This window comes from Stenotrophomonas sp. 220_Sma, assembly GCF_056487375.1.
Window position 1 is genome coordinate 114,234 of the sequence record NZ_CM151348.1, and the last position, 55,182, is coordinate 169,415.

Here is a 55,182-nt window from a genome sequence, read left to right on the forward strand (position 1 = left end):
GCATGATGGGTTTCGTCGCCAAGCGCGAAATCGCCAGCTGGCCACTGGTCGGTTGGCTCGCTGCGCGCGGGCAGACCATCTTCCACCAGCGCGGCAATACCGAATCGCTGGGTGGCGTGATGCAGGTGATGGCCGATCGCCTGCGTGCCGGCAGAGCCGTCGGCGTGTTCCCCGAGGGCCGCACCCGCGGTGGCCACGAAGTGGGGCCGTTCCATGCCCGCATCTTCCAGGCCGCGGTCGAAACCGGTGTTCCGGTGCAGCCGGTGGCACTGGTGTATGGCGTGCATGGCAATGCGCAGACCATCGTCGCATTCGGTCCGGGCGAGAGTTTCTTCGCCAATTTCCTGCGCCTGCTCGGTGAGCCGGCGCGACGTGCGGAAGTGCACTTCCTGGCGCCGATCGGTGCCCAGGACCTGGAAGGCCGTCGGCGCATCGCGGAAACCTCGCGCGCGCGCATCGTGGCGGCCATGAGCACGCAGTGAGGGTGCGGTGGCCCTGATCCCGCCACCTCTCCTGGACGCCGGTACGCCGACGCTGCACGCGGCTGACTATCAGCCGCCGCGCTGGCTGCGCAATCCGCACCTGCAGTCGATGCTCAGTTCCAGCCGCATGCGCCTGCAGCGTGGCCTGCTGCTGCTGGCCGCCACGGGTGCGGTCAGCGAGGAGCTGATCCTCGATGGCGGCGACGGCGTGCGCCTGCAGGGCTGGCACAGCCATGTCGAAGGCCGCGAACCGAAAGGCATGGCCCTGCTGCTGCATGGCTGGGAAGGCAGTGCCGAATCCAGCTACATGCGCATGGCGGCCGCGCGCATGCTGGAACAGGGCTTCGACGTGGTGCGCCTGAACTTCCGCGACCACGGCAACACCCATCATCTCAACCCCGGCATCTTCCATTCCAACCTGATCGACGAAGTGGTGCATGCCGCCGGCGATATCGCCCAGCGCTGGCCGCAGCTGCCGCTGGTGGCCGCCGGTTATTCGCTGGGCGGCAACTTCGTGCTGCGGCTGGCCCTGCGCGCGCCGGCCGCTGGCGTACCGCTGCTGCGGGTGGCGTCCGTATGCCCAGTGCTGGACCCGGCGCTGACGATGGACAGCATCGAGAACGGCCCGGCGATGTATGACTGGTACTTCCGCCGCAAATGGGCCGGTTCGCTGCGCCGCAAGCGCGACCTGTTCCCCGAGCTGAGCGACTGCGACGACCGCGTGCTGAAGCTGGACATCCGCGCGCTGACGGCATGGCTGGTCGAGCGCCACACCAGCTTCGGCTCACTGCAGGCCTATTTCGATGGCTACTCGATTGCCGGCGACCGCCTGTCCACCCTGCAGGTGCCGGCCGACATCCTGATGGCGCAGGATGACCCGGTGATTCCGTACGCGACCTTCAGTGACTGGCAGCTGCCGCGCCAGGCGCGCCTGGAAACCGCGTGTTGGGGCGGCCACTGCGGATTCATCGAGAACTGGCGGGGCGACGGCTTCTCCGAGCGCTGGGTTGCGCAACGCCTGCAGCGTGTCCTGCAGGCCTGAACCGGCAGCGGCGCGCAGCCCGCTACAATGCGGGTTTGCACTTGAAGCGGACTGCCATGCAAGACCAGATCATCCAAGCGTTGCGCCAGAACCAGGCCGACCAGGCCGTGCAGCTGGCCCAGGCGTGGACCCGTGACGAACCCGGCCTGGCCGACGCCCACCGCTGGCTGGCGCTTGCGCTGCAGCAGCAGGGCAAGGCCGAGGACGCGATGGAGGCGCTGCAGCAAGCGTTGCAGCTGGCCCCCGATGATGCCCAGCTGCACCTGCAGCACGCTGGCCTGCTGCTCGCCCTGCGCCAGTACCAGGGCGCTGACGAAGCGCTGGCACGCACCACCGGGCTCGACCCGAACTCCTTCTCCGCCTACCTGATGCAGGCCCACCTGGCGATCGGCCGCAACGACTTCGATGAAGCCCAGCGCCTGTCCACGCTGGCCTCGCGCGTTGAGCCGGACCACCCGGAACTGCTGACCATCGACGGCATGATCGCGCTGCGCCGTGACGACCCGGACCGCGCGCTGACGCTGTTGTCGGCCGCCAACCAGGCGCAGCCGAATGACACCCGCGTGCTCTATGCACTGGGCTTCGCCTACCTGGGCAAGGACATGCTGGCGTTCGCCGAGCAGGCGTTCCGCCGCGTGCTGGAACTGAACCCGGCCATCAGCTCGCTGCATGGCCTCGTGGTGCAGCTGGCGCTGCGCCAGGGCAACGTGGAGGCGGCTGCCGAAGCGATGCAGATCGCTCTGCAGCAGGAAGGCATGGATACACCGTCGATGCGTCGCCTGGCCGGTGAACTGGCGCTGCGCGGCGGCCAGCCGCTGCAGGCGCTGGACCACCTGCTGCCGCTGCTGGAATCGATCCCCGATGACCGCCAGGTGCTGCAGCTGCTGCTGATGTCCTGGCAGCGCCTGGGCCGCGAAGACGAGGCCCGCGCGCGCCTGGACGCTGCCCTGGAACAGCATCCGCAGCTGCACGACCTGTGGCTGGCACGCCTGGCCGTGGAAGAAGTCGGCAGCCCGACCGCCGCGGCGACCGTGGAGCGCTGGATGGACGCGATGCCGGGTCATCTGCCGGCACTGGAAGCACGCCTGCGCCTGCATGACATGGTGGGCGAACACGAACAGGCCGAAGCCATCGCCGAACGTATCGTCAGCCTCGAACCGGGCCGTGTCAGTGGCGAAACACGCCTGGTCGAAGGCCTGCTGCAGCGTGATCCGGTTGCCGCGATCGCGCGCGTGCAGGCGCTGATCGACAGGGCGCCGGACGGCCATCGCGCCGACCTGCGTACCTGGCTGGGTGAAATCCAGGACCGCGCTGGCCAGCCGGAACAGGCGCTGCAGACGTGGATGGCGCTGCAGGCCGACCAGGCACCGCAGCGCCTGCCGCTTCCGCCACAGGCCAAGGCGCCGCCGAGCTGGCCGGAGAAGGGCGAGATCGACAGTGATGCCAGCTCCGCGCCGATCTTCCTGTGGGGTGCGCCGGGTTCGGGTGTGGAGCGGGTTGCGACCGGCCTGGCGGCCGCCAGCCCGGTGCTGCGCAGCGACCGCTACACCAGCAATCCGCCGGATGATGCATTCCAGAACTACCACACGCTGCAGGACCTCGCCTCCGGCGTGCTGACCCCGGAGCGGCTGGTGCAGCGCTGGCGCGAGCAGCTGCCGGCGCGTGGCCTGCAGGGCGATGCCGTCATCGACTGGCTGCTGTGGTGGGACAACGCCCTGCTGTGGGCGCTGCGCCCGCAGCTGCCGCAGGGACGACTGGTGCTCGTGCTGCGTGATCCGCGCGACATGCTGCTGGACTGGGTGGCCTACGGCGCTGCCGCTCCGCTGGCGATGACCTCGCTGGCTGAAGCCAGCGAATGGCTGGCGCGCGGGCTGGCGCAGGTTGCCACCCTGCATGAGGAAGAACTGTATCCGCACGTGCTGCTGCGCATCGACCAGATCGGCAATGATCCGCACGCGATGGCCGAGCTGCTGGGACGCCTGTTCGAGCGGCAGATGCCGCCGGCCGCACAGCTGGGCGCACCGCGCTTCCCGCCGGGCCACTGGCGCAACTACCGCGACGTGATGAGCGCCGCCTTTGCCAAGCTCACCCCGATTGCGGTGCGCCTGGGTTACCCGGAAGAGTAAGGAGAAGCCGATGCAACTGAGCAGCCACAGCCTGACCAACGGCGCGCCGATCGACCGCGAGTTCGCCGCCGGCGATGCCACCGGCTTCGCGCCGGACCGCAATCCGCACCTGGCCTGGAACGGCGCACCGGAAGGCACGCGTTCGTTCCTGCTGGTGTGCGTGGACCCGGATGTGCCGACCGTTGCGGAAACGGTCGGCCGCAGCGACATGACCGTGCCGCGCGACCAGCCGCGCTGCGACTTCGTGCACTGGGTGATGGCCGATATTCCGGCCTCGGTGCAGGAGATCGCCGCCGGCAGCTGCAGCGATGGCTTCGTGGTGAAGGGCAAGACCGCACCGGCTGGCCCGGCGGGCAGCCGCCAGGGCCTGAACGACTTCACCGGCTGGTTTGCGGGCAACCCGGACATGGCCGGCGATTACCTGGGCTATGACGGCCCGTATCCGCCGTTCAACGACGAACGCATGCACCGCTATTTCTTCCGCGTGTTCGCGCTGGATGTGGCCTCGCTGGCGCTTCCGGCGCGCTTCACCGCCGCCGACGCATATCGCGCCATGCACGGCCACGTGCTGGCCGAAGCCGCACTGCATGGCACCTACACGTTGAACCCGGCGCTGGGCTGAGCGGCACGATGGGGAGAGCCGGCCGCTGGCCGGCTTTGCTTCTGTAGTGTCGAGCCACCATGAAAAGGGGCAGCCGGCCAGCGGCCGGCTCTACCCACCACGAAGAAGGGCGGCCTTTCGGCCGCCCTTCTGTCGTCTTACTTCTTCTCGATGGCCGACTCGACCACCATGTCCAGCACGTACGCCTGCGACGGCGCATCGGCCGGCGGGTTCTTCACTTCGTAGCGCTTCACGCGCACCACGTTGCGCACGCCGTCCTCGTGGGTGTAACCCTCGATGTTGCCGTAGAAGTTCTCGAACTTGCCCGGCTCACCCTGCTTCAGGCCCTTGTCGTCGAACTTCACTTCACGCACCTGCAGGCACTGGTAGTCCGGGATCAGCGGGTGCGAGCACTTCTCGGTCTTGGCGGCCACTTCCAGGAACACGGTTTCGCCGGCGCCGCCGTAGCGGGTTTCAGCGGTCGGTTCCGGGTTGAACACCAGCACGTCGCCCTTCGCGTTGGTCAGGGTCAGCTTGCCATCGGCATCCTGCTCGGCCTTCAGCTCGCCCTGCAGGCGGCTCGACACGGCCTCGTCCAGCGCCATCAGCGCCTTGTCGGTGCAGGCCATCATGGTCGAGGCCATCGCACTGACCGTCAGCTTGCCGTCGGCCAGGGTGTAGCCGCCACCCATGTGGTTGCAGGCGTTGCTGACCGACAGGCGGCCATCAGCGAAGTCCAGGGTGACCGGCTTGTCTTCGCGGGCGAACAGCGCGTCGATGCGCTTGCCGTCGGCGGCGGTGGCCTGCTGCAGCAGCCAGTGCTGGCTCTGCAGGCGCTGCGCGTCCAGGTGCGCCAGCGTCTGCTGGTCTGCTGCCTTGGCCGCGGCCGGGGCCACGTCGTCGCCGCCGGTGCCGGCCGGGGCCGGGGTCTGGCTGCAGGCGGCCAGCAGGGCCAGCGGGAGGAGCAGGGTGAGCTTGCGGTTCATGGTGATTCTCCTTGGGGAACCGTGGGGGAAACGGGGTGGGGCCGGCAATGGGGTTACCGTGCCCCGGTGCTGTTCAGCTGCCGGACGGCAACCACAGCAGCAGCGCGGCGCCCAGCGCGATGCGGTAAAGCGCGAACGCGGTGAACCTGTGCGATTTGATGTAGCCCATCAGCCACTTCACTACGACGAAGCCGGTGACGGCCGCGGCAAGGAAGGCCACGCCCACCTCGGTCCAGTTCTCGCTGCCCAGCTGTCCGGCCTTGGCCATTTCCAGGAAGGTGTAGGCGCTGGCGGCGAACATGGTGGGAATGCCAACCAGGAACACGAATTCGGCGGCGGCCGCGCGGCGGCTCAGGCCCAGCAGCATGGCCAGGAAGATCGCCGAGGCCGAACGCGAGGTGCCGGGGAACACGCCGGCCACCACCTGCGCCAGGCCGACGCCGATCGCCACGGTCCAGGTCACCTGGTCGCGGTCGGGCAGGCGCGCGGTGTAGGCCTCCACCAGCAGCATCCAGATGCCACCGATGATCAGTGCCCAGGCCACCGGGCTGACCGTCTCGGGCAGCGACCAGCCGGCTTTGCGCACCACCAGGCCGACCACCGCGGTGACCAGGAAGGCCGCGCCCAGCTTGAAAACGTACTCGCGGTTCTCGCGCTGCCCGAAACCGGTGGCCAACTGCAGCAGGCGCTGGCGGAACACCAGTACCACCGCCACGATCGCGCCGGCCTGGATGACGATGTTGAAGAAGTCCGAACGGGCACCCAGCCAGTGCTGGGCGATGAGCAGGTGGCCGGTGCTGGAGATCGGCAGGAACTCGGTCAAGCCTTCGAGGATGCCCAGCAACAGGGCGGAGAGCAGGTCGGACATGGACGGTGCGGGCACGCGCGGCAGGAAGGAAGAAGGTCGAGAGGATAGACGATCACTGCCGCACCAAACGGGTGCGTCCGCTGTCGGCTGCACCCATTTGGTGCGCACGGTTCTGCACCGCTGCGGGGCGGCCTTTTTGAAATCAATGACTTGCAGCCTGCGAAAAGTTGGCACGGTCGTTGCTGTACCTCAGCAGGCATTCATCCCCATCCGAGGTCGTACCGATGTCCGTGGAAAACGTTGAGAAGCTGATCAAGGACAACCAGATCGAGTTCGTCGACCTGCGCTTTGTCGACATGCGTGGTGTCGAGCAGCACGTGACCTTCCCGGTCAGCATCGTCGAGCCGTCGCTGTTCGAAGAAGGCAAGATGTTCGATGGCAGCTCGATCGCCGGCTGGAAGGGCATCGCCGAATCGGACATGGTGCTGCTGCCGGATACCGCCAGCGCCTACGTCGACCCGTTCTACGCCGATCCGACCATCGTGATCAGCTGCGACATCCTCGACCCGGCCACCATGCAGCCGTATGGCCGTTGCCCGCGCGGCATCGCCAAGCGCGCCGAGGCCTACCTGAAGTCCTCCGGCATCGCCGAAACCGCGTTCTTCGGCCCGGAGCCGGAATTCTTCATCTTCGATTCGGTCCGCTTCGCCAATGAAATGGGCCACACCTTCTTCCAGGTCGACTCGGAAGAAGCGGCGTGGAACAGCGGCGCCAAGTACGACGGCGCCAACAGCGGCTACCGTCCGGGCGTGAAGGGCGGTTACTTCCCGGTGCCGCCGACCGACACCCTGCACGACCTGCGCGCCGAGATGTGCAAGACCCTGGAACAGGTCGGCATCGAAGTGGAAGTGCAGCACCACGAAGTGGCCACCGCCGGCCAGTGCGAGATCGGCACCAAGTTCAGCACCCTGGTGCAGAAGGCCGACGAACTGCTGCGCATGAAGTACGTGATCAAGAACGTCGCGCACCGCAACGGCAAGACCGTCACCTTCATGCCCAAGCCGATCGTCGGCGACAACGGCAGCGGCATGCACGTGCACCAGTCGCTGTCCAAGGGCGGCACCAACCTGTTCTCCGGTGACGGCTACGGCGGCCTGAGCCAGCTGGCGCTGTGGTACATCGGCGGCATCTTCAAGCACGCCAAGGCCATCAACGCCTTCGCCAACTCGGGCACCAACAGCTACAAGCGCCTGGTGCCGGGCTACGAAGCACCGGTGATGCTGGCCTACTCGGCCCGCAACCGTTCGGCTTCGTGCCGCATTCCGTGGGTGTCCAACCCGAAGGCACGCCGCATCGAAATGCGCTTCCCGGATCCGATCCAGTCCGGCTACCTCACCTTCACCGCGCTGATGATGGCCGGCCTGGACGGCATCAAGAACCAGATCGACCCGGGCGCACCGAGCGACAAGGACCTGTACGACCTGCCGCCGGAAGAAGAGAAGCTGATCCCGCAGGTCTGCTCCTCGCTGGACCAGGCGCTGGAAGCGCTGGACAAGGACCGCGAGTTCCTGAAGGCCGGCGGCGTGATGAGCGATGACTTCATCGACGGCTACATCGCGCTGAAGATGCAGGAAGTGACCAAGTTCCGCGCGGCCACCCACCCGCTGGAATACCAGCTGTACTACGCCAGCTGACCGGTGGCGATGGCGGTGGGCTTCCCCCTCCCACCCGCCGCCATCGCTTCCGTCTTCGCGGCTGGGGAGCCGCAGGGCGGGCCCCGGTCCGCCGTGGTAGAGCGGACCCCGACCCGCCGTGGCAGAGCGGGCCGCTGGCCCGCCGTGGTAGAGCGGGCCGCTGGCCCGCTGCAGTAGAGCGGACTGTTAGTCCGCTGAAACAGGGGCAAGAGAGACCGGATACGCGACCAGGGCCGCCCTCCCTCCCGCGTCGGTCGTGCAAGGAGAGAGGCACGGCCGTCCCGGCCCTGTACGTGTCCGGTGCAACAGCCACGGCCATCATCCTGATGGCCGCTGGTTGCCTGATGCCAACGCGCGCTGGCGCGCTGGCCCCATCCACCCTCGGGACATGCGCATGAAACTGATCTCCGCCATCATCCGGCCGTTCAAGCTCGACGAGGTCCGCGAGGCCCTCTCCGACGCAGGCGTGTCGGGCATCACCGTGACCGAAGTGAAAGGCTTCGGCCGCCAGAAGGGCCACACCGAGCTGTATCGCGGCGCCGAGTACGTCGTCGACTTCCTGCCCAAGATCAAGATCGAAACCGTGGTCACCGACGAGCGTGCCGACGCGGTGATCGAAGCGATCCAGTCGTCGGCAGGCACCGGCAAGATCGGTGACGGCAAGATCTTCGTCACCGCCGTCGAACAGGTCATCCGCATCCGCACCGGCGAAATCGGTGCCGACGCGCTGTAACCCCTTTCCGGAGACTCCCCCATGAAGATGCGCCTTCTCACCGGGTGGCAAGCCCGGTTCCACTTCGTGTGCCTGTTGATGCTGCTCAGCGCGCTGGCCGCCGGTGCGTGGCCGGGCAGTGCCCACGCTCAGGCCCAGATCTCGCCGCTGCCGAGCGAAAGCGTGGCGGTCGAACCGCTGCAGGATCCGGTCGCTGCGGCCGCCGCACCGGCCGCGGCTGAAGCCGCCGCGACCTACGACCATGGCGACGTGGCCTGGATGCTGACGTCCACCCTGCTGGTGTTGCTGATGGTGGTGCCGGGCCTGGCCTTGTTCTATGGCGGCCTGGTGCGTTCGAAGAACGTGCTGTCGGTGCTCAGCCAGATCCTGGTGGTGTTCTCGCTGGTGCTGCTGCTGTGGGTGGCCTATGGCTACAGCGCGGTGTTCAGCGCCGGCAACCCGTTTTTCGGCTCGTTCACCGAATTCGCCTTCCTCAAGGGCTTCACCCCGGAGTCGGTCGGCAACACCCCGATCAAGGGCCTGCCGGATTACCTGTTCGTCGCCTTCCAGTCGACCTTTGCTGGCATCACCACCGCGCTGATCGTCGGCGCGTTCGCCGAGCGCATCAAGTTCCGTGCGGTGCTGCTGTTCTCGGCGCTGTGGTTCACCCTCAGCTACATCCCGATGGCGCACATCGTCTGGGGTGGCGGCTACCTGGGTGAGATGGGCGCGATCGATTTCGCCGGTGGCACCGTGGTCCACATCAACGCCGGTGTGGCCGGTCTGGTCGCCGCGTGGTTCGTCGGCAAGCGCCTGGGCTATGGCCAGACCGCGCTGAAGCCGCACAACGTGCCGTTCACGTATATCGGCGCGATGCTGCTGTGGGTCGGCTGGTTCGGCTTCAACGCGGGTTCCGCCGCTGCCGCCGATACCGTCGCCTCGCTGGCCTTCCTCAACACCGTGCTGGCCACGGCCGCTGCCGTACTCGGTTGGACGCTGGTGGAAGCGATCAGCAAGGGCAAGCCGTCGGCACTGGGCGCGGCCTCGGGCGCAGTCGCCGGCCTGGTCGGCATCACCCCGGCCTGCGGCACCGTCGGCCCGCTCGGCGCGATCATCATCGGCTTCGTCGCCGGCGTGGTCTGCGTGTGGGGTGTGACCGGCTTGAAGCGCCTGCTGAAGGTGGACGACACCGCCGATGTGTTCGGTGTGCATGGTGTCGGCGGCATCGTCGGCGCGATTCTCACCGGTGTGTTCAGTGCGCAGTCGCTGGGCGGCACCAAGGCCGATCTGGATATCGCCCATCAGGTCTGGGTGCAGGTGGTCAGCGTCGGCTTGACCGTGGTCTGGTCGGCGGTAGTGACCACGCTGATCCTGCTGGTGGTGCGCAGCGTGGTCGGCCTGCGCGTGACCGAGGAAGCAGAGCGCACCGGCCTGGATGTGACCTCGCACGGCGAGTCCGCCTACGAGGCCTGAAGTAGCGGCCGAGCTGCTGCATTGATATTGTGGGTGCCGACCGTTGGTCGGCACTTCTACTGCTCCGGTAGGTGCCAAGCTTGCTTGGCACTGGGTTTGGGTCTGCTCTGGTGGGTGCCGACCACTTGGTCGGCACGGCAGCATGCATCATCGCGCCTGATCGCGCACAATCGGGCCATGCCCCCGATCCGCACCGCCCTGATGCTCTCGGCCTGCCTGCTGCTGGCCGCCTGTGCCTCCGCGCCGCAGGAAACCCGCAACCCGCTCGCCACCTGGGTGTCGTCACCCAACCAGAATGCGCGCACGCCGGTCATCATCGTCATCCACCACACCGAACAGAAATCGGTGCAGCAGAGCCTGCGCACGCTGCGCACCGCCAACAGCGGTGGACCAGTCAGCGCGCACTACCTGATCGGTGCCGATGGCCATCGCTACCAGCTGGTCGCCGATGAGCGCCGCGCCTGGCACGCCGGCGCCGGGCGTTGGGGCACCATCACCGACCTCAACTCGGCATCGATCGGCATCGAGCTCGACAACGATGGCCGCAGCCCGTTCAGTGCGGCGCAGATCGAATCGCTGATCGTGCTGCTGCGCGATCTCACCACCCGCCTGAACATTCCGCCGCGGCAGGTGATCGGCCATGCCGACCTGGCGCCGACGCGCAAGCAGGATCCGAGCCGGTTCTTCCCGTGGCAGCAGCTGGCCGAGGCCGGTTTCGGCGTCTGGCCACGCGCCGCCGACGGGGCTGCGCCGGAAGGCTTCGACGCGTGGAATGCGCTGGCCCGCTTCGGCTATCCGCTCGACAACCGGGACGCCACCGTCGCAGCCTTCCACCGCCGTTTCCGTGGCCGCGACGACCTGCCGAAGACACTGGATGCCGAAGACGCCCGCATCCTGCATTCCCTGCTGCTGCAGACGCCGTGAACCATGCCTGGCGCGTTCGCAGCGCAGGCATCTCCATGCCGTTCCCGCTCCCCGGTAGTGCCAGACCATGCCTGGCATCCTCTGGCGATCACCCCAGACCCAGCGCATCGCGTAGCGCCACGATGTGCGCGCGGCCAACAACCAGCTCGCTACCGTCGCTCAGCACCAGCCAGTAGCGGCTGCCGGAACCCGCATGCAACGTACGCACGTGCCGCAGGTTGACCAGGTGCGATCGATGGCAGCGGACGAAATCCTGAGGCAGTACCGAGGCCAGTGCAGTCAGGGGTTTGTCATGCAGCTCGCTGCGGCCATCGCGCATGCGCACCTGGCTGTAGTCGCCATCTGCCGCGATCCACATCACCTCCGAGAGCTCGACGGTTGCCGTTCCCTGCGCACGCCAGATGCCCAGGTAGCGTGCCCGGCCTGAACGCATACCGCTGGTATCGAACAAGCGTTCCAGCGCCTGACCAAGGCGTTCGCGCGAAAAGGGCTTGGGAACGAAGTCGAGCACGCCGTGTTCAAATGCCTGCAGCGCACGATCACGGTGGGCCGACACCACTACGCACTGGTAGCGGCCGGCTACCGCACGCCGCAGCAGTTCGAAACCGTCCTCGCCCCCAAGGTTGAGGTCCAGCAGCAGGCCGTCGTAGACATTGCGCTGCAGGCGGTCGCCGGCTGCCTCCAGATCGGCCACGGCATCGAAGCGTGCGCGCGTTCCTGCCAGCTCGGCGCACAGCCGCTGCAGACGTTGGCGTACCAGCGGTTCGTCTTCAACGATCAGGATGCGCATGTCAGTTCGATCCGTCCGCACCATTGGTTGCCGTCGATGCCTTGCACGAAGCTCCATCCGCCGGGGCTGGCGGCCGCCAGACTGGCTTCGATGTAGCGCGTGCCCGTGCCGCGACCGCGATGCGAGGATGAGCCGTGCGCGCTGTGCAGTTCCAGCACCCAACGTCCACCGCCGCGCTGCACGCGCAGACGGAACGGGTGCTGCGCGCATGCCAGCGCACCGGCATGCGTCAGCGCGTTTTCCACCTGTGCATGCAGGATGCCGGGCGGCAGCAACAGCGGCGCATCCTCGCCATCCACGTCCAGCACCAGGGGCTGGCCCAGTGCCTGGCCAACGATGTCCAGATGGCTGCGGCACAGGGCCAGCTCGTCCTGCAACGGAATGCTCTGCCGGCTGCTGCTGTCACGCAGCCGATCGAACTGATCGGCCAATGACTCCACCAGGCGGCTGGCACGCGAAGGTGCCTGCTCGATCAGTTCCTGCAGACTTGTGAGGGTGTTCATCAGCCAATGTGGCTGGATGCCTCGCTGCAACAGCTGCAATGAAAGCCGTGCGCGCTCTTCACGCAACAACGCGTTGTGCCGGTCCAGTGCCTGCAGTTGTACCGCGTGACGCAGCAGCAGGAACACCATCAGCACCGCCAGCAGCAGGAAGTACGGCCCATCAAGGAAGGCGCCGCGCGCGACCAGCAACGCCAGCAGACCGGCTAGCAGCAATGCCAGGATCGGCCATCGATCCTCTGTGTCGCCGCGCGCACGCAGCAGCAGCAATGCCGAAGCGAGCAGGCTCAACAAGAGCACTGCCGCCGAGCGGGTGTCAAAGCCAGGCAGGACGAAGGCGAGCACCACGATCACGGACAGATAGACGAAGCACCCGGCACGCGGAACCGCCACCCGGAATCGCCGCGCCAGATAGGCCGGCAGGAGCGTGGCCGCGGCTACGTGCAATGCCAGCAGTGCAATCAGGCGCGGGCCATGCCACGGGTAGTCATACCCCAGCAGGGAGCGCCACGCTTCCACTGCAGGCAACGCCAGTCCCACCACGCCCAGTGCCAGCAGAAGGCGCGTGCCGGGCGTGCGGGTCTGGCCACGCAGTACTGCCAGGAAATACAGGCTCGCTGCCGCCAGTGCGCCGATGGCGAAGGCCGCAACCAGCCATGGCAGGATGATCTGGCCATACAGCACAGCTGCGGGCGCGATCAGTGCCATCGCGTCGGCGCCATGCAGGGTGAAATGTTGTCGCTGGCTGGATGCAAGCACGACCAGCTCATCGGTGGCATTGCCAGAAGCGGGGGGAAGCACGTGGACAAGGTCGATGCGTCCTGGTTGTTCTTCTTCAGCGGTGCGGCCCACGATGCCATTGCTGATCCAGGGCGTGCCGTTCCAGTACAGCTGGCTGGCAGCGCGCAGCGACAGCCGCAACGTGCGGTCATGATCGTCGGTGCCGGTTGGCGCCGGCACCTGCCAGCGCAGCCAGTACGGGCCGCGCCACTGCGCCAGCTGCTGTTGATCCAGCGGACGCCAGGCCAGGTCCTGCGGCGGCCGCGCAGGCAGGGGGCTGGATGCCCCGGCGTCCGCAGGTGCCATCTGCGCCCCCTGCACGAATACCACGCCGGCGGGTGGCGTCGACACGACCAGCCATGCGGCCACCGCCGCAAGCAGCAGAGCAAGAACAGCCAGGGTACGTGGGATCTGCATGGCGGCCATCGTATCGGTTGCGTGGAGCCATTGGACCGCCTTTTGGAGACGTTCGGCAGGCGGGTGCCCCCACAGCCCTGTGATCGAGCCGATGCTGACCGCGCACGTCCCTCCTTTGGAGCCCACCATGAGCCGCAACGCCTGCACATCGTCCAGCAGTCTCCATCCTCGTCGCTCTGCCCTGGTCGCCACGGTGGCCACGTTCTGCCTGGCGCTCGCTGCGGCCATGCCGGCGCAGGCCACGCCTAGGGCATTGGTGTTCGAGCCGTACACGCTGCAGACCAAAGCACATGGCGCCATCCCTGCAGAGATCGCCGTGCTGGAGGTGCCGCGCCGACACAGCGAGCCAGACGGACCGCGCATGGGGCTGAAGGTGGTACGCCTGCGTGCAACCGGTGGCAATGGCCGCAGCGCCCCCGTGGTTTATCTGGCCGGTGGCCCGGGTGGTTCCGGCATCGATACCGCGCGCGGCCCGCGCTGGCCGGTGTTCGACCAGGTCCGACGCGAAGCCGACGTGCTGCTGCTCGACCAGCGAGGTGCCGGTCTGTCTGAACCACCGCCGGAGTGTCCGCATGAAACCCGCTTCGACGATGGCCAACCACTGCAGCGCGATGCGGCCCTGGCCGCATTGCAGGCGACGGCTGCCAAGTGCGTGGAATTCTGGCGTCAGGCTGGCGTCGATCTGGGCGCCTATACGACCGCCGAGAGTGCCGATGACCTGGATGATCTGCGGCGCGCACTGGGTGTGCCCAGGATCAGCTTGTGGGGCATGAGCTACGGCACCCACCTGGCGCTTGCGACGGTGCGCCTGCACGGCAAAGATCTGGAACGCGTCGTGCTGATGGGCACCGAAGGCCCCGATGACACACTGAAGCTGCCGCTCAGCAGCGATGCGCTGCTACAGGAACTGACGCCACTGGCCCGCAGGGACGGCTTCGATGATCTGGCCGGATCGGCAAAGCGCGTGCTGCAGGCATTGCGTGAGCAGCCGCGACAGGGTCGCAGCCGCATGCATGACGGTCGCCAGGTGACCATCGGTGAATTCGATGCGCAGATCCTGATTGCCAATACTCTTGGCCAGCGGCATACCCAGCAGTGGCTGCCGTTGATACTCCGCGAGGCCGAGCGCGGCAACTACGACCCGCTGGCCGATCTGGTGCTGATCGTGCGCGCACAGTTCGCCCAGTACCCGGCGATGGGGCTGGCCATGGACGTGGCTTCCGGGCAGAGCCCGCAGCGCCTGGCGCGGGTGGAGGCGCAGGCACGCGAAAGCCTGTTCGGCGACGCCCTGAACTTCCCGTTCCCCGCCATCGGCAACGGCCTGGGCCTGGCCGATCTGGGCGAATCCTTCCGCGGGCCGCTGCGCAGCGACGTGCCGGTGCTGTTCATCAGCGGCACGCTGGATGGGCGCACGCCACCGGCCAACGCCGATGCGCTGCGTCCAGGCTTCAGCCATGGCCGCTCGCTGCTGGTGCGCAACGCCAGCCATCACCACGAGCTGTGGACCGGCAATCCTGCCATTGCCCGCAGCATCGTCGACTTCCTGGCCGGTCGCATCGTGAACGATGCCGAGCTGGACGTACCGCCGCCGGTGTTCGCCACCAGCAACAGTGGCCTGCTGGGCAGTGGCGGACGCTGAAGGGAGAGCGTGGTGCCGGGCACCCGGCGCGTCCGGCACCGTGCTGTTTCCTCTACATTGGGGCAATGAAAGACATCATTGCCCCCCTGAATCGCACGAGCTTGGGCCTTGTTGCGCTGGCTGTGCTCGCCGGCTGCTCCACCACCGCTCCCCGCACCGGAACCGAAGTGCCGACGCCGGTCACGCCGCCCGCTGCCACCTATGCCAAGGCCGCATGGAGCGCACTGCCACCGGTCTCCGACAGCGACCTGCAGGCCGGTTTCGTCGCCTGGCGCAGCAGCTGCACCCGCCTGAAGAACGATGCGGTCTGGGCCAAACCCTGCGCCACCGCCGCGACGGTTTCGGACAAGGACCCGGCGGCGATCCGCCAGTTCCTGCAGCGCGATTTGGATGTCTATGCATTGCGTGCCGGCGGCCACCAGGCCGACGGGCTGATTACCGGCTACTACGAGCCGATCTACCCCGGCAGCCTCACCCGCACGGCTGCTGCCACCGTACCGGTTTACGGCACGCCGAATGATCTGATCGTGGTGCAGCTGGACAGCGTCTACCCGGAATTGAAGGGCAAGCGCCTGCGCGGGCGCGTCGAGGGCAAGGTGCTCAAGCCCTATGACGACGCCGGCACCATCGCGGCCAAGGGCGCCAAGGCGCCGGTACTGGCCTGGCTGACCGACCCGATGGACCTGCAGCTGCTGCAGATCCAGGGGTCGGGCCGGGTGCGCCTGCCCGATGGCACGCAGGTGCGGCTGGCCTACGCGGAACAGAACGGCCACCCCTACCGCGCGATCGGTCGCTGGCTGGTCGACCAGGGCCAGCTGAAGAAAGAAGACGTCACCATGGACGCGATCCGCGCCTGGGCCCGGGCCAATCCCGCGCGCGTGCCGGAACTGCTGCGCAGCAACCCCAGCTACGTGTTCTTCGTGCGCAACCCGGACAGCCCGGAAGGCCCGCGTGGTTCACTGAACGTGCCGCTCACCGCCGGCTACAGCGTCGCAGTGGATCGCAGCGTGGTGCCGCTGGGCAGCCTGCTGTGGCTGTCCACCACGCGCCCGGACGGCACCCCGGTGGTGCGCCCGGTGGCCGCGCAGGACACCGGCGGCGCCATTGCCGGCGAAGTGCGCGCGGACCTGTACTGGGGCAGTGGCGATGCCGCCGGCAAGCTGGCCGGCGACATGAAGCAGAAGGGCAACATCTGGATGCTGTGGCCGAAGGGCGTGGCGCTGCCGAACTGAACCGGCAGGGGTCGGATCCCTTTCCGCAGGAAAGGGTTCTGACCCCGGATGCCTGATAATGGCGCCATTCCGAACTCTCCGGCCGCGCCTGCGGCCAGGACCCCTGCAATGAAGAACATCAAGAACAACAACGCAAAGAAGTACTACAAGCACTGGGCCGAATCGGGCCTGGGCAAGGGCAACGTGCTGATGGAAGCCCGTGGCGAGAAGATCGTGCGCCAGGTGGAGATCTACGGCACCAAGATGGTCTGGGCCGACGAGCACGCCCACAGCGATGACCGCTTCCTGCTGGCCGACCAGCCGGTGTCGTTCCTGGATTTCGACGAAGACGACGAAATCTCCGCGCGCGAATTCGAAAGTGCCTGGAAGAAGGCCCGGGAAGCCACCGGCTACCCGGTGTAACGCTGCCCGCCCGGGCTCGGGTCCCTTTCCGCAGGGAAAGGGCTCTGACCCCGGGCCAAGGCTCAGGCAGCCGCGTTGTAGGGTTCGATCCGGGCAAGCACGTCGGCCAGCTTTTCCTTGGTCATCGCGGCATCGAAGTCGGCCTGCAGGCCGATCCAGAACTTGTCGGAAACGCCGAAGTAGCGGGACAGGCGCAGCCCGGTGTCCGCAGTGACTGCGCGATCACCGGAGACAATCTCGCCGATACGGCGTTGTGAGACGCCAATTGCCTTGGCCAGCCGGTATTGGGTGATGCCCAGAGGCTCCAGGAATTCATGCAACAGGATCTCGCCGGGAGCGGGGTAGGGGGCGGTTCGCACTCGCACGACTCCTTCAGTGGTAATCGACAATTTCGACCTCGGCAGGACCTTCCCGAGACCAGACAAAGCACAGCCGGAACCGGTCATTGATGCGGATGCTGTACTGGCCGCGCCGGTCCCCATGCAGCGATTCCAGTCTGTTCGCTGGCGGCAGACGCAGATCCCGCAGATCAGCTGCCACATTGAGCATGGCCAGCTTTCGCAGCGCGGCAGCTTCAATGTGGCGCCATCTCTGCACGCGATGACCATCAAACAGTGCCTGCGTACGTTTGCAGGCAAATGATTGGATCGGCATATTGATAACGTGTGACGATAGTATCGTAAGGCGTTAGTATTCCTTCGGCAAGCATGGCGCGTAATTCCCGGGCGCGACGACTGGCGACGCATTCGACGCGATCCGACCCCGGACCCGCGTTTTGCACTACATTGGTGCAATGTCCGACCCCGCACCCCCGCCGTCCCTCGATGCCCTGGGCACGCCGTTGGCCTGGGCCGGGGCCGATGGCTGCATTGCCGGCTGCAACCCGGCCTTCGCCCGCTGGCTGGGCGTCAGCGTCCGGCGCCTGCTGGGGCGGCCGCTGGCCGCACTGGAAGTGCAGGGCGAGGCACTGGCCCATTTCCTGGCCCGCGATGAGCGCGACAGCCTGCGCCTGAACCGGTTGGCGCTGGCGGTGCCCGGCGAGGCCCCGCGCTTCGCCGAGGGCTGGATGAGCCGCCGCGACGATGGCGGCTGGCTGCTGGAGGCGCATCCGGTCGATGAATTCCCCGGGCTCGACCCGACCCAGGCCCTGCCCAGCGCGCTCAGCGCGGCGCTGAAGGGACTGGCCCACGAGCTTCGTAATCCGCTGGCCGGGTTGAAGGGCGCGGCCCAGCTGCTGGCCCGCCGCGCGGCCCAGCGCGATGCCAGCGAACGCGAGCTGATCGAGCTGATCGGCTCGGAGATCGAACGCCTCAACGGCCTGCTCGACCAGCTGCTGTCGCCGGCCCCGGCCGCACCGCATGCCGAACTGAACATCCATGCCGCGCTGGAGCGCGTGCTGCGCCTGGCCGAGAACGAGGCCGGCTGGGCGGTACGCCTGCAGCGCGACTACGACCCCAGCATTCCCGAATTCCACGGCGACGCCGACCGCCTCACCCAGGCGGTGTGGAACCTGGTGCGCAACGCGATCCAGGCCGGTGCCGGCAACATCACCCTGCGCACCCGCGTGGAGCATGGCGTGCGCATCGCCGAGCAGCTGCACACGCTGGCGCTGCGCCTGGAGATCGCCGACGACGGCCGTGGCGTGCCCGAGGAGCTGGCCGAGCACCTGTTCCTGCCCCTGGTCAGTGGCCGCGCCGAAGGCACTGGCCTGGGCCTGGCGCTGGCGCAGCAGGTCGCACGCGAACATCGCGGCACACTGACCTACCGCTCGCGCCCGGGCCATACCGTGTTCACCCTGCTGCTGCCGATCGTCAGCGGCGCCGCCCCGGCCGAGGAGGCCCCGCGCGATGTCTGAGTCTTTTTCGTCCCCGCAGCGCATCTGGGTGGTCGATGACGATCGGGCCGTGCGTTTCGTGCTGTGCACCGCGCTGCGCGAGGCGGGCTACCAGGTCGTCGATTTCGACAGCGCCGCCCCCGCCCTGCAGGCGTTGAGCGAAGGCCCGCCGCCGGCGCTGCTGTTCACCGATGTGCGCATGCCGGGTGACGATGGCCTGGTGCTGTTGGACAAGCTCAAGGCCGCGCTGCCGCAGCTGCCGGTGGTGGTGATGTCGGCCTACACCGACGTCGCCAGCACGGCCGGTGCGTTCCGCGGTGGCGCGCATGAATTCCTGTCCAAGCCGTTCGATCTGGACGACGCCGTGGCGCTGGCGCAGCGTGTGCTGCCGGCCGTTGCACCGGCACTGGCGGCGCCCACACCTGCGGCGGAAGCGCATGGCGACCAGCCGCCGCAACTGGTGGGCGATACCCCGCCGATGCGTGCGCTGTTCCGTGCCATCGGCCGCCTGGCGCAGGCGCCGCTGGCGGTGCTGATCACCGGCGAAACCGGCACCGGCAAGGAGCTGGTGGCCAATGCGCTGCATCGCGAATCGCCGCGCGCGCAGGGGCCGTTCGTCGCGCTCAATACTGCTGCAATCCCGTCCGAGCTGCTGGAAAGCGAGTTGTTCGGCCACGAAGCCGGCGCCTTCACCGGTGCCCAGCGCCGCCATACCGGTCGCTTCGAGCAGGCCAACGGCGGCACCCTGTTCCTGGATGAGATCGGCGACATGCCGTTGCCGCTGCAGACCCGCCTGCTGCGCGTGCTGGCACAGGGCGAGTTCTTCCGCGTCGGTGGCCGCGAGTTGATCCGCGTCGACGTGCGGGTGATTGCCGCCACCCACCAGGATCTGGAAGGACTGGTCGCGCAGGGGAAGTTCCGTGCCGATCTGCTGCATCGCCTGGACGTGGTGCGCCTGCAGCTGCCACCGCTGCGCGAGCGTCGCGAGGACATCGCGCAACTGGCCAGCACCTTTCTGGCCGCCGCCGCACGCAAGCTGGATACGCCGCCGAAGCGCCTGACCGCTGCCGCACTGCAGGCGCTGCGCGAACACGACTGGCCGGGCAACGTGCGCGAACTGGAAAACGTGTGCTGGCGGATGGCGGCGCTGGCCGCCGCTGACACCATTGGTGTGGCCGACGTCGATACCGCGCTCAACCGTACGCGCGGTCGTCGCAGCAGCACCACCAGCGCCGATCCGGGGCAATGGGAGGCGCTGCTGGCCGAATGGGCACGCCGTCAGCTGGCCGAAGGCGTGGAAGGGCTGCACGCGCAGGTGCGAGAGCGGGTCGACCATGCCCTGCTGGAGGCCGCGCTGCAGATCACCCATGGCCGCCGTGCCGAAGCCGCGGCCCGCCTGGGCCTTGGCCGCAATACCCTTACCCGCAAGCTGGGCGCCGGGCGCCGTCGCGGGGGCCATTGAACGGTCCCTGCACGCGATCCTCGCGCCCGCTTGCCGAACCGTTGATCGTTCATGGACGATGCCGTCCGTAGTGTCACCTGCAAGGAGTCTTCGATGCGTCTGTCCTTTGCCATCCTGCCGTTCTCCGCCGCCGTGCTGCTGTCTGCCTGTGGCAGCGCACCGAAGAAGGCCGAACCCACCCCGCCACCGCCGACCGTGGTCAGCGCCGCCAAGCAGGCCGAGGCCAATCTGTCGCCGGCCTCGGCCAGCATCGTCAGTGGCCGCATCGCGCTGATGGTGGAGCCCGGTGGCATCCACATCACCGGGCTGATCGGTGGCCTGCAGCCGATGCAGCAGGCCGGTTTCCACATCCACGAGCGCGGTGACTGCAGCGCGGTGGATGCCAGCAGTGCCGGCAATCACTTCAATCCCGGTGGCGCTGCGCATGGCCGCGCCGGCACCGGCAAGCACCACCTGGGCGACATGGACAATCTGCGTGCCGACGCCCAGGGCCGCGCCAACGTCGATATCCACCTCAAGGGCGTTACCCTTGGCGGAGGCGCCGCCACCGATATCGCCGGACGTGCACTGGTCGTGCATGCCAACGCCGACGACTATCGCAGCCAGCCCGCCGGCAATGCCGGCGTCCGCATCGCCTGTGGCGTGATCCGGGTTGTCCGCTGATCACTGCAGGCATCATCCAGGGAGAGATTCCATGCGTTTGATCCACACTTCGCTGTTTGCGGCCATCGCCGCGCTGGGCCTGGCGGCCTGCGGCCAGCAGCCGGCCGCTCCGCAGACTGAAACCCCGCCGGCCGCGCCGGCCGAGGGCGCAACCACTGAACCGGCCGCAGCACCGGCACCCGCTGCCGCCCCGGCGGCCGACGCCTCGGCCACCGCCGAGCTGGCACCGACCCAGGGCAACGAGGCCAAGGGCAGCGTCACCTTCAAGGTGGTTGACGGCAAGGTCCACGTGACCGGCCAGATCAGCGGCCTGAAGCCGGGCAGCGAGCACGGCTTCCACATCCACGAGAAGGGCGACTGCAGCGCGCCGGACGGCATGAGCGCCGGTGGCCACTTCAACCCGGGCAAGCAGGATCACGGCAGCGTGTCCGCCGATCCGCACCACGGTGGCGACATGCCCAACATCAAGGCCGACGACAAGGGCGTGGCCACCATCGACGGCCCGGTGTCGAGCAACGTCAACATCGGCAAGGGCGATGACTTCGACATCATCGGCCGCGGCCTGATCGTCCACGCCGATGCGGATGACTACAAGACCCAGCCGACCGGCAACGCCGGTGCGCGCCTGGCCTGCGCAGTGATCCAGAAGGCGCAGTAAGCCATCAGAAAACGCCGGCGCAAGCCGGCGTTTTTCTTTATCGGTAGTGCCGGCCGCTGGCCGGCAATCGCAGATCCGGAGGTTGCCGGCCAGCGGCCGGCACTACCAACACCCGCATCAGCGCGCCAGCAACTCGCGCGCGTCCTGACCGGCCTCGCAGTGCACGAACAGCACCGGCACGCCGTGCGCTTCCAGCACCGCGGCCATCTGCCGCTGGCGCATCAGGAACTGCTCGTAGATGCCCTTCAGGCGGTCGCAGTCGTTGTTGCCGTGGTTGTAGTGCGCGCACCAGCCGGCCGGATCGAACAGCGCCATGCGTGCCTCGCCGTGCGTGTAGCGCAGCAGCGGCTCGGGCGCCGCGTTGAGCCATTCGTCCTCGCCCGGGGCCATGATCGCGGTCTCGATCAGCGGCCACAGCGCGGCCAGGCCTTGGTTGTCGTACTGCATCGACATCATCGCGGCCAGATCATTCACGGTGAAATAGCGCGCATGCTCGATGCGGGCACCGAAGCTGTTCTGCGCCATCAATGCGGTGTCGGCATGGGCCATGCCGTTGGCCAGCAGCGTGTCTTCCAGCGCCTCGGCCACCGCATTGGTCGTCGCCACGTCGCTGCCGGTCAGCAGGAACGGCACCACGCGCAGGCCACCGCCCACCAGGCTGGCATCGGCCTGGAACGGCAGCGGCACGTCACCGTTGGCATCGGTACCGAAGGCCAGCAGGCGCGGGCCCTGGTTGCGGCCCGGCGCACGCATCTGCAGTTCTTCCAGGCGGCGATGGATCGGCCAGCCCGGGCGCAGTACTTCGGCCGGGTCGAAATGGGCGGCGGCGAACACCAGGTCCAGCTCGGCCACCTGCGGCACCAGCTTGGACAGGTCGCGGCCGACGCGATCGGCCAGTTCACCGGCCTGTTCGGCGCTGAGCACCGCCTGGCGGGGGATTTCGCCGCCGGCCAGTTCCAGGGCCAGCACGCCAAGGGCATTCATCGCGGGGTCGGGTTTGCTCATGGTTCCACGGTTGGCCCATCACAGGGCGGCAGCTACACTTGGCTCCATTATGCCTGCTCCGTCGTGCAGGCCATGTTGCAGACACCCTCATCCATGCCAGGTATCTCCATGCCCAACGCTCGTCCCGTCGCCATCCTCGGTGGCGTCCGCATTCCGTTCTGCCGCCAGAACACCGCGTATTCGGATGTCGGCAACCTTGGCATGTCGGTCCGTACGCTGGGCGCGCTGGTTGAACGTTTCGGCCTGCATGGCCAGCAGCTGGGTGAAGTGGCGATGGGTGCGGTGATCAAGCACTCCAGCGACTGGAACCTGGGCCGCGAAGCCACGCTGTCCTCCGGCCTGTCGCCGTTGACCCCGGGCATCACCCTGCAGCGCGCCTGCGGCACCTCGCTGGACAGCATCATCACGGTTGCCAACAAGATCGCGCTGGGCCAGATCGAATCGGGTATCGGTGGCGGTTCGGATACCACCTCCGACGTGCCGATCGTCTACGGCAAGAAGCTGCGTGCACGCCTGCTGGCCGCCAACCGTGCCAAGAGCACCGGCGACAAGATCCGCGCGCTCACCGCTGGCTTCAAGTTCTCCGAGCTCAAGCCCGAATTCCCGGGCGTGGCCGAGCCGCGCACCGGCAAGAGCATGGGCGACCACTGCGAGGACATGGCCAAGGAATGGAACATCTCGCGTGACTCGCAGGACGAGTGGGCGGTGTCGTCGCACAAGAAGCTGGCTGCTGCCTATGAGCGCGGTTTCTTCAACGACCTGATCGCACCGTTCCGTGGTGTCGAGCGTGACAACATCCTGCGCCCTGATACTTCGCTGGAGAAGCTGGCCACGCTGAAGCCGGCGTTCGACAAGGTCTCCGGCCGCGGCACGCTCACCGCCGCCAACTCCACGCCGCTGACCGACGGCGCCGCCGCCGTGCTGCTGGCCAGCGAAGAGTGGGCGCGTGCCCACGGCCATGAGCCGCAGGCCTATCTGCGTGACGCGCACGTCTCGGCGGTGGACTTCGTGCATGGCGAAGGCCTGCTGATGGCGCCGACCGTGGCCGTGCCGGAGATGCTCAAGCGCAACGGCCTGACCCTGCAGGACTTCGACATCTACGAGATCCACGAAGCTTTTGCCGCGCAGGTGCTGTGCACCCTGCGTGCGTGGGAGAGCGAGGATTACTGCCGCAATCGCCTGGGCCTGGATGCACCGCTGGGTCGCATCGACCCGGACAAGATCAACTTGCTGGGCTCGTCGCTGGCCACCGGCCACCCGTTCGCCGCTACCGGCGCACGCGTGATCGCCACGGCCGCCAAGCAGCTGGCCGAACGTGGCGGCGGCCGTGCGCTGGTGTCGATCTGCACCGCCGGCGGCATGGGCGTAGTGGCGATCGTCGAACGCTGATCGTTGCGACCGCGCGCCAACCAAGGTTGGCGACTACCGGGAATGCGCGCTGGATCTGCTTTGGTAGATGCCGACCTTGGTCGGCCATGCGATGTCATCGTTCGGAAGATGTCAGAGCGCCAACCAAGGTTGGCGACTACCGGGTTCCACAGATGAAAACGCCGCCCAATGGGCGGCGTTTTTCTGCTCCGGTGGGTGCCGACCGTTGGTCGGCACGCTTCACGGCAACCGTGGATTGCCGAATTCGTCGCGCTCTTCGTTGGCGTCATACACCGGCGGCTGCACCGTAACCGGCTGCTCCTCCACCGTGGCACGCAGCGGCGCTTCGGTGCCGCGCACCAGTTCCACGCTGTCCTCGCCACGCTGCAGTCGCAGCGCATTGGCCAGGCACTGCGCGGCCAGCGCGTGCTCGCCACGCTGTGCGAACAGCTCACCCAGTGCCTCCCACGCCGGGGCACCGGCGCCCGCGGCGATGGCCTCGTGCAGGAACGCATCGGCGGCATCCCACTGCTGCTGGGCCAGGGCCACGCGGCCCTGTGCCAGGCGCAGCGCAGCCGAGCTGTCGTGCACGTTGCGCCAGCGCGCGAGGTTGGCCTGACGCGTGGCCAGGCGTTCGGCCGGCAGGCGGCCATACAGCGCCACCAGTTCGTCATCCCAACGCTGGTCCAGTGCCTGTTCCAACGCCAGCAGCGCCGGTTCGTCCCAGTTCAACGCAACCGCACGGCTGGCATACGCACCGACCACGTCCGGGGTCGGGCGCAGCGCCTTCGGCGTGGCTTCCCACTGCGCAGCCAGCGCATTGACGTCGGCCGCTTCCAGTAGTGCCTGTGCGGCCAGGCGTGCTTCCAGTTCGCTGTTGGCGTCGGCCGGCAGCACCTTGCTCTGGCGCAGTGCACCCAGCTGGCCATACGCCTCGTGGGCGCGGCCGGCCTGTGCCAGCGCTTCGGTACGCAGCCACAGGCCGCGCGGCGGCAGCGGCTGGATCGTCGCCACATCCAACGCGTTGATCGCATCCACCGGCAGATCGCGCGCCAGCAGCTGTTCGGCGCGCAGAAGCGCTTGCAGGGTGGCATCGCTCTCGCCCAGGCGCTGCAGCAGGGCTTCACCGGCGGGGCCGTCGGCACGTGCCTGCGCACTGCGCACGGCGTTGGCCAGCGCCACCGCGCTCACTTCCGGATCCTTGGCGGCACCGTCCAGCAGCTTTTCGGCACGCTGCCACTGACCGTGCTCATAGGCCTGCAGGCCGTCGATCAGGCGCACCCGGCCCTGCTTGCGGCGGTAGCGGCCCCAGGCGCGGAACGGTGCTGCGATCAGGCTCCACAGCAGCCACAGCACCAGCACCGCGATCACCGACAGCAGTGCCACCTTGGGCAGGTTGCTGTGGTAGTCGTAGCCGCCGTAGCGCAGGGTCACTTCGCCGAAGCGGTTGAGGTCATCGGCGCCGAGCCATTGCGCGGCCACCACGCCGATGGCCACGGCCAGCAACAGCACGACCAGGGATTGCAGGGGTTTCATGGGGGATTACCTCCGGTCGGTCTGGGTGCGCAGTTGCTGCAGGGTGCTGCCAAGAACGCTGTTGCTGGCCTGCAGCGGAAGCTCGCGCAAGGCCTTCAGTTCAGCACGTTGCGCGCGCAGGGCCGGTGAATCCGGCCAACGCCGCTGTGCCCAGTGTTCCACGCGCGCCAACGCGGTATCGCGACCGGTGCGGTCGCCACGTTCGATTGCGGCACGCGCCAGGGTCAGTTCCAGCTGCAGCGCATCGTCGGCATTGCGGCGTTCGGCGGCGGTCAGCGGGCCATTCTGGCGGCTCGGGGTGATATCCACGAACGGTGCCAGCGTGGCCTGCCACCAGGGCTTGCCGGCGCCGGGCGCGGTGCCACCCGTCACCTGCGAGGGCAGGCCCTGCAGGGCCTTGGCCAGGGCATCCAGGCGTTGCAGCGATTGCACGCGCGGGCCGGTGCCCAGCGCATCCAGTGCATCGCGTTCCTGTACCAGTGCCTGGCGCAGGTTCAGGCCGTCGCTGTCGGGCAGATCGGCCAGCGCGGTGGCGGCCTGTGCATACAGGCGGCGTGCGCCTTCCACGTCGTCGGCGTAGTTCAGGCGTTGCGCCGCCTGGGTCAGCAGCAGTTCGGCCTCATCGCGCTGTACCGCCTGACGGCCCTGGTTGGCGCTGTCGGCCAGCTTGGCCAGGTTCTCTTCCAGCAGCGCACTGCGCTGGGAAAGGCCCAGCATCTCGTCGCGCAGCACGCGGTTGGTGGTCGCCGCATCCTGCAGGCGCTGGCTGGTTGCGCGCTGGTCGCGGCGCAATGCATCCAGCGTCGCCTGCAGGCCCTGCAGCTGTACGGCCGTGGTCTGCGCCTGCGCTTCCTGTTCGTGCTGTTGCTGCTGCCAGACGTACCAGCCGGCATAGCCGCCCACGCCAAGCACGACCACCCCGGCCAGCGGCAGCAGCCAGCGCACGGGTCGACGGGGCGGGGAAACGGGCGGAGTCTCGTTCATGGGGCTTCCTTGTCGGCACCGTCGCCGGTCAGGTTCCGGCAGGCCGCGTTGTGCACAGCATCACTGTTGCCGACCACAGCGGCAAGCGTGACCCACGTCCCTGTTCAGTTCGCTGCCGGGACGGTGAGCGTGGCGTGTGCAGCCGCCACCAGCTGCGCGGTGGTGGGCCCGGCCGCGCGCACCACGCGCTGCAGCCCCAATGCGTGCGCCTGTTCGCCCAGCCGTTCGCTGGCCACGACGGCGGTGGCATGTGCCTGACAGCGTTGCTGCAATGCCGGCGGAAGCTGCTGCCAGAAATGCAGCAACGCCTCACCACTGCTGACCGCCAACACCCACGGATACGCTGAATGCGCCAATCGAGCCAGCGTGCGTGGCGACAGGCGCAGCAGGCGACGCTGATAGACATCGGCGCGCTCGATGCTGCCGCCGGCCGCCTGCAGTTGCGCAGCAATCAGGCCGCGCCCGCCGGGGGCGGTCACCAGCCCGATGCGCAGGCCGCGTACGTCCGCCAGTACCGGCAGCGCCAGCAGGCCCTCGCTGTCCATCCGCTGCGGCGCATGCACCTCGGCGACACCCTGCGCCCGCAGCGCGCGCGCGGTGCCTTCGCCCACGGTCAGCCACGGGCTGCGTTGTGCCTCGGCCAGTGGCAACAGGGTGGCGGCTGCGGTAACGGCGGCCGGGCTGGTGAACACCACCCGATCGCAGTTCAGCGCGCGTTGCAGCTGGTGCACCACTGGCGTGCCGTTCAGGCGCTGCAGGCGCCAGGGTGGCAGGGCCAGCACATGCCCGCCCAGCCCAGCAACGGCGCGGCGCAGCGCGGAATTCTGGCCCTGCGGTCGCAGCGAAATGAAGGTCCAGCCCGGCTCGGAACCGGCGGCGCCAGTGGGTATCGTATGGTCGGCCATTGCCTGCATTATGCGGGCCCTTCGTTGTCGTGGTCCCTGCTCCGATGTCCGTTGATGCTCTGACTTCCTCGCTGGCCGCCCTGCAGGACGTGCTTGACTGCATGCCGGCGGTCCGCGCCATGCAGATCCAGCTCGACGGCTATGCCGATGGCGTGCTGCGCATCACCGCGCCGCTGGCCGCCAACGTCAACGACAAGGGCAACGCCTTCGGTGGCAGCCTGGCCTCGGTGCTGACCCTGTCCGGCTGGGCGCTGGTCAGCCTGCGCCTGCGCCTGGCCGGCCACGATGCCGAGGTCTACGTGGCCGACAGCAACCTGCGCTACCTGGCACCGGTCTACGAAGACCTGCACGCCCATGCCGAAGCGGCCGAGGCCACTGGCTGGGATGCCTTCCTGAACACCTTCCGCCAGCGCCGCAAGGCCCGCATCAGCATCATCGCCACCCAGCCCGGTGCCGATGGCAAGCCCGCCGCCGAGTTCAGCGGTCGCTTCGTTGCCTTCGCCAAAGGGTAGGATGGCAGGCTGACGTTCTGGGGAAACCACCGATGCGCCGCCTCATCCAGTTCCTGATGTGTTCCCTGCTGCTGGCCAGCGCCGTGGCTTCGGCCGACGACCTGAGCCGCAAGCAGCGCAAGCTGCTGGAAGAGACCCAGATCGCCTACGGCGCCACCATCCGCTGGGGCAGCATGGACGATGCCATCGGCTATCTGGACCCCAAGCTGCGCAAGGAAAAGCCGCCCACCGAGTTCGAGCTCAACCGCTACGCGCAGCTGCGCGTGTCGTCCTACCGCGAGCGCAGCAGCGCCGCGCTGGACGGGGGCCTGGTCGAGCGCCGGGTCGAAATCGGGGTGATCAACCAGAACACCCAGGCCGAACGCACCGTGGTGGTGGTTGAGCGCTGGCGCTGGGATGCCGAGGCCAAGCGCTGGTGGCAGACCGCCGGCCTGCCGGACCTGTGGAAGGGGCAGTGACGGGCCGCGTCCGGCTTGTGCGACAATCGGCGCCCGCTTAATCGACCCGTGACCTGAGTGAATTACGAAGAGTTGCTGGCCTTTGCAGGCCGAAACCCGATGCTGTCCGCGGCCCTGGTCGGCCTGACCGTGGCCATCATCGTCACCGAGATCCGCCGCCTGTTCCGGGGCTTCAAGGGCATCAAGCCCGCCGAACTGACCCAGCTGATCAACGCGGGTGGCACGGTGGTGGTCGACCTGTCGGCCAGCGGTGACTTCGAGAAGGGCCACATTGCCGGCAGCCGCAATGCCCAGGCCAGTGCCTTCGGCCCGGACAACAAGCTGGTGGCCAACGCCAAGCAGTCGCCGGTGGTGCTGGTGTGCCGCAGCGGCAACGCCTCGGAAACCGCCGCCAAGGCGCTGAAGAAGGCCGGCTTCGAAAAGGTCTACGTGCTCGACGGCGGCATTCCCGCCTGGCAGCAGGCCGAGCTGCCGCTGGTCAAGGGCCGCAACTGATTGCCGCAGGTGGCGGATCCGGCCTTGTATGGGCCTGATCCCGCCCCCATCGCAGTAGTTCGACCATCGTTTTCATTGCATTCACCTGGAGTTACTGGAAATGTCCGAAGAGATCACCAACGGCGCCGCTGCGCCGGTCGATGCCGCTACCGGCCCTGCTTTCACCGTCGAGAAGATCTACGTCAAGGACGTCTCCTTCGAGTCGCCGAACGCTCCGACCATCTTCAATGACCAGGTGCAGCCGGAACTGCAGCTCAACCTGAACCAGCAGGTGCAGCGCCTGGGCGAGAACGCCTTCGAAGTCGTGCTGGCCGTGACCCTGACCTGCCAGGCCGGTGAGCGCACCGCCTACGTGGCCGAAGTGAAGCAGGCCGGCGTGTTCGGCCTGGTCGGCCTGGACCCGCAGTCGATCGACGTGCTGCTCGGCACCCAGTGCCCGAACATCCTGTTCCCGTACGTGCGCCAGCTGATCAGCGACCTGATCCAGGCCGGCGGCTTCCCGCCGTTCTTCCTGCAGCCGATCAACTTCGAAGGCCTGTACGCAGAAACCCTGCGCCAGCGCCAGGAGCAGGGCGACGCACCGTCGCTGGCTGACTCCGAGCCGGCTGGCAACGCCTGATTCCTGCCGCGACGTCACGGATGAGCACTCCCGCTGACAAGATCGCCGTGCTGGGCGCCGGTTCCTGGGGAACCGCGCTGGCCAGCCTGCTCGCACGGCACGGTCACCCGACCGTGCTGTGGGGGCGCGACGCTGCCGTGGTCGAGGCCATCGACCAGCGCCACGAGAACCCGCGCTACCTGCCGGGCATCCCGCTGCCGGACAGCCTGCGTGCCACCACCGACCTGGCGTCGGCGGTGGAGGGCGCGGCCTGGATCCTGGTGGTGACCCCGTCGCATGCGTTCGGCGAGACTGTGCGCGCGCTGGCGCCGCTGCGTCCGGCCGGTGCCGGCGTGGCCTGGGCCACCAAGGGCTTCGAACCTGGTTCGGGCCGCTTCCTGCATGAAGTGGCGCGCGAAGTGCTGGGTGAGGACGTGCCGCTGGCCGTCGTCACCGGTCCGTCGTTCGCCAAGGAAGTGACCCAGGGCCTGCCGACCGCGATCACCGTGCACGGCGACGTGCCCGAGTTCGCGCAGACGGTGGCCGAGGCAATGCATGGCCCGGCGTTCCGCGCCTACACCGGCGACGACATGGTCGGTGCCGAGCTGGGCGGCGCGATGAAGAACGTGCTGGCCGTGGCTACGGGTGTGGCCGACGGCATGCAGCTGGGCCTCAACGCCCGTGCCGGCCTGATCACCCGTGGCCTCAACGAGATGCTGCGCCTGGCCGCGGCGATCGGCGCCAAGCCGGAAACGCTGATGGGCCTGGCGGGCCTGGGCGATCTGGTGCTGACCTGCACCGGCGACCTGTCGCGCAACCGCCGCCTGGGCCTGGCCCTGGGCCGTGGCCAGACGCTGCAGGATGCCGTGCGCGAAATCGGCCAGGTGGTCGAGTCGGTGCAGACCGCCGACGAAGTGATGCGACAGGCACGCCGTCATGGCATCGACCTGCCGATCTCGGACCGCGTGCGTGCCGTGCTGCACGGCGAGCAGACGCCTGAGGAAGGCCTGCGCGCGCTGCTGGCACGGGAACAGAAACCGGAGTATCCGGACACGCTGTTCAAGTGAATCGAAAAACCCCGGCCACGTGCCGGGGTTTTTTATGTGTGTGGCCCATCCACGCATGGCGTGGATCTACTCCGGAATCCGCTTCTGGTAGCAGCCAACCTTGGTTGGCGCCCGGTAGCGCCGGGCCATGCCCGGCGGAATCCATCACCGCGCCCGCGGCGGTGCGTTGCCGTTGTCCATGTCCGAGAAGATCAACCACGGCCCGTCGCCCACGCGCTTCAGCGTCAGCGTGAACTTGCCGGTGTCCCCCACGTTGTTGCCGTAGCGGTAGGCACCAATGATGTAGCCCGTGCTGCCCTCCACCGAGTACGCCAGCGCGCGCAGCCGCAACGGGCTGCCGCCCTGGCCGGCATACGCGGCTTCGATCGCGCTGCGCCCACGCACCGGTAGCTGGTTGCTCTGCAGCACAAAACCATCCTCGGCGAACAGCGCAGCCAGTTCCCTGGCATCGCCCGTGCGCCAGGCCTGCTCGTAGTCGCGCAGTACGCGGTCCAGCGTCGCGGGCAGGGCCGCATCAGGAAGAGGCTGTGCGGGCTTCGCACCTTCAGCATCGTGGGCGATGGCCGGCGATGCCAGCAGCAGGGCACTGCAGAAAATCACGGCGAGTCGTGTGCGGTGCATGCGTCCGGCTCCAGGCGATGACGGGAACGTGCGAACGCATCCTAGCGCGCTGCTGGTTAGAATCACGCAGGCGCCCGCGCGGCGGCATGCACCGCAGATCAGACAAGGACAAGGAATGAAGATTCGAATCACAGGGATGGCACTGACGGTCGCACTGCTGGCCGCCTGCGGACAGGCACCAGCGCCGGATGCAGCACCGACCGCACCGGCACCAACCACCGAAGCACCTGCGGCCACGGCAACGGTGGTCGAGCAGGCGCCGTCCATCGAAGACGGCGTAGACCCCTCGGTGTGGGACAACGAAGGCGAACCGGAAGACCCGGGTGCTGGCGGCGAACTCACCTGCGCGGACAATCCGCTGGCGACCCACTTCTTCACCCTGGTCGGCGGCAACACCGTGGACGACTGCGGCCGCAAGGACCCGAAGGTGCTGGCCGCGTTCAACGCCCTGATGAAGAACACAGCCGCGGCCGAATCTGCTGACAAGGAGATTCCGTCGCTGCGCGAACGCCTGTTGAGCGGGCCCAGCGGGCCCGGCGAGCTGGTGGTGCTGCAGGGCGAGCCATGGTGGTTCTACACCGCCTGCCAGGCCCACGACTGCCCCGGCACCGCATTGGCGATGCTGTACTCGCCCGATCAGTCGAAGATGGTCGGCCGCCTTACCGCGCGCTGCAGAATCTGGTGGCTGGGTGAACCCAGCGACGAGCAGCGCGCGCTGATCGAGCGCGAGCAGCCGGTGGACAAAGCGATGCTGAAGGAAGAAGGCGAGTCCTGCGAGTAATCGGTGGTGACGCCGGATGATGTTCCGGCGGCCGCATCATGCCGGTGAAAGCTGCCTCACCATGTCGGCGATGATCACGTGGACCAGTGTTCTCAGGAAATGCACTTCGCCTTCCAGGGTTGGGCCGATGTCGAAACGGGTCAGCCATTGCTGGTTCTCCTGCAGCACCTCCGCGTAAAGCGCCTGGGCTTCGCCTGCGATGCGGTCGATCTGATGGCGCAGCTGCCGGGTAGCGGCTGGTCTTCCCAGGCCCAGGGCTTCACCGGCAGAAACCAGATGCTCGAAACGAAGGTCGTGGAAGCGCGCGACACCGAGAATGGGCCACGACAGTTCCGAGCGTTCTGGCCAACGTGCGCCCTCGTCGGCATACGCGCGGGTCTCGTAACATGCGGTGGACAGCAGGTCGTAGTGGGGGGCCAGTTCGATGCCCCTGCTGTCGACCAGGAAGCTCAGGTTCTTCAGGTGCGCATCGTTGTTGCCGGTGAGTACATTGAAGATCAACCAGTCGAACAGGCGGACGCGCGTCTTGAGCTTGCTTCTGCATTGCTCGACGATGACCTTCAGGGTGTCGATGCTGCCGAGCGTGTACTTGAACTGCCGGTCGAGGTTGAGCAGCTGGCAGGCGTCGATGGCATGACGGCGATGGATGGCATCGGCGGTGATTTCGCGATCAAAGCGCTCGATGATGAAGACCGGCTCCGGTACGTAGCGGCGCTCGATCTTCGGTACCTGCAGCCCCAAGCGCTGTGCAAGGCGCATCACGAACCACTCGTTGGCCACGCTGTGGGGATAACTGCTGCTGGTGCTGTCAGGCTTGAGGATGTGGGTCGAGGGCTCGGCGCCCAGAGGTTGGTAGAGTTCTCCCCCTGTCTCGATGATTGCCAGCTTGTGCTGGGCACCTGCCAGTGACATGCGCTTGGCGGCACCCGCCGCAAGCGACGTGCGTGGCAGGCCTTGGATACGCGTGGAGAGTTCCGCATCGGGTAGTGGTTTTCTGCCGCCGGGTGGCAGGCGCTCGCCTGGAGGCAGCAGCGTCAACGAGCCTGCCGATTCCGCGCCATAGGCGGCCAGCAATGCGAACGCGTCCGCGCCATCCACCCTGGCATCGGTTGCCATCAGCGTGCGTTGCTGCTCTTCCGGCAGCAGATTGTCGAAGTACCACTGCACGGGGCGTTGGCTGGAGCCATCGAGGATGGCGGTGTCTTGCAGTGGCAACGCAGGCGCCAGTGGAAACCGATGTGCGCTGCCGAGCCACTCCGGCGTATAGGTGAAGCGCCACAGGTTTGCTGCTTCGGTCAGGCGGCCCACCGGCGCTTCGTCGATGCTGACCTGCAGTTCGCGTGGTGGAAGCGGATAGTGCAGTCCAGACAGGACGGTCGTTGTAATGACGTCCCTGAGATCGATACGGGGGGCGCTCATGGCACCTTCCCGTTGGCACGTTTGGCCAGCAGGGCCATCGCTTCGTCCGGCACGTCGATTTCGACATGCAGCCCCAGCTCGTCAAGCACGGTGAACAACTTGCCCCATTGCACCGTGGTACCGCCGCGTTCGACCTTGGCCAGGAAATTTTCGCTGACCCCGATGCCTTCGGCGGTTGCATCCTGGCGCAGTCCCTGATGCTTGCGGGCGGCTCTCACCAGTGGTCCCAAGGCCTCAGCCTTCTCAAGCCTGATCTTCAATGGGAACTCCCCCAGCAGAGCCTGACGCTCTGGATTCGACCCATCGTCTATACCATAGAATCCTCACTGCAGTGAGGATTCTTCGCGCAAAACCCAGGATTCCTTAGAATCCTTTCGATCTTGAGGATTTTTTTTGCAAAAGAGCTGGATGCAAGAAAATCCTCATTGAAATAAGGATTTATCTGCAAAGGCGTCCAGCCTGCAAAAAATCCTCATGAACTCAAGGATTCTTTGACGTCGTGGGAGCGCGATGCCTCATCCGGTCCATATGGGCAGCGCCACGAGGGTGGGACGTCCGCGATGAGTGGGGTCCAGGTGGGGCCTGCCAGGAGCGTGCCCGGGAACCTCTGCCTGCAGCGCAGGCTCGCAACGTCAACAGGCCTGGCCGCACCCCGGCCACAACCAGCCATGGCCGCAGGCAAAGCGTCTGTTACTTGCTCGCGCGCCGCGCGCCTTTCTCGTCTTCGTCCTTTGCATCGCCCCGGCTCTGCGCGAACTCCGGGAACGTCTTCGCGATCGAATCCTTGTCCGGAAGGATGTAGAACACGCCGCCCTTTTCGAACGTGGATTGCACGATCTGCTCGTAGAACGCAGGCGTGACGTTGATGCAGCCGTGCGTAACGCGGTTGTCGTCCGGCGAAGGTGATGCCAGCCGTTCGGCGCGCTTCTCTTTCGGAGTGCCTGGCGGCAGCGGGTGCATCGACACGGCGGAATCGTAGTCCACCCACAGCACGCGACCGGCATCGTCGGAGGGGCCATAGCCACCAATGAAACGGCCCGCCGGGGTAGTGCGGTCATGGCCTGGAATCGCACTCAGCGCGAGCTTGGCAACGCCGGGTGCGGAGTGATCGCCGATGGCCGAACCGAACAGCGCCGGTGCGGCACCGCGCAGCTTGCCGTCTCCACCGAAGACCAGTACCTGCGCAGCCGCCTTGTCCATGATCGCGAACGGATAACCCTGGTTGTCCTTGCTGGCGACTACCCAGCCGGCCAGTTCGATCACCGTCTCGGACACGCTCTGGTCAGCGGGCAGTTCATCGACTGCGGCGACCGGGGGTGCAGGTGCGTCCTTGTCCCTGGCGTTGGCTACGCCGCTGCACGCAACGGCCAGTGCCATGGCCAGTGCGGCATGGAGGGCGCGGCGCGCAGGGGAGGAGGAGGTACGAATGGGACGGCTCCTTGCAGTGCAATCTTGGTGGAAGGATGCCAGTGGCCGGCGAAGGCCACTGGTTCCCGATACAGAGATGGATCAGTTCAAACGGTGAGGGAGGATCAGCCGCGCGGCTTGCGGCCCGCTGGTGCCCTTTCAAGCTGCTGCACGCGACCTTCGATCTGGTCCAGACGCTGGTTGGCCTGCTGCGCCGACTGGTTGGCGGACTCGGCACTCTGGGCGGCGCCCTGCACCTTTACATCGAGCTGGTCGAGACGCGAGTTGATCGTTGCAAACTCGTTCTTGTAAGAGGCGCAAGCGCCAAGGCTCACGGTGGCGATGAGCGCCACGCTGAGTGCACGGGCCATCTTCATGTGTTGCGAGGTCAGTTTCATTCCACTCCCTCCTTCGTCTGGGGAAGCTGGAATATAGCGGCGTTTGTTCCCGGCGCTACCAAGCGCTTTCAGCTGGAATTTGAGTACGTGGATGGGCTGTGAAGGCCTGTAAATCAACGAACCTTAACAAGCGGGATCAAGCGGGCTGATCTGCACCGGCGTATCGCCTTGTGCCTGTTCAATATCACCCATTCACCTGCATGAAGCCGGCATCACGGCATGTGCGTCTGTGTGCTTTCGCCTGCTCCACACGCAGGCTGCCATCCACTTGCTTCCAGCAGCGCTGCAGCGTTTCCAGGCTGGACATCCAGCAGTTCGGCGATGGCGTTGGGCGTGTCGGGCGCGCGCGCAACATAGGCGTGGGCGATGCGGTAGCCGATCCAGTAGCCGAGATCTCCGCGGCGCGTATCGTCGCCGGGGCCGTTGTACAGCCACCTCGAAAGATCGGTACCCATGCTGTCCTGCAGGAACGCGCGCTCCAGCGCACACTCGCGACCCTGCGCCCAACGCTGCAGATGCGCGTTGGCCGGTTGCCCGGAGATCCGTTCGGCCACGTATTCGGCGCCGCCTTCCAGCAGCGTCTGATAGAGCAGGGTGGGCTGCTCGACATCAACGCGTGCGCCGGGCTGTTGCACGTGCACGTACTCATGGGCGATCAGGTGCACGAAGCGGTCGCTTGCATCGGCCTGCATCCAGTCGGCATTGCACAGCGCTTCCAGTCCGATGACCACACCTGCTTCGGTGGTAACGCCACCACTGTTGCCGCGGCCCACCAGTACGGTGACCGGAGGAAAGCGCGCAGATGGCAACAGGGCGCCGAGCTGATCGACGGCAGCGGCGACGCGCGTGCGGATCGATGGCAATGCGGTCGCGCAGGTTCTCGCTTTCGCAAACAATGCCGGCTTGTCCTGGATGGCCCTGGCCAGCCGCTCCATCGAGCCGATACGGCTGTCGGTGAAACTGCGCAGGGCATCCGTACCCGCATCCAGATAGGCGTGCTGCAGATCATCGGCGCTTGGGCGCCCATGGTTGGCGTCCAGCACCTTGAAGAAGCGCGTGACATCGTCTGTCTGTACGACGATGTGCCCGGCAGGACCGACACGCTCAGCCGCCTGTGCCTGCAGCAGCGCGATCGGCGAGGCGATCAGGATCAGTGCCCGCATCAAGCATCGAGCGTGATGCGCGTAAGAAGCCGACAGCAATGCCATGCGGAGTTCCCTGAACGCCAGCCTTATTTATACACCAGTCAGTTCAATATTCAGGGTTGATTAGACCCCCTAACGGATAATTCACACCTGTCGACCGCCTCCTCTCTCTCCCCCTCCCGGGAGGCGGTCGACGAAACCAAAATAATTAAAGGTGTGTCCCGATGAACAAGAATTCGCTGCTTGCCCTGGGTCTTCTGGCTGCTCTGCCGTTCGCTGCATCGGCAACCGATGGCCTGTCGTACAACTACGTTGAAGGCGGCTACGTGAACACCGATGCCAAGGGCGGCGACGCCGATGGCTGGAAGGTGAAGGGTTCCGTTGCGGTGCACCCGAACTTCCACGTCTTTGGCGACTACAGCGCCCAGGAAACCGACAAGTTCAAGAATGACGTCGACCAGTGGCGCCTGGGTGTCGGCTACAACTACGGCATCGCACCGAACACCGACCTGGTGGCCCGTGTTGCGTACCAGAAGTACGACGAGAAGCGCGGCCTGGACTTCAACGGCTACTCCACCGAAGTGGGCGTGCGCACCGCGTTCAACCCGTACGTGGAAGGCTACGTGATGGCCGGCTACGAAGATTTCAGCAAGAAGCACGGCTACAACCCGGACGGCGAGTTCTACGGCCGCGTCGGCGCCACCGCCAAGTTCAACCAGAACTGGGGCCTGAGTGGCGAAGTGAAGCTGGCCAAGGCCGGCGACCGCGAGTGGTTCGTGGGCCCGCGCTTCACCTGGTAACAAACGCCTGTCGTTAGTGCGTGTTGTGCTGGCGTGTGACTCTCTCTCTCTCTCCCACACGCCAACCGAAGCCCGGCCTCGCGCCGGGCTTCACTTTTATGGGCCCTGTGGCGCCACAATGCGGCATGGGCGACCCTTCCTCCCTCGCAGGTACTGGCATGGCCTACCAGGAGCATCTGGCGCCTGCGCTGCTGCGTGGCCACTTCGGCCAGCTGTGGCAGAGCCAGCTCCCTGCCGATGCCGATGGGCACATCACCGTATTGCCCGATGGCTGCTTGGATATCCTCTGGCGCGACGGCGCGCTGTTCGTGGTCGGCCCGGATCGGGTGGCTGCACATCCGGCACTGGCACCCGGCGCACAGGTACTGGGTGCGCGCTTTCGTCCCGGCCAGGCGTTGGCCGCGCTGGGACTGCCTTTGGCCGAGATCATCGGCCAGGCGGTGCCACTGGCCGATCTGAAGGGCACGTGGGCGAAGAAAGCTGCGGCTTCCATCGGTGACACCGCGCCTGCGCAGCGCCTGCAGCGGATGGCGTACTGCCTGCAGCAGCATATGGGCGCGGCCGCACTCGACACCCCGGCGCAGCGTGCACATGTCCTGTTCCAGGCGCTCGCCGGGGGGCACGCCACGCTGGATACGCTGGCGGCGCACTTGAGTCTGAGCCCGCGCAGCCTGCGGCGTTTCAGCCAGTCGCAGTTCGGCTACGGCGCCAAGACGCTGGAGCGCATCCTGCGCCTGCAGCGCTTTCTTCGCCATAGCCGCGCGCTGCCGCAGCACTCGTTGGCGATGCTGGCCGCTGATGCCGGCTATGCCGACCAGGCCCACCTCAGCCGTGAGGCGCGCGAGCTTGCCAGCATGACCGCACGGCAGCTGCGCCTGGAATGGGGCCGATGATGGCCGTTTTGTTCAAGACCGCCGTGCCGCGCTGACCGAAGCTGGGGCTCCCACCCAGGAGTCACGCCATGAGCCACGCCGCACCCCGCGATGCCGAGCGCCGCATCGACAACATCGAATTCAACGTCGCCGACATCGCCCGCAGCAAGCGCTTCTACGGCGAGGTATTCGGCTGGAAATTCACGGACTACGGCCCGGCCTACACCGAGTTCGACGACGGCCGCCTGAAAGGCGGCTTCGTGTCCGACACACCGGTACGTGCGCACGGTGGCCCACTGGTGATTCTCTACTGCGCGGACCTTGCCGACGCCCAGCAGCGCGTGATTGCCGCCGGTGGCGAGGTGGTGCAGGCGGTATTCGCCTTCCCCGGTGGCCGCCGCTTCCACTTCCGCGATCTGGATGGCTACGAGCTGGCGGTCTGGAGTGATATGGATTGAGGTCTTCGTACCTTCGCCGGTGGACGGAACGAGAACCGCTCCGTCCCCGGTCAGGCGGTTCCGCTATGATCGCCCGCACATCGCCATACGCGATGCGCCCGCCTCAAGCCAGCAGGAACCGCCGTGAACTCCCAGCCCGCACCGATCACCGCCCTCAACCACACGCTCGACAACGAGCCGCAGCAGATCACCGCGCCGCTCACCCATTCGGCGGCGTTCCTGGTGCTGAAAGTGAAGGATGACGAGGCGTCGATCGCCAAGGCGCGCGAGGTGCTGGCCAGCACCGATGACCTGATCAAGAACACCGCCATCCGCGAGATCGAGCGCACCTTCACCTGCAACGTGGCCATCGGTCACCGCGTGTGGCAGCCGTTGGTGGGCACCACGCCGCCGCGTGAACTGAAGCCGTTCCGCGAGATCAAGGGCGCGACCCACACCGCGGTGTCCACGCCGGGTGACCTGCTGTACCACATCCGTGCGCGCACCATGGACCTGATCGTGGCGTTCGAGCGCAACCTGCTGATGGCGTTCGGTGATGCGGTGGAAACGGTCGATGACGTGGCCGGCTTCCGCTACTTCGACGGCCGCGACCTGCTCGACTTCGTCGATGGCACCGCCAACCCGGAAGGGCTGTCGCTGCCGGAAGCCACCATCGTGGGCGATGAAGATCCGGAGCATGCCGGTGGCAGCTACGTGGTGGTGCAGAAGTACCTGCACAACCTCGATGCCTGGCGTGCGCAGAAGACCGAGGCGCAGGAAGCGATCATCGGCCGCACCAAGCACGACAACATCGAGCTGGACGATGCACCGGCCGATGCGCAGAAATCGCACAAGACGCTGTGCACCATCGAGGATGCCGACGGCGAGCACGAGATCCTGCGTGACAACATGCCCTTCGCCAACCCGGGGCGCGGCGAGTACGGCACCTACTTCATCGGCTATACCCGCCGCCTGTGGGTGATCGAGAAGATGCTCGAGCGCATGTTCATCGGCAATCCTGCGCCGCTGCATGACCGCATCCTCGACTTCTCCACAGCCACCACCGGCGTGACCTTCTTCGCGCCCTCGCGCAAGGTGCTGGCCGACCTGGGCGATTGATCGCGCCGGGCAGTGCCGACCGCCATCTGCCTGTCATCTAACGCGCCGACCATCAGCCGTTGGATGAGAGCGCAGGGGTGGGCGATGGCGATGGCAAGGAACACAACCGGCGCACGCCGCTGGTGGCGGCCGTTGGCCGCGCTGTTCGGTGCGCTGGCACTGGGGAGCGCCGCGGTGTCCGCGCAGGAGGCTCCCGCACACTGGATGGCCTATGCCGCCGCCGTGGGCGGCCAGTTGCAGCAGCGCCTGCAGCAGGAGCAGAACCCGCAGGCGCAGCGCGTGCTGGAATGGCTGCAGGCACACCCGGATACGCCGACGCCGTTGCCGGTGAGCGTGTGGATCGCTGCGGATGGCCGCATCTCGAAACTCGAATTCGACAGTTTGGGCGACGCCCAGGTCGACGCCGACCTGCGCGCGACATTGCAGTCCGCGCCGTTGCAGGCCGCGCCACCAGCCGACATGCGCCAGCCGCTGCGGCTGGGCCTGCTGCTTACCCAGTAGATCCACGCCATGCGTGGATGCGCCTGGTAGATGCCGACCTTGGTCGGCAGGCGTGCGCCAACCAAGGTTGGCGACTACCGGTAAACCCCAGCCACGCATGGCGTGGCGCTATTGATCTTGCAGGTGCAGTAGATCCACGCCATGCGTGGATGCGCCTGGTAGATGCCGACCTTGGTCGGCAGGTGTGCGCCAACCAAGGTTGGCGACTACCGGTAGGCCAAGCCACGCATGGCGTGGCGCTATTGATCTTGCGGGTGCAGTAGATCCACGCCATGCGTGGATGCGCCTGGTAGATGCCGACCTTGGTCGGCAGGCGTGCGCCAACCAAGGTTGGCGACTACCGGTAGCCCAAGCCACGCATGGCGTGGCTCTACTGATCTTGCGGGTGCAGTAGATTCAGGCCCTGCGTGGATGTGTTGGGTAGATGCCGACCTTGGTCGGCACGCGCGCCAACCAAGGTTGGCGACTACCGGTAGGCCCCGGCCACGCATGGCGTGGCTCTACTGATCTTGCGGGTGCAGTAGATTCAGGCCCTGCGTGGATGTGTTGGGTAGATGCCGACCTTGGTCGGCAGGCGTGCGCCAACCAAGGTTGGCGACTACCGGTAGGCCCCCAGCCACGCATGGCGTGGCTCTACTGATCTTGCGGGTGCAGTAGATCCACGCCCTGCGTGGATGTGTTGGGTAGATGCCGACCTTGGTCGGCAGGTGTGCGCCAACCAAGGTTGGCGACTACCGGTAAACCCCAGCCACGCATGGCGTGGCGCTACTGATCTTGCGGGTGCAGTAGATTCAGGCCCTGCGTGGATGTGTTGGGTAGATGCCGACCTTGGTCGGCAGGTGTGCGCCAACCAAGGTTGGCGACTACCGGTAGCCCCAAGCCACGCATGGCGTGGCTCTACTGACCTTGCGGGTGCAGTAGATCCAGGCCCTGCGTGGATGTGTTGGGTAGATGCCGACCTTGGTCGGCACGCGCGCCAACCAAGGTTGGCGACTACCGGTAAACCCCGGCCACGCATGGCGTGGCGCTACTGCGTTGCTACCTGTGGTTCACGGGCTGCCGCGCTCCATGCGCGCAGCCCGAACACGGCCAGGCCGAGGAAGAACACGTACAGCGCGGCGGTCACGTGCAGCGACTTGAACAGGTAGGCACCCACGTAGACCACGTCCACCGCGATCCACACCCACCAGCAGGCCACGTGGCGGCGCGCCTGCCACCACTGGCCGACCAGGCTCAGCGCGGTCAGCATCGCGTCCAGCCACGGCAGCGCGGCATCGGTGAAGGTGTGCATGGCCGCACCCAGTGCCACGCCGCCGCAGAGGCCGATGGCCAGGTCGCGCAGCAGCTTGCTGCGCGCCAGTGGCACGATGCGGACGCTGCCCTCGTCGGCGGCGTGCTGCCGCCAGTTGAGCCAGCCGTAGACCAGGAAGCCACCGAAGGCGACCTGCAGCAGGGTGTCCGAGTACAGCTTGGCCTCGGCGAAGACCAGCCCGTACAGCGTCACCGACAGCAGGCCGACCGGCCACGCCACCAGCCGGCGCTTGGCCATCAGCCAGACGCCAAGGATGCTGCACAGCGCGGCGGTCCACTCGAGCATGACGCCGCTCACAGTGCGAACGTCACCGACAGGCGGGCCTGTCGCGGTGCGCCGGGGAACAGGTAGTAGTCACCGCCGCTGCTACCGGTATCGCGCCAGTAGAAGCGGTTGAACACGTTGTCCACCGACAGGTTCCAGGTCACCGCACGTTCGTGCAGGCGATGCTGGAAGCGCAGGCCGGCATCGAACACCGAGTAGTCCGGTGCGCGCACGCCACCATCGGCGCGGGCGACATTGGCACCGGCATAGCGCCAGCCACCGGTCACATCCAGGCCCTGCACGAACGGCAGCGCATAGGCCACGTGCACGCTGGCGCGCACCTTCGGCACGTTCACCAGCTGATGGCCTTCATAGGCCGGGGTGCCGGTGTCGCGCGCGCGCGCCTGCAGCACGCTGGCGCTGGCCACGATCTGCAGCGCATCGGTCAGCTGGCCGTTGGCGGTCAGCTCCAGGCCGGTGTGGGTCTGCGTGCCTTCCTCGACGAAGGTGTAGCCGACCTCGCTGTTGTCGGGCTTGGCGTACTGGTACGGCTGCGAAATGCGGAACACCGCCGCGCCCAGCGTCAGTGCTTCGACCGGCACGTACTTCACGCCCACTTCCAGCTGCCGCGACTGCACCGACGGCAGGAAGGTGTCGGCGTTGCTGGTCCAGAAGGGCGCTTCCTGGCCCAGCGAGATGCCGCGCACGTAGCTGGCATAGGCGTTGAGCTGGTCGGTAGCCTTCCACACCACGGCGGTCTGCGGCAGGAAACGCGACAGGCGGCTGTGCCGCTGCGGGGTGCCACGCTTGTCGTAGGCACGCTCGTCCAGGCGCACGAAGCGGCCGCCGGCCAGCCACTGCCAGTCATCACCGAAGCTCATCCGGTCCAGCGCGAAGAACGCGGTCTGGCGGCTGTCCAGGCGTCGTGCGGACGGCCCTGGCATCTTCGGCGACGGCGCGAACACCGGCACCTGTGCGTCGTGGATGTTGCTGGTGCCGACGTACTCGTTGACGCTCGGGCGCTTGTCTACCGTGCGGCGGAAGTAGTCGGCACCGATGGTCAGTTGGTGGCCGACGTTGCCGGTCTCGAAGCGGCCGCGCAGCTCGGCACGGGCCTGCTGGTTGCGGCGCGTGTCGTCCGGGCTGCGGTAGTCGTAGACGTCGTAGTCGCCATTGGGGGCGAAGTAGTTGCCCGGCACGCTGCCATCGGCGCATTGCGCGGCGTAGTAGCAACCGTAGGCGAAGGCGACGTTGTCATCGATCACCGAGCGGCTGTGGCCGACCGAGACGCGCGACTGCCAGGCATCGTTGAAGTCGTAGGTGTGCAGGGCGGTGATGTTGGTGCTGGCGATATCCACCGGGCGCTGCCAGGGCTGGTAGCCGAGCAGGAATTCGCGATCCACGCCGTGCGGCAGCTCGCGCGCGCCCAGCAGCTGATAGCCCGACACCGAACGCTGCGAACTGGTCTGGTAGTTGGCGTCCACTTCCAGCTTGCCGCGCTCGCCGATCAGCCAGTCGGCGGCCAGCGAGTAGAAATTGCGGCGGCCATCGGCGTGCTCGACGTAGGAATTGCTGGCATCCCATGCGGCATTCAGGCGCAGGCCGAAACGCGGGGTGATCCAGTGGCCGACATCGACGGCGACGTAGCGCGAGCCTTCCGAGTCGGTACCGAGCGTGGCGGTGCGCACTTCGGCCGGGCGCTTGCCGATGTAGTTGATGATCCCGCCGGGCGCCATCACGCCTGCGGCCAGGCCGGCTTCACCCTTGAGGATCTCAACCGACTGCACGTTCTCCAGCGCCAGGCGCTGTTCGCCGGCGATGGACAGGCCGTTGAAGCGGTAGCCGGTGGCGGCATCCAGCGCAAAGCCGCGGATGGCGACGTTCTGGTAGTAGCCCACCGGCGCATACGCATCACCCAGCGAGGCATCGTTGCTGGCCAGCTCGGACAGCGAACGCACCTGGCGGCGGTCGAGGTAGTCGCGCTCGAGCACGTTCACCGAGGCCGGGGTGTCCTTCCAGGACCCACCACCGAAGGCGTTCACGCGTGAGGTATCGGCCTTGGGTTTGCCGGCCTGCACGCGCACTGCCGCCAGTTCGGTGGGCGAGCGCTCGGCGCCGGTGGCAGCCGCATCGGTGGCAGCGTCGGCCTCGCTGGCATGCAGCGGCAAGGCGGCGCAGAGGGCGAGGGAGAGCAGGGTGGGACGCAGGCAGCGGTTCATTCGGTTCGTCTTCGGACAACAAGGGAGACGAAGCGACGGCGCGCAGGTGCACCGGCCCATGACGGGGGTGTGGCTGCGGCTCAAAGCTCCCTACGCCGGTGCAAACCGGATCAGGTTCCAAGGGACTCTCTCAGCCTGGCAGATCCAGGCACCCCCGCTTCAGGTGACCATTTCACTACAAATGGTACGGATTTGCGAGCCGGTGCCCTTCAGGCTGCCGCGTGCAGCGCCTGCAGCAGTGCCTGCCCCGGCGCGCCGTGGAACCACGCCGGGTGCCCCAGCATGAAGGGCTGCCAGGCCACATCCGCGTTCGCGGTCGAGCCAGTGATGCCTTCGAAGTACTCCACTTCGGACAGTGCGAAGTCGAAATGGACCATCGGCAGCAGGTCGGCCAGCAGCTGCACGCGTGCCGCCGACAGCGGCAGCACCTCGCGGTAGCCGTCGAGCAACGCCAGTGCGATGTCGATGCGCACCGCCTCCATGCCGCGCTCCAGTTCCAGCCACGCCACTGCGTTGCGCTCGATCGCGGTGGCGAGGTCGAACAGTGCGCTGGTGGGCGAAGCCAGGCCGAAATCCAGCACGGTGCTGACCTGCCCGTCGCGCCACAGCAGGTTGGAGACATGCCAGTCGTTGTGCGCCCACAGCCGTGGCTCGTCGCGCAGGCGCTCGGCCAGGCCCGTGTGCCAAGGCAGCACGTCGCGCTGCAGCTGTGCTTCCCACGGAATGCGCGCGAGATAGCGGGCCAGCCCCGGTCGTGTGGGCAGTTCGGCTTTGATCGCGGCGATGGGATCGTCGGCGCGGATCAGATCGTCGCGCGCGACCAGCAGATGGGTACTGCGCTGTGGCGCGTGATAGCTGGCGGCGGCACGGTGCAACCGGGCCAGCATGCGGCCGGCTTCGCGGGCCTGCGCGACATCGGTCAGCAACGACCACGACACGGCATCGCGGTACAGGTCCTTGCCCACGCCCACGGCATGCAGTTCGAAGGTCCATTCGCCGTGCTCGACGGCGCTGCGGCCATCGGCTGCCGCAAGCACCTGCACCACCGGTACGCCGGCGGCAGCGAGATGGGCGATGAAGTGGTGTTCTTCTTCCAGGCAGGCGGCGCTGCGAACGCTGTGGTGGTGGCGCTTGATGAACACCGGTCCGCGCGTGCCATTGACGATGGCGGCGGCCGACAACGGTCGAGGACTGTGCCAGTGCGGCTGGCTGCCCGCATCCAGCTGCGGAAAGCGCTGGCGCAGCCACGCGAGGTCTGCGGTGCTGATCGGCGGCCAGTCGGCAGCGACCTCGTCGTTGTTGAGGCCCTGCACCCGGTGGAAAGAAGAAGTCATGCCGCAGCCCCAATGGGGAAAATCACATCCAAGGCTGCGCATTCAACGCCATGGCCGCCCGCAACGCAAACGGGCGGGTCATCGACCCACCCGTCCGTGCATCGGCATGGGGGATGCCGCGCTGCTTACCAGCCGCGATGGCGACCGCGGTCGTGGTAGTAGCGGTTGTCGTAGTAGCGCTCGCGCTGCCAGCGACGGTCGTCACCGCGGTCGTAGTAGCCGCTGCGGTAGTAGCCACGGTCGTAACGGCGATCGTAGCGGTCGTCGTAACGGCGATTGTCGTAGTAACGACGGTCGCGGCGGTCGGAGGTGGTCAGGTTGCCGATGGCGCCGCCAGCCACGGCACCGCCGACAGTGGCAGCGGGATCACCGTTGGAGAGCAGGTTGCCGGCCACGCCACCGACCACGGCGCCGACCAGGGTGCGCTTGTCCTTCCTCGACATCGCGCTGGCATCGCTGACCACGGCCACACCGGCCACCAGTGCCAGGGCCATCGCCAGACCACGGAAGCTGAGTGCGGAAGTACTGAGCATGTTCGTTCTCCTGTGAGGTGCATGCCACGCTGGGCAGGGAGGGCGCGGGGCGCCCCGGCTGCCGTGATGTCCACGCTGGCGTTCCAACATTGCCGGAACATTGCCTGGTCCACCGTGCGGCTTGCGCATTCATCTAGCGGCAGGCGGCATGAAGCAAGGCTGAAAGCGGCCTCGGCCGCTCAGCTGGCAGAAAGGGAAAAGGCCACGCGGACGTGGCCCTCCCTTCTCTCCCAAGGTGCCGCGGGCTTAGACGCCCATCGCCTTCTGGGCCTGCCGGGCCTGCTCCTGCTGGGCGTCCTGCTGCTGATGCAGCACGTTCGGCGCGCCCTGCACGGCACCGCTGCTGAGCGCCAGGCTCTGCTCGCTGGCGGCACGGGTCTCCACCGCCACGCGGCTGGCGGCGGGGTCGCCGATGGTGCCCTGCACGGCGAACAGGCGCTCACCGTTCGGGCTGGGCACCACCGAGTCGATGCGCTGCAGGCCGGCGGCATGCGCCTCCTTGGTCAAAGCCGCAGCAGCGCTTTCCAGCGTGTGGCGGTCCTTGAAGGTCCCGGCCGGCAGCAGTTCCAGACCCTTGCTGGCCTGGATGAACAACGGATTGCGCGGGTGCCGCTCGTCGTTCAGCAACGGCCGTTCGCGTGCGTCCTTGATTGCCTCCAGGGTCTTCGCCCCGACAATGCCGTCGACCACCAGGCCGTTGTCCTTCTGCAGCTGGCGCACTGCCGTGTCGGTGTTGCGGCCGAAGCGGCCATCTTCGACCAGCGGCTTGCCGTCGGCGCCGACGTAGCCCAGGTGGCCCAGCTGCTCCTGCACCTTGCGCACGCCCTCGCTGTGCGCGCCCTGCTTGTACAGTTCGGCGTGCGGCGTGGCAGCGGCCTTGTGCTCGGCCGCAGGCTTGCCCTGGGTCTGCTCGTGGGACTGGGTGCGGTTTTCCAGCAGGTCGCGGGCCTTGGACAGCGGATCGGAGGCGTACAGCTTCCAGTTCGGGTGGTCCTTCACCTGCTTGAGGTAGTCCTCCACCGGCATGGTGTGCACGCCCTTGCTGCCGGTGGACTGGCTGATCAGCAGCTTGTCGGTGTTGGGGTCGCGCACCACCATCACGATGTGGTCGATGCCGTTCCAGTGCTCATGGCGGGTCCTGGCCGTATCCAGGCCGATGATCATGCCTTCCTTCAGCGCATCGGGCTTCAGGATCGCGTCGCGGTCCAGCAGCACGCCGGACTGGTCGAACGCCTTGCGCACGATGCCACCGGAACCGAGGTTGCCCAGGTCGATGCGATCAGCCTTGCTGAACACCGCGTGCCCGGCCTTCTGGTTGATCTCGTCCATGGTCCGGTTCTGCAGCGTGCCGACCCAGCCGGAACAGTCGATGTAACCCTGCTCCACGTTCTTGCCGGTCTTGCCCGGTACGTACAGCGCGTGGCCCGGAATGTTGATGGCGTACTTGACGTCGTCGTACTTCACGCCGGCCTCGTAGGCGGCCTGCAGTTCAATGCCTGGCTTCGGCGTGGCAGCCGCCGTTGCGGTTGCCGCCAGCGTGGCTGCACCCGCCGCCACGGCTGCGCTGGCCTGTGCAGGCGCTGCCGGGGTCTGGCCCTGGCCCTGCGCCACCGCCTGCGGTTCGATGTTCTTTTCCGGAATGCTGATCGCCGCGTACTTGTGGATGTAGTAGCTGGAGAACGTCCGCGCCAGGTCGCCATCGTTCATCCCGCGCATCTCGGCCAGGGTGTGGCCGGTCAGCGCCTTCGCGTCGGAGCCGATCTGGTTCAGCACGTTGCGGCGCATGTTGATCTCGTCGCCGTGGCTGTTGCGGATCACACCGAAGGTGCCGGTGGCAATGGCAGTCTGCACCGAGCCGTAGCCGGCGCTGCCCTGCTGGTGGGCCAGGTACAGGTCCAGTCCGGTGGGCGTGTTGCCCCCGGACAGGTACGGGTTGCCGGTGCGCTCGTTGCGGCGCGCCATCGAGTCCAGGTTGTCCTGGTACATCTGTGCGGCCGCTTCGGTGTTGCGGGTGGGGTCGAACTCGTGGCCGGTCAGGTGGTACTGGCGCGCGGAGCCGGGCACGAACTGGAACAGGCCCTTGGCGCCGGATGAGGTGTTGTGGGCGCGCTCGTTGAAGGTGCCGCCGGTCTCGATGTGCGCGAAGCGCATGAAGTCATCCACAGGGATGCCCTTCTGCCTGGCGACCTGCTCGACGATGTCCAGGACTTCCTTTCTGCTGTAGTCATGCTGTGCCATGACGTTTTCCTCGGGGTTGATGGAGCGGCGCGTGCCGCGAATCGCCAACCGGACTCATCCGTGAGTCAAGAACATGTCGGTCAACAGGGAACCCGCGCGTGGCGGGTGCTATCAGGGCGCGACGTACTGCTGGGTCGCGCTGTCGAAGGTGTAGTGCACGGCGTCGCCGGCACCCAGTGCGCGGGTCTTGCCGGGGCCTTCGATGGTGGTGCCCTTGAAGGTCACGGTCAGTCGCGGCAGGCCGTTGCCGTCGGCAGCGAAGGCCAGTTCGCCATCGCTGTCGGTGCAGGGCATCACGTTGCCGTCGTCGCAGGCGGCGCTGTTGTCCTCACCCGTGCGCACTGAACCGACATAGCGCCAGACCTTGCTGTCCACGTCGTCTTCGCTGCGCCTGGGGTTGAACAGCAGCAGCGCATAGCCGGTGCTGCTGATGCCGCGGTCGAAGCTGCTGGTCGGCACCGCCAGCAGCAGGCGACCATCGGCCGTGCGATGTTCAAGCGGCTTGCGCCGGGTATCGACATCGTCGGCCTTGTCGTACGCGCCCAGTGCGCCGATGGTCCATTCCTGGCCACGGAACTTCCATGGTTTCCTGGCGTCGGTGCCGGCCAGCACGAAGGTGGCCTCGGCAAGGTTGGCGCGGTCATCCGGACCGGCCGGCGTCTGCTCGCCCGGCTTGCCGTAGTGCTCGCGGGTGTCCCAGGAGAAACCCGTGTAGTACGTGGTGCCATCGAGAGTGAAGGTGTGGCCGAACCAGAAGGTCGCCACGCTGCCGTTCTGGACCTCATAGGAGGTCGCGCCATCGCCGTCCACCTGGTAGGTGAAATACATCACGGTCGGCGCGTCGGGCGGGGTGGCGGCGGCATCGGGGGTGGGGGTCTGCATCGGGGCAACATCCTGTCGGGGCGCATTGGCAGCCTGCGCAGGGGCGCCGGGCTGGGAGGACGAGGGGGCCGGATCGGCGGCGCTGCAGGCGGCAGCGGAAAGAGAGACGAGCAGGCACGCCGCGAATGCGCGCAGAGGCCGCAACGGCAGGGTCCAACGTAGCTTGGGGGGATGATGCATGCGCCTCTCCATGGTCAGCGTTGCCGGGCCAGACGGCCGGCAGGAAACCGCGCCACGTCCACCAGGGACGGGAGCGAGGACATGAGCCGGTCGATTCCTTCGACCTCGCATTGAGAACTCATGCCGGACCATCTTGGCACAGATCGGCGGCCGGTCAAAGAGGGCGGTGGCAGCTGCCCTTCTTGTGTGATCTGGCTCTCAGATCTTGCCGTCGCGCAGGTAATCGAACAGCTCGGCGTCGCCCTTGAGGCCCAGTTTGAGCATGGCGTCACCCTTCTGCCGGCTGATGGTACTGACGCTCTTGTGCAGCTGCAGCGAGATTTCCTTCACGGTCATGCCGGTGCCCAGCAGCCGCAGCACCTCCACCTCGCGTGGCGACAGTGGCTTGCCGTCGCCCTCGCGCATGCGCCAGCTGCCAGCGGCCTCGACCCGCTCGCGCAGGCTGCGGCTGATGTAGGGCTGGCCCCGGTAGACCGCCTGGATGGCCTGTGGCAGTTCGTCCATCGACGAACTCTTGTCGACCAGGCCGAGCACGCCGCTGTCGAGCACCATGCGCAGGATCGCCAGGTTGTTGGAGACACTGAGCATCAGCACCGGCAGGTCGGGATGACGGCGGCGGATCATGCCGATCATGGCGAAGCCGTCGGCCTGGGGACTGCCCGGCATGGAGTAGTCGGTGACCAGCAGGTCACAGGGCTGGCTGCCGAGCAGGGCCATCAGCGCCTGCGCGCTGTCGGCTTCGCCGACCACGCGGCCAACCCCGCTCGATTCGATGACGGCACGGGTACCGATACGGACCACCGGGTGGTCGTCTGCGATGATGATGCGCAAGCTCATGCTCTAGTATGGCCACCGGGCACGCCGGACCGCGACCATCGCGGTTCCTGGCAGATTCTAGGAGATCAACGTCGATGCGTAGCTGGGCTGTTCGCGGGCTGGTCCTGCTGCTGGCCGTGCTGGTGCTGCCTGCGGCGCTGGCACAGGCGGTGCCTGGGCTGTTGCCGCTCAGCCCGCTGCAGCGCGAGTACCTTGCCGCGCATCCGAGCATCGTCGTGGGCCAGTATGACAGTGGCTGGCCGCCGTTCGAGTCCCTCCGTGATGGCCAGCAGGTCGGCCTGGGCCCGGATTATCTGTCGCTTCTCGCCCGTCAGCTGGGCGTGAAGGTGGAGGCACGGCGCTATCCCGACTGGACATCCGTGCTGGATGCGGCATGTCGTGGCGAGATCGATGTAGTGATGAATGTCGGTCTCAGTGCCGACCGCACCCGCTGCATGGTCTATACCGCCGCCTATGGTGAGGCAGCGCTGGCCCTGGTGGGACGCCCGGATGACCTGCGTGCCTCCGACATCCCCGACCTGGATGGACTGCGGGTGGTGATCGAGCAGGACTTCCTGACCGGCCCGCAGGTGCGGGCGCGCTTTCCCCGGGCACGACAGCTTGTCGCAAACAGCTCGTTGGCGGCGCTGGAGATGGTCAGAGACGACAAGGCAGACGTTTACATCGGCAATGCCTACGTGGCCACCGAACTGATCGCACGCGAGGACCTGCAGGGGGTCGTGCTGCTGCGTCCCAGCGATCTGCCGCCCGAACGGCTGCACTTCGGTGTTCCCAACAGCAAGCAGCCGTTGGCCGAAGCATTGGACCTGGCACTGGCTGCGACCAGCCAGGCCCAGCGCGATGCGCTGGTGCAGCGCTGGCTGCCACCTCCGCAGTGGTCGGCATCGGCACAGCTGGCGTTGAGCCAGGCCGAGAAACGGGTATTGGAGCAGCCGTTGAAGATCGGCTTCGCGCCGAACGCGGCGCCGCTGTCGTTCGCGGACCAGGATGGCAAACCCAGTGGCCTGGCCAGCGAATACCTGCGGCGCCTGCTGCAGGCTGGCGCCAACCTGCAGGTGGAAAACAGCCATGACTGGTACGAGGTGCGCGAGAAGGCGCGCCGCGGCGAGCTGCAGGCGGTGATGGGCATTCCTGCCGATTCTCGCTACCTGGGCCCGGACTGGGTGTTCAGCCAGCCCTTCATCAGCGTGCCGAACGTGATCGTCAGCCGGCGTGACAGCCCGGCGTTGCTGGGCCTGTCCGACCTGCAGGGCAAGCGGGTGCTGCTGTCCGATCCGGAACGTGTGCGTGGCTATGTGCTGCAGCAGGCGCCGCAGGCGCGGATCATCGCGGCACGCAGCGCGGAACAGGCCCTGCAGCGCCTGATCAATGGCGACGCCGATGCCTACGTAGGCAACCTGGCACTGGTTGACCATCTGCTGCGCAACCGCTTCCCGGGGCGCCTGCAGGTGGCGGCACCGGCAGGTTTCAACGATCAGCTGGTGCTGGCGGTTGAGCGCCGCCATGCCGCCCTGGCCACCACCTTCGACCGCCTGCTGCTGCAGATGACGCCGCGCAAGCGCGAGGCCCTGCGCGGGGACTGGCTGGCCGTCGAGTACCGCAACGGCCTGGACTGGAACAGCGCGATGCGCTGGGGCGTGCCGCTGCTGCTGGTGCTGCTCACCGCGCTGCTGGTGCATGCCATCGGGCATTGGCGGCTGCGCCGCGAGGTGGCCGGACGGCGTCACCTGGAACAGCGCCTGGCCGAAGTCACCGACAACCTGCCTGCCGTGGTCTATCAGGCTCGCCGCGCGGCAGACGGAACCCTCAGCTTCCCGTTCATTGCCGGTGACCTGCAGGCGTTGTTCGGGATCAGCCGGCAGCAGGCCGAACAGGATGCAATGTGCCTGCTGGAGCGCATCGAAGAAGACGACCGCGAGCACATCCTGCATGCGGTCGAGCAGGCGGCGCGCCAGTTCGCACCGCTTGTTCTCGAGTTCCGGCTGCGACCTGAAGGCACCGGCGCGCGCTGGGTGCGCAGCCAGGCCCATCCCTATGCGGCGGAAGCGGGCGTGGTCACCTGGAGTGGATACTGGGTGGATGTCAGCGAGGCGCGTGCACAGGCCGAGGCCCTGACTGCGGCCAAGGCTGACGCCGAACAGGCGGCGGAGGCGAAGTCGCGTTTCCTGGCGACCATGAGCCATGAAATCCGAACGCCGATGAGTGGCGTGCTGGGCATGCTGGAAGTGCTGGCGCATTCGCCGCTGGATGCCGAGCAGCAGCGCATCCTCGGGGTGATCGAGGATTCGGCGCAGATGCTGCGGCAGATCCTCGACGATATTCTTGACTACTCGCGGCTTGAGGCCGGCGCGCTGCGCCTGGAACCGGTGCCGCAGCCGCTGCGGCCATTGCTGGAAAGCGTGTGCCGGTTGTTGTCGGCGCAGGCCAGTGCACGTGGGCTGGACCTGCACGTGCAGATCGACCCGCAGCTGGCGGCCGCGCACGAAGTGGATGGCGTGCGCCTGCGCCAGATCGTGTTCAACCTGCTCAGCAACGCCATCAAGTTCACCGTGCGCGGCGAAGTGCGGCTGCAGCTGGACGTGCTGGGGCCGACCGCCGAAGACGGCAGCCAGCCGCTGTGCCTGAGCGTCACCGACACCGGTATCGGCATCGCGCCGGAACAGCTGCAGCACCTGTTTGCGCCGTTCACCCAGGCTGGTGCCTACATCCAGCGCGACCATGGGGGTACCGGCCTGGGCCTGAGCATCTGCCAGCGCCTGGTGCAGATGATGGACGGCGAGCTGGAGCTGCACAGCACGCTGGGCGAAGGGACCCGCGCCGAGGTGCGGCTGTCGCTGGTGGAAGCCGGCAGCGGTGATGTGGAAGCGCTGGTCGCCGAGCAGGAACAGGCCTCGCTGCTGCCGCCGGCGCTGCGCCAGGCGCGGGTGCTGGTGATCGAAGACCACCCGACCAACCAGGCGATGATGGCCTGGCGACTGCAGCAGCTGGGGGTGCCGCATGTGATGGTCGGTGACGGCCAGCAGGGCTTGGATCGGCTGTCGTCGGAGAGTTTCGATCTGGTGATCACCGACTGCCGGATGCCGGTGCTCGATGGCTTCGGTTTCACCCGCCTGCTGCGCGAACGCGAGGGTCGCAACGGTCAGCCGCGGCTGACCGTGCTGGCGCTGACCGCCAGCGTGCTGGATGACGATGCACGGCGCTGCCGCGAGGCCGGCATGGACGAAGTGCTGGCCAAGCCGCTGTCACTGGCCACGCTGCGTACCGCACTGCTGCGCTGGTTGCCGCAGGCGCAGGGACAGTCGTTTGAGGAGCCGCAGGCCGGGTCCGCCGCCGACGATGCTGGGACGCTGCCCGATCTGGACAGCCTGCAGCGGCGCTTCGGCTCACGTGCGGTGGCCGAGCAGCTGCGCGACAGCCTGTTGCAGGCCAGCGAGGGCGATCTTGCCGCCGTGCAGCGCGCGCTGCAGGCTGGAGATCGCGAGGCGGCCGCACTGCACCTGCATCGTCAGGCCGGTGGGTTGGGCGCGGTGGGAGCGACAGTGCTGGCCGGGCAGTCCAATGCGTTGGTGGAGCGTCTGCAGGATGCGGCGGAAACCGATGTGGCGCCGTTGTTCGCGGCGGTGGCGGAATTTGTGGCACGGCTGCAGCGACAGCTGCAGCGCCTGGCTCACTGAGCCGACTGCTGCTGCAGGTAGGCGATCACCAGTGCGCGGCGTTCGGCGCTGGGGAAGGCGTTGTACATGCGCGTGCCGGGTACCACGTGGGTGGGCGACTGCAGGAACGCATCCAGGGTCTGCGCGGTCCAGGTGATATCGGCGCGGCGCATGCCGTCGGAATAGCCATAGTCCGGCAGGCTGCCAGCGCGGCGGCCGATCACGCCGTGCAGATTGGGTCCGAAGCGGTGGATGCCACCAGGTTGCACGGTGTGGCAGCCGGCGCACAGCTCGAACGCGCGCTGCATGGCCTGCTGCTGCGCCTGTTCCGGCGTGGCCGGTGCCGCAGGCGGGCGCTGGCAGGCCGTGGCCGCCAGGGTCAAAGCAATGGTGATGAGCAGGCGGAAAGCACGCATGGGCGGGCAGGATAGCGACGCAGCGGGGCAGGTGGGCTGCGACACGCGGTCGCAGCCCGGAGCAATCACATGCCCGAATAGTTCGGGCCGCCACCGCCCTGCGGGGTCACCCAGACGATGTTCTGGGTCGGGTCCTTGATGTCGCAGGTCTTGCAGTGCACGCAGTTCTGCGCGTTGATCTGCAGGCGCGCGTTATCGGCTTCACCGACGAACTCGTACACACCCGCTGGGCAGTAGCGGGCTTCCGGGCCGGCGTACTCGGCCAGGTTCACCTTCACCGGAATGCTGGGGTCCTTCAGCGTCAGGTGGCTGGGCTGGTTCTCGTCGTGGTTGGTGCTGCTGAGGAACACCGAGCTGAGACGGTCGAAGGTCAGCACGCCATCCGGCTTCGGGTAGGCGATGCGGGTGTGCTTGGCCGCCGGCTCCAGGCAGACGTGATCCGGCTGCGTGCGGTGCAGGGTCCACGGCGGATTGCGCACGCCCAGCTTCGGCAGCAGCCACTGCTCCACGCCGGTCATCAGCGTGGCCACGGTCTGGCCCTTCTTGAACCACTGCTTGAAGTTCTTGGCCTGCTGCAGTTCGGTGAACAGCCAGCTGGCTTCGAACGCCTTCGGGTAGGCGCTCAGTTCATCGTGCTGGCGGTCGGCGGCCAGCGCGTCGAACGCGGCATCGGCGCACAGCATGCCGGTCTTGATCGCGGCATGGCTGCCCTTGATGCGGCTGGCGTTGAGGTAGCCGGCCTCGCAGCCGACCAGCGCGCCACCGGGGAACACGGTCTTGGGCAGCGACAGCAGGCCGCCGGCGGTGATCGCACGCGCGCCGTAACCGATGCGGGTGCCACCCTCCAGGTGCTTGCGGATGGACGGATGGGTCTTGAAGCGCTGGAATTCCTCGAACGGGCTCAGCCACGGGTTCCTGTAGTCCAGGCCAACCACATAACCGATGGCGACCTTGCCGCCGTCGGCGTGGTACAGGAACGCACCACCGTAGGTGTCGCTGTCCAGCGGCCAGCCGGCGGCGTGCACCACCAGGCCCGGCTCATGCTTGGCCGGGTCGATCTGCCACAGTTCCTTGATGCCGATGCCGTAGGCCTGCGGGTCCTTGCCTTCGTCCAGCTTGTAGCGCGCGATCAGCTGGCGGCCGAGGTGGCCGCGTGCGCCTTCGGCGAAGATCGTGTACTTGGCCTGCAGCGCCATGCCCCGTTCGAAGGCCGGGCCGATGCTGCCGTCCTTCTCGATGCCCATGTCGCCGGTGGCCACGCCGATCACTTCACCGTTGTCGCCGTACAGCACCTCGGCTGCGGCGAAGCCGGGGAAGATCGCCACTTCCAGCGCTTCGGCCTGCTGCGCCAGCCAGCGGGTCACTTCACCCAGGCTGATGATGTAGTTGCCTTCGTTGTGGAAGCACTCCGGCAGCAGCGCATTGGGCGTGCTGCGTGCGCCGGTTTCGCTGAGGAACAGGAATTCGTCGCGGGTGACCTTCTGCTTCAGCGGTGCGCCGCGCTCGGCCCAGTCCGGGAACAGTTCGGTCAGTGCGCGCGGATCCATCACGGCGCCGGACAGGACGTGCGCGCCCGGTTCGGAGCCCTTCTCCAGCACGCACACCGACAGTTCGCGGCCGGCTTCGATCGCGCGCTGGCGCAGGCGGATCGCGGTGGCCAG

53 protein-coding genes and 1 riboswitch (2 of these 54 running past the window's edge) are annotated in these 55,182 nt (G+C 67.2%); of the genes, 28 read left to right on the forward strand and 25 right to left on the reverse strand.

What is annotated here, in order from left to right; genetic code table 11:
* The 4 genes in view from ACZLIB_RS00485 to ACZLIB_RS00500 are tightly spaced (at most 56 nt apart) and all read left to right on the forward strand, a layout consistent with a single transcriptional unit that may run on beyond the window.
* A protein-coding gene (locus ACZLIB_RS00485; RefSeq protein ID WP_110710684.1) for a lysophospholipid acyltransferase family protein crosses the window boundary here: on the forward strand, positions 1-482 show its 3' portion. The gene continues 310 nt to the left of window position 1, outside the view; the window shows 482 of its 792 coding nt (coding positions 311-792); its start codon lies beyond the left edge, outside the window; its stop codon occupies positions 480-482.
* Between the two features lie 52 nt (positions 483-534).
* Entirely contained in the window at positions 535-1,524 is a 990-nt protein-coding gene (locus ACZLIB_RS00490; RefSeq protein ID WP_180855027.1) for a YheT family hydrolase, read from the forward strand.
* A 56-nt stretch (positions 1,525-1,580) separates the two neighbouring features.
* Positions 1,581-3,650 carry a tetratricopeptide repeat protein gene (locus tag ACZLIB_RS00495; protein ID WP_478468898.1) on the forward strand — a complete coding sequence of 690 codons (2,070 nt, stop codon included), beginning with the start codon at positions 1,581-1,583 and terminating at the stop codon, positions 3,648-3,650.
* Positions 3,651-3,660: 10 nt separating this feature from the next.
* Positions 3,661-4,272, forward strand: coding sequence for a YbhB/YbcL family Raf kinase inhibitor-like protein (locus ACZLIB_RS00500; protein WP_478468900.1), 612 nt, complete (start codon positions 3,661-3,663; stop codon positions 4,270-4,272).
* Between the two features lie 137 nt (positions 4,273-4,409).
* Here the strand turns inward: ACZLIB_RS00500 and ACZLIB_RS00505 are convergent, their stop codons facing one another.
* Both ACZLIB_RS00505 and ACZLIB_RS00510 read right to left on the reverse strand, forming a co-directional pair.
* Positions 4,410-5,237 (reverse strand): META and DUF4377 domain-containing protein, encoded by an 828-nt coding sequence (locus tag ACZLIB_RS00505; protein ID WP_012509681.1) that lies wholly within the window; start codon positions 5,235-5,237, stop codon positions 4,410-4,412.
* 73 nt (positions 5,238-5,310) lie between these two features.
* Positions 5,311-6,105, reverse strand: a complete 795-nt coding sequence (locus ACZLIB_RS00510) for an undecaprenyl-diphosphate phosphatase (RefSeq protein WP_032130149.1) — start codon at positions 6,103-6,105, stop codon at positions 5,311-5,313.
* A gap of 224 nt (positions 6,106-6,329) precedes the next feature.
* Here ACZLIB_RS00510 and glnA point away from each other — a divergent pair, with 224 nt between their 5' ends.
* From glnA to ACZLIB_RS00530, 4 genes are all read left to right on the forward strand, one after another.
* On the forward strand, positions 6,330-7,739 hold the full coding sequence (gene glnA, locus ACZLIB_RS00515) for a type I glutamate--ammonia ligase (protein ID WP_004153533.1): 1,410 nt from the start codon (positions 6,330-6,332) through the stop codon (positions 7,737-7,739).
* 394 nt (positions 7,740-8,133) lie between these two features.
* Complete coding sequence (locus ACZLIB_RS00520; RefSeq protein ID WP_004134334.1) at positions 8,134-8,472, forward strand: P-II family nitrogen regulator; 339 nt, start codon at positions 8,134-8,136, stop codon at positions 8,470-8,472.
* A 21-nt stretch (positions 8,473-8,493) separates the two neighbouring features.
* Complete coding sequence (locus ACZLIB_RS00525) at positions 8,494-9,924, forward strand: ammonium transporter (protein ID WP_071228817.1); 1,431 nt, start codon at positions 8,494-8,496, stop codon at positions 9,922-9,924.
* A 177-nt stretch (positions 9,925-10,101) separates the two neighbouring features.
* Positions 10,102-10,848, forward strand: coding sequence for an N-acetylmuramoyl-L-alanine amidase (locus ACZLIB_RS00530; RefSeq protein ID WP_478468901.1), 747 nt, complete (start codon positions 10,102-10,104; stop codon positions 10,846-10,848).
* Positions 10,849-10,936: 88 nt separating this feature from the next.
* Here the strand turns inward: ACZLIB_RS00530 and ACZLIB_RS00535 are convergent, their stop codons facing one another.
* Together ACZLIB_RS00535 and ACZLIB_RS00540 are read right to left on the reverse strand one after the other, a co-directional pair.
* Positions 10,937-11,638, reverse strand: a complete 702-nt coding sequence (locus ACZLIB_RS00535) for a LytR/AlgR family response regulator transcription factor (RefSeq protein ID WP_478468902.1) — start codon at positions 11,636-11,638, stop codon at positions 10,937-10,939.
* Positions 11,626-13,335, reverse strand: a complete 1,710-nt coding sequence (locus tag ACZLIB_RS00540; protein WP_478468903.1) for a histidine kinase — start codon at positions 13,333-13,335, stop codon at positions 11,626-11,628. The genes ACZLIB_RS00535 and ACZLIB_RS00540 overlap by 13 nt, the downstream gene beginning before the upstream one ends.
* 127 nt (positions 13,336-13,462) lie before the next feature.
* On the opposite strand from ACZLIB_RS00540, the gene ACZLIB_RS00545 reads away from it, so the two are divergent.
* From ACZLIB_RS00545 to ACZLIB_RS00555, 3 genes are all read left to right on the forward strand, one after another.
* Positions 13,463-14,974, forward strand: a complete 1,512-nt coding sequence (locus ACZLIB_RS00545) for an alpha/beta hydrolase (protein WP_049462228.1) — start codon at positions 13,463-13,465, stop codon at positions 14,972-14,974.
* 65 nt (positions 14,975-15,039) lie between these two features.
* The gene (mltA, locus tag ACZLIB_RS00550; protein ID WP_478468904.1) at positions 15,040-16,206 is read left to right on the forward strand and encodes a murein transglycosylase A; all 1,167 of its coding nucleotides are present in this window, start codon (positions 15,040-15,042) and stop codon (positions 16,204-16,206) included.
* A 108-nt stretch (positions 16,207-16,314) separates the two neighbouring features.
* Positions 16,315-16,608, forward strand: a complete 294-nt coding sequence (locus ACZLIB_RS00555) for a hypothetical protein (protein WP_014035514.1) — start codon at positions 16,315-16,317, stop codon at positions 16,606-16,608.
* Between the two features lie 62 nt (positions 16,609-16,670).
* On the opposite strand, the gene ACZLIB_RS00560 is transcribed toward ACZLIB_RS00555, so the two are convergent.
* Entirely contained in the window at positions 16,671-16,967 is a 297-nt protein-coding gene (locus tag ACZLIB_RS00560; RefSeq protein ID WP_088023180.1) for a HigA family addiction module antitoxin, read from the reverse strand.
* A 13-nt stretch (positions 16,968-16,980) separates the two neighbouring features.
* Positions 16,981-17,262 (reverse strand): type II toxin-antitoxin system RelE/ParE family toxin, encoded by a 282-nt coding sequence (locus ACZLIB_RS00565; protein ID WP_014035516.1) that lies wholly within the window; start codon positions 17,260-17,262, stop codon positions 16,981-16,983.
* A gap of 139 nt (positions 17,263-17,401) precedes the next feature.
* Between ACZLIB_RS00565 and ACZLIB_RS00570 the strand changes: the two genes are divergently transcribed.
* The 4 genes from ACZLIB_RS00570 to ACZLIB_RS00585 all read left to right on the forward strand — a co-directional run bounded on the left by ACZLIB_RS00570 (position 17,402) and on the right by ACZLIB_RS00585 (position 21,225).
* Entirely contained in the window at positions 17,402-18,463 is a 1,062-nt protein-coding gene (locus tag ACZLIB_RS00570; protein WP_134950765.1) for a two-component system sensor histidine kinase NtrB, read from the forward strand.
* Positions 18,456-19,904, forward strand: coding sequence for a nitrogen regulation protein NR(I) (gene ntrC / locus ACZLIB_RS00575; protein ID WP_478468906.1), 1,449 nt, complete (start codon positions 18,456-18,458; stop codon positions 19,902-19,904). Before ACZLIB_RS00570 ends, ntrC begins: the two co-directional genes overlap by 8 nt.
* A 93-nt stretch (positions 19,905-19,997) precedes the next feature.
* Positions 19,998-20,567 (forward strand): superoxide dismutase family protein, encoded by a 570-nt coding sequence (locus ACZLIB_RS00580; RefSeq protein WP_478468908.1) that lies wholly within the window; start codon positions 19,998-20,000, stop codon positions 20,565-20,567.
* Positions 20,568-20,598: 31 nt separating this feature from the next.
* A complete protein-coding gene (locus tag ACZLIB_RS00585; protein WP_285302935.1) occupies positions 20,599-21,225 on the forward strand; it encodes a superoxide dismutase family protein in 627 nt (208 codons plus the stop codon).
* A gap of 117 nt (positions 21,226-21,342) precedes the next feature.
* Here ACZLIB_RS00585 and ACZLIB_RS00590 read toward each other — a convergent pair whose 3' ends face one another.
* Positions 21,343-22,230, reverse strand: coding sequence for a hypothetical protein (locus tag ACZLIB_RS00590; protein WP_478468909.1), 888 nt, complete (start codon positions 22,228-22,230; stop codon positions 21,343-21,345).
* Between the two features lie 93 nt (positions 22,231-22,323).
* Here ACZLIB_RS00590 and ACZLIB_RS00595 point away from each other — a divergent pair, with 93 nt between their 5' ends.
* Entirely contained in the window at positions 22,324-23,619 is a 1,296-nt protein-coding gene (locus ACZLIB_RS00595; protein WP_099551602.1) for an acetyl-CoA C-acetyltransferase, read from the forward strand.
* A 219-nt stretch (positions 23,620-23,838) separates the two neighbouring features.
* Here ACZLIB_RS00595 and ACZLIB_RS00600 read toward each other — a convergent pair whose 3' ends face one another.
* The 3 genes from ACZLIB_RS00600 to ACZLIB_RS00610 form a co-directional block, all read right to left on the reverse strand.
* Entirely contained in the window at positions 23,839-25,134 is a 1,296-nt protein-coding gene (locus tag ACZLIB_RS00600) for a heme biosynthesis HemY N-terminal domain-containing protein (protein WP_032130162.1), read from the reverse strand.
* 6 nt (positions 25,135-25,140) lie between these two features.
* Positions 25,141-26,118, reverse strand: coding sequence for a uroporphyrinogen-III C-methyltransferase (locus ACZLIB_RS00605; RefSeq protein ID WP_049462222.1), 978 nt, complete (start codon positions 26,116-26,118; stop codon positions 25,141-25,143).
* Positions 26,119-26,222: 104 nt separating this feature from the next.
* Positions 26,223-27,032 (reverse strand): uroporphyrinogen-III synthase, encoded by an 810-nt coding sequence (locus tag ACZLIB_RS00610; RefSeq protein ID WP_049462221.1) that lies wholly within the window; start codon positions 27,030-27,032, stop codon positions 26,223-26,225.
* A gap of 35 nt (positions 27,033-27,067) precedes the next feature.
* Between ACZLIB_RS00610 and ACZLIB_RS00615 the strand changes: the two genes are divergently transcribed.
* The 5 genes from ACZLIB_RS00615 (at position 27,068) to ACZLIB_RS00635 (ending at position 30,153) form a co-directional block, all read left to right on the forward strand.
* On the forward strand, positions 27,068-27,535 hold the full coding sequence (locus ACZLIB_RS00615) for a YiiD C-terminal domain-containing protein (RefSeq protein ID WP_005407593.1): 468 nt from the start codon (positions 27,068-27,070) through the stop codon (positions 27,533-27,535).
* A gap of 32 nt (positions 27,536-27,567) precedes the next feature.
* Entirely contained in the window at positions 27,568-27,993 is a 426-nt protein-coding gene (locus ACZLIB_RS00620; RefSeq protein ID WP_049423133.1) for a hypothetical protein, read from the forward strand.
* Positions 27,994-28,050: 57 nt separating this feature from the next.
* Positions 28,051-28,488 carry a rhodanese-like domain-containing protein gene (locus tag ACZLIB_RS00625; RefSeq protein WP_004134671.1) on the forward strand — a complete coding sequence of 146 codons (438 nt, stop codon included), beginning with the start codon at positions 28,051-28,053 and terminating at the stop codon, positions 28,486-28,488.
* Between the two features lie 100 nt (positions 28,489-28,588).
* Complete coding sequence (secB, locus tag ACZLIB_RS00630; protein WP_005407596.1) at positions 28,589-29,107, forward strand: protein-export chaperone SecB; 519 nt, start codon at positions 28,589-28,591, stop codon at positions 29,105-29,107.
* A 20-nt stretch (positions 29,108-29,127) separates the two neighbouring features.
* Complete coding sequence (locus ACZLIB_RS00635; protein WP_010487166.1) at positions 29,128-30,153, forward strand: NAD(P)H-dependent glycerol-3-phosphate dehydrogenase; 1,026 nt, start codon at positions 29,128-29,130, stop codon at positions 30,151-30,153.
* Positions 30,154-30,297: 144 nt separating this feature from the next.
* Here the strand turns inward: ACZLIB_RS00635 and ACZLIB_RS00640 are convergent, their stop codons facing one another.
* On the reverse strand, positions 30,298-30,774 hold the full coding sequence (locus ACZLIB_RS00640) for a YybH family protein (protein ID WP_478468910.1): 477 nt from the start codon (positions 30,772-30,774) through the stop codon (positions 30,298-30,300).
* Between the two features lie 115 nt (positions 30,775-30,889).
* Here ACZLIB_RS00640 and ACZLIB_RS00645 point away from each other — a divergent pair, with 115 nt between their 5' ends.
* Positions 30,890-31,555, forward strand: coding sequence for an Ivy family c-type lysozyme inhibitor (locus ACZLIB_RS00645; protein WP_107431376.1), 666 nt, complete (start codon positions 30,890-30,892; stop codon positions 31,553-31,555).
* Between the two features lie 36 nt (positions 31,556-31,591).
* Here the strand turns inward: ACZLIB_RS00645 and ACZLIB_RS00650 are convergent, their stop codons facing one another.
* The 5 genes from ACZLIB_RS00650 to ACZLIB_RS00670 all read right to left on the reverse strand — a co-directional run bounded on the left by ACZLIB_RS00650 (position 31,592) and on the right by ACZLIB_RS00670 (position 35,942).
* Complete coding sequence (locus tag ACZLIB_RS00650) at positions 31,592-32,974, reverse strand: HipA domain-containing protein (RefSeq protein ID WP_478468911.1); 1,383 nt, start codon at positions 32,972-32,974, stop codon at positions 31,592-31,594.
* Positions 32,971-33,192 carry a helix-turn-helix domain-containing protein gene (locus ACZLIB_RS00655; protein WP_200881082.1) on the reverse strand — a complete coding sequence of 74 codons (222 nt, stop codon included), beginning with the start codon at positions 33,190-33,192 and terminating at the stop codon, positions 32,971-32,973. Before ACZLIB_RS00655 ends, ACZLIB_RS00650 begins: the two co-directional genes overlap by 4 nt.
* Positions 33,193-33,664: 472 nt before the next feature.
* Entirely contained in the window at positions 33,665-34,351 is a 687-nt protein-coding gene (locus tag ACZLIB_RS00660; protein ID WP_032130168.1) for a L,D-transpeptidase, read from the reverse strand.
* Between the two features lie 155 nt (positions 34,352-34,506).
* Positions 34,507-34,779, reverse strand: a complete 273-nt coding sequence (locus ACZLIB_RS00665; RefSeq protein WP_012509703.1) for a hypothetical protein — start codon at positions 34,777-34,779, stop codon at positions 34,507-34,509.
* A 212-nt stretch (positions 34,780-34,991) separates the two neighbouring features.
* Positions 34,992-35,942, reverse strand: coding sequence for a DUF2268 domain-containing putative Zn-dependent protease (locus ACZLIB_RS00670; protein WP_204305861.1), 951 nt, complete (start codon positions 35,940-35,942; stop codon positions 34,992-34,994).
* Between the two features lie 206 nt (positions 35,943-36,148).
* On the opposite strand from ACZLIB_RS00670, the gene ACZLIB_RS00675 reads away from it, so the two are divergent.
* From ACZLIB_RS00675 to ACZLIB_RS00695, 5 genes are all read left to right on the forward strand, one after another.
* Entirely contained in the window at positions 36,149-36,724 is a 576-nt protein-coding gene (locus ACZLIB_RS00675; RefSeq protein WP_004134798.1) for an OmpO family porin, read from the forward strand.
* A gap of 125 nt (positions 36,725-36,849) precedes the next feature.
* On the forward strand, positions 36,850-37,617 hold the full coding sequence (locus ACZLIB_RS00680) for a helix-turn-helix transcriptional regulator (RefSeq protein ID WP_049398605.1): 768 nt from the start codon (positions 36,850-36,852) through the stop codon (positions 37,615-37,617).
* Between the two features lie 68 nt (positions 37,618-37,685).
* Positions 37,686-38,054, forward strand: coding sequence for a VOC family protein (locus ACZLIB_RS00685; protein WP_478468912.1), 369 nt, complete (start codon positions 37,686-37,688; stop codon positions 38,052-38,054).
* Between the two features lie 123 nt (positions 38,055-38,177).
* A complete protein-coding gene (locus tag ACZLIB_RS00690; protein WP_049423112.1) occupies positions 38,178-39,152 on the forward strand; it encodes a Dyp-type peroxidase in 975 nt (324 codons plus the stop codon).
* Between the two features lie 84 nt (positions 39,153-39,236).
* Positions 39,237-39,653 (forward strand): hypothetical protein, encoded by a 417-nt coding sequence (locus ACZLIB_RS00695; RefSeq protein ID WP_478468913.1) that lies wholly within the window; start codon positions 39,237-39,239, stop codon positions 39,651-39,653.
* Between the two features lie 1,027 nt (positions 39,654-40,680).
* Here the strand turns inward: ACZLIB_RS00695 and pnuC are convergent.
* The 7 genes from pnuC to ACZLIB_RS00730 all read right to left on the reverse strand — a co-directional run bounded on the left by pnuC (position 40,681) and on the right by ACZLIB_RS00730 (position 49,452).
* Entirely contained in the window at positions 40,681-41,250 is a 570-nt protein-coding gene (gene pnuC / locus ACZLIB_RS00700; RefSeq protein WP_032130180.1) for a nicotinamide riboside transporter PnuC, read from the reverse strand.
* 8 nt (positions 41,251-41,258) lie between these two features.
* Positions 41,259-43,448, reverse strand: a complete 2,190-nt coding sequence (locus ACZLIB_RS00705) for a TonB-dependent receptor (protein WP_478468914.1) — start codon at positions 43,446-43,448, stop codon at positions 41,259-41,261.
* 70 nt (positions 43,449-43,518) lie between these two features.
* Positions 43,519-43,614: riboswitch (TPP riboswitch) on the reverse strand.
* 43 nt (positions 43,615-43,657) lie between these two features.
* Positions 43,658-44,782, reverse strand: coding sequence for a phosphotransferase enzyme family protein (locus ACZLIB_RS00710; protein ID WP_478468915.1), 1,125 nt, complete (start codon positions 44,780-44,782; stop codon positions 43,658-43,660).
* Positions 44,783-44,907: 125 nt separating this feature from the next.
* The gene (locus tag ACZLIB_RS00715) at positions 44,908-45,315 is read right to left on the reverse strand and encodes a glycine zipper 2TM domain-containing protein (protein WP_005411889.1); all 408 of its coding nucleotides are present in this window, start codon (positions 45,313-45,315) and stop codon (positions 44,908-44,910) included.
* A gap of 246 nt (positions 45,316-45,561) precedes the next feature.
* A complete protein-coding gene (locus tag ACZLIB_RS00720) occupies positions 45,562-47,553 on the reverse strand; it encodes an XVIPCD domain-containing protein (RefSeq protein ID WP_478468916.1) in 1,992 nt (663 codons plus the stop codon).
* Between the two features lie 111 nt (positions 47,554-47,664).
* Positions 47,665-48,435 carry a hypothetical protein gene (locus ACZLIB_RS00725; protein WP_049398613.1) on the reverse strand — a complete coding sequence of 257 codons (771 nt, stop codon included), beginning with the start codon at positions 48,433-48,435 and terminating at the stop codon, positions 47,665-47,667.
* Between the two features lie 378 nt (positions 48,436-48,813).
* Entirely contained in the window at positions 48,814-49,452 is a 639-nt protein-coding gene (locus ACZLIB_RS00730; RefSeq protein ID WP_032130138.1) for a response regulator, read from the reverse strand.
* Positions 49,453-49,526: 74 nt separating this feature from the next.
* Between ACZLIB_RS00730 and ACZLIB_RS00735 the strand changes: the two genes are divergently transcribed.
* Positions 49,527-53,126 (forward strand): ATP-binding protein, encoded by a 3,600-nt coding sequence (locus ACZLIB_RS00735; protein ID WP_478468918.1) that lies wholly within the window; start codon positions 49,527-49,529, stop codon positions 53,124-53,126.
* On the opposite strand, the gene ACZLIB_RS00740 is transcribed toward ACZLIB_RS00735, so the two are convergent.
* Complete coding sequence (locus ACZLIB_RS00740) at positions 53,120-53,521, reverse strand: c-type cytochrome (protein ID WP_032130140.1); 402 nt, start codon at positions 53,519-53,521, stop codon at positions 53,120-53,122. The genes ACZLIB_RS00735 and ACZLIB_RS00740 overlap by 7 nt on opposite strands.
* A gap of 65 nt (positions 53,522-53,586) precedes the next feature.
* Positions 53,587-55,182, reverse strand: partial view of an electron transfer flavoprotein-ubiquinone oxidoreductase gene (locus tag ACZLIB_RS00745; RefSeq protein ID WP_032130141.1) — the 3' portion only. 81 nt of this gene lie beyond the right edge of the window; 1,596 of the gene's 1,677 nt are visible here — the last part of the coding sequence; its start codon lies beyond the right edge, outside the window; its stop codon occupies positions 53,587-53,589.

What these genes read in the sequence shown, in the direction of transcription:
- ACZLIB_RS00545 (WP_049462228.1), top strand. Translation starts at nt 13,463, where the DNA reads ATGAGCCGCAACGCCTGCACATCGTCCAGCAGTCTCCATCCTCGTCGC.
- ACZLIB_RS00585 (WP_285302935.1), top strand. Translation starts at nt 20,599, where the DNA reads ATGCGTTTGATCCACACTTCGCTGTTTGCGGCCATCGCCGCGCTGGGC.
- ACZLIB_RS00605 (WP_049462222.1), bottom strand. Translation starts at nt 26,118, where the DNA reads ATGAACGAGACTCCGCCCGTTTCCCCGCCCCGTCGACCCGTGCGCTGG.
- ACZLIB_RS00645 (WP_107431376.1), top strand. Translation starts at nt 30,890, where the DNA reads ATGAAGATTCGAATCACAGGGATGGCACTGACGGTCGCACTGCTGGCC.
- ACZLIB_RS00705 (WP_478468914.1), bottom strand. Translation starts at nt 43,448, where the DNA reads ATGAACCGCTGCCTGCGTCCCACCCTGCTCTCCCTCGCCCTCTGCGCC.
- ACZLIB_RS00590 (WP_478468909.1), bottom strand. Translation starts at nt 22,230, where the DNA reads ATGAGCAAACCCGACCCCGCGATGAATGCCCTTGGCGTGCTGGCCCTG.
- ACZLIB_RS00495 (WP_478468898.1), top strand. Translation starts at nt 1,581, where the DNA reads ATGCAAGACCAGATCATCCAAGCGTTGCGCCAGAACCAGGCCGACCAG.
- ACZLIB_RS00570 (WP_134950765.1), top strand. Translation starts at nt 17,402, where the DNA reads ATGTCCGACCCCGCACCCCCGCCGTCCCTCGATGCCCTGGGCACGCCG.
- ACZLIB_RS00540 (WP_478468903.1), bottom strand. Translation starts at nt 13,335, where the DNA reads ATGCAGATCCCACGTACCCTGGCTGTTCTTGCTCTGCTGCTTGCGGCG.
- ACZLIB_RS00620 (WP_049423133.1), top strand. Translation starts at nt 27,568, where the DNA reads ATGCGCCGCCTCATCCAGTTCCTGATGTGTTCCCTGCTGCTGGCCAGC.
- glnA (WP_004153533.1), top strand. Translation starts at nt 6,330, where the DNA reads ATGTCCGTGGAAAACGTTGAGAAGCTGATCAAGGACAACCAGATCGAG.
- ntrC (WP_478468906.1), top strand. Translation starts at nt 18,456, where the DNA reads ATGTCTGAGTCTTTTTCGTCCCCGCAGCGCATCTGGGTGGTCGATGAC.
- pnuC (WP_032130180.1), bottom strand. Translation starts at nt 41,250, where the DNA reads ATGCTCGAGTGGACCGCCGCGCTGTGCAGCATCCTTGGCGTCTGGCTG.
- ACZLIB_RS00505 (WP_012509681.1), bottom strand. Translation starts at nt 5,237, where the DNA reads ATGAACCGCAAGCTCACCCTGCTCCTCCCGCTGGCCCTGCTGGCCGCC.
- ACZLIB_RS00510 (WP_032130149.1), bottom strand. Translation starts at nt 6,105, where the DNA reads ATGTCCGACCTGCTCTCCGCCCTGTTGCTGGGCATCCTCGAAGGCTTG.
- ACZLIB_RS00650 (WP_478468911.1), bottom strand. Translation starts at nt 32,974, where the DNA reads ATGAGCGCCCCCCGTATCGATCTCAGGGACGTCATTACAACGACCGTC.
- ACZLIB_RS00635 (WP_010487166.1), top strand. Translation starts at nt 29,128, where the DNA reads ATGAGCACTCCCGCTGACAAGATCGCCGTGCTGGGCGCCGGTTCCTGG.
- ACZLIB_RS00640 (WP_478468910.1), bottom strand. Translation starts at nt 30,774, where the DNA reads ATGCACCGCACACGACTCGCCGTGATTTTCTGCAGTGCCCTGCTGCTG.
- ACZLIB_RS00685 (WP_478468912.1), top strand. Translation starts at nt 37,686, where the DNA reads ATGAGCCACGCCGCACCCCGCGATGCCGAGCGCCGCATCGACAACATC.
- ACZLIB_RS00610 (WP_049462221.1), bottom strand. Translation starts at nt 27,032, where the DNA reads ATGCAGGCAATGGCCGACCATACGATACCCACTGGCGCCGCCGGTTCC.
- ACZLIB_RS00535 (WP_478468902.1), bottom strand. Translation starts at nt 11,638, where the DNA reads ATGCGCATCCTGATCGTTGAAGACGAACCGCTGGTACGCCAACGTCTG.
- ACZLIB_RS00680 (WP_049398605.1), top strand. Translation starts at nt 36,850, where the DNA reads ATGGGCGACCCTTCCTCCCTCGCAGGTACTGGCATGGCCTACCAGGAG.
- ACZLIB_RS00555 (WP_014035514.1), top strand. Translation starts at nt 16,315, where the DNA reads ATGAAGAACATCAAGAACAACAACGCAAAGAAGTACTACAAGCACTGG.
- ACZLIB_RS00565 (WP_014035516.1), bottom strand. Translation starts at nt 17,262, where the DNA reads ATGCCGATCCAATCATTTGCCTGCAAACGTACGCAGGCACTGTTTGAT.
- mltA (WP_478468904.1), top strand. Translation starts at nt 15,040, where the DNA reads ATGAAAGACATCATTGCCCCCCTGAATCGCACGAGCTTGGGCCTTGTT.
- ACZLIB_RS00695 (WP_478468913.1), top strand. Translation starts at nt 39,237, where the DNA reads ATGGCGATGGCAAGGAACACAACCGGCGCACGCCGCTGGTGGCGGCCG.
- ACZLIB_RS00520 (WP_004134334.1), top strand. Translation starts at nt 8,134, where the DNA reads ATGAAACTGATCTCCGCCATCATCCGGCCGTTCAAGCTCGACGAGGTC.
- ACZLIB_RS00580 (WP_478468908.1), top strand. Translation starts at nt 19,998, where the DNA reads ATGCGTCTGTCCTTTGCCATCCTGCCGTTCTCCGCCGCCGTGCTGCTG.
- secB (WP_005407596.1), top strand. Translation starts at nt 28,589, where the DNA reads ATGTCCGAAGAGATCACCAACGGCGCCGCTGCGCCGGTCGATGCCGCT.
- ACZLIB_RS00600 (WP_032130162.1), bottom strand. Translation starts at nt 25,134, where the DNA reads ATGAAACCCCTGCAATCCCTGGTCGTGCTGTTGCTGGCCGTGGCCATC.
- ACZLIB_RS00670 (WP_204305861.1), bottom strand. Translation starts at nt 35,942, where the DNA reads ATGCGGGCACTGATCCTGATCGCCTCGCCGATCGCGCTGCTGCAGGCA.
- ACZLIB_RS00660 (WP_032130168.1), bottom strand. Translation starts at nt 34,351, where the DNA reads ATGGCACTGGCCGTTGCGTGCAGCGGCGTAGCCAACGCCAGGGACAAG.
- ACZLIB_RS00720 (WP_478468916.1), bottom strand. Translation starts at nt 47,553, where the DNA reads ATGGCACAGCATGACTACAGCAGAAAGGAAGTCCTGGACATCGTCGAG.
- ACZLIB_RS00500 (WP_478468900.1), top strand. Translation starts at nt 3,661, where the DNA reads ATGCAACTGAGCAGCCACAGCCTGACCAACGGCGCGCCGATCGACCGC.
- ACZLIB_RS00665 (WP_012509703.1), bottom strand. Translation starts at nt 34,779, where the DNA reads ATGAAACTGACCTCGCAACACATGAAGATGGCCCGTGCACTCAGCGTG.
- ACZLIB_RS00730 (WP_032130138.1), bottom strand. Translation starts at nt 49,452, where the DNA reads ATGAGCTTGCGCATCATCATCGCAGACGACCACCCGGTGGTCCGTATC.
- ACZLIB_RS00715 (WP_005411889.1), bottom strand. Translation starts at nt 45,315, where the DNA reads ATGCTCAGTACTTCCGCACTCAGCTTCCGTGGTCTGGCGATGGCCCTG.
- ACZLIB_RS00725 (WP_049398613.1), bottom strand. Translation starts at nt 48,435, where the DNA reads ATGCAGACCCCCACCCCCGATGCCGCCGCCACCCCGCCCGACGCGCCG.
- ACZLIB_RS00740 (WP_032130140.1), bottom strand. Translation starts at nt 53,521, where the DNA reads ATGCGTGCTTTCCGCCTGCTCATCACCATTGCTTTGACCCTGGCGGCC.
- ACZLIB_RS00615 (WP_005407593.1), top strand. Translation starts at nt 27,068, where the DNA reads ATGTCCGTTGATGCTCTGACTTCCTCGCTGGCCGCCCTGCAGGACGTG.
- ACZLIB_RS00530 (WP_478468901.1), top strand. Translation starts at nt 10,102, where the DNA reads ATGCCCCCGATCCGCACCGCCCTGATGCTCTCGGCCTGCCTGCTGCTG.
- ACZLIB_RS00710 (WP_478468915.1), bottom strand. Translation starts at nt 44,782, where the DNA reads ATGACTTCTTCTTTCCACCGGGTGCAGGGCCTCAACAACGACGAGGTC.
- ACZLIB_RS00595 (WP_099551602.1), top strand. Translation starts at nt 22,324, where the DNA reads ATGCCAGGTATCTCCATGCCCAACGCTCGTCCCGTCGCCATCCTCGGT.
- ACZLIB_RS00525 (WP_071228817.1), top strand. Translation starts at nt 8,494, where the DNA reads ATGAAGATGCGCCTTCTCACCGGGTGGCAAGCCCGGTTCCACTTCGTG.
- ACZLIB_RS00735 (WP_478468918.1), top strand. Translation starts at nt 49,527, where the DNA reads ATGCGTAGCTGGGCTGTTCGCGGGCTGGTCCTGCTGCTGGCCGTGCTG.
- ACZLIB_RS00675 (WP_004134798.1), top strand. Translation starts at nt 36,149, where the DNA reads ATGAACAAGAATTCGCTGCTTGCCCTGGGTCTTCTGGCTGCTCTGCCG.